The organism is Pseudomonas sp. MF5691, assembly GCF_016405645.1.
Classification (GTDB): Bacteria; Pseudomonadota; Gammaproteobacteria; order Pseudomonadales; family Pseudomonadaceae; genus Aquipseudomonas; species Aquipseudomonas shahriarae.
This window is the reverse complement of sequence record NZ_JAEKDC010000007.1, coordinates 1-53,896: the sequence shown is the minus strand read 5'-3', so window position 1 is coordinate 53,896 and position 53,896 is coordinate 1. Positions and strand designations below refer to the sequence as shown.

66 protein-coding genes and 3 pseudogenes (1 of these 69 cut by a window edge) are annotated in these 53,896 nt (G+C 61.4%); 30 read left to right on the top strand and 39 right to left on the bottom strand.

From position 1 onward, the window contains the following. The 18 genes and pseudogenes from JFT44_RS12445 to JFT44_RS12365 all read right to left on the bottom strand — a co-directional run. Positions 1–502 carry the 5' portion of a hypothetical protein gene (locus JFT44_RS12445; protein ID WP_198830756.1) on the bottom strand. Its footprint begins 215 nt before the window's first position, so 502 of the gene's 717 nt are visible here — the first part of the coding sequence; it begins with the start codon at positions 500–502; the stop codon falls past the left edge of the window. Beyond that, the gene (locus JFT44_RS12440) at positions 499–801 is read right to left on the bottom strand and encodes a hypothetical protein (protein WP_198830755.1); all 303 of its coding nucleotides are present in this window, start codon (positions 799–801) and stop codon (positions 499–501) included. Before JFT44_RS12440 ends, JFT44_RS12445 begins: the two co-directional genes overlap by 4 nt. Beyond that, entirely contained in the window at positions 801–2,495 is a 1,695-nt protein-coding gene (locus tag JFT44_RS12435; RefSeq protein ID WP_198830754.1) for a portal protein, read from the bottom strand. The genes JFT44_RS12440 and JFT44_RS12435 overlap by 1 nt, the downstream gene beginning before the upstream one ends. A gap of 1 nt (position 2,496) precedes the next feature. Beyond that, complete coding sequence (locus JFT44_RS12430) at positions 2,497–2,847, bottom strand: hypothetical protein (RefSeq protein ID WP_198830753.1); 351 nt, start codon at positions 2,845–2,847, stop codon at positions 2,497–2,499. Position 2,848: 1 nt separating this feature from the next. Continuing rightward, a complete protein-coding gene (locus JFT44_RS12425; protein ID WP_198830752.1) occupies positions 2,849–4,360 on the bottom strand; it encodes a terminase in 1,512 nt (503 codons plus the stop codon). Beyond that, positions 4,338–4,874 (bottom strand): terminase small subunit, encoded by a 537-nt coding sequence (locus JFT44_RS12420; protein ID WP_198830751.1) that lies wholly within the window; start codon positions 4,872–4,874, stop codon positions 4,338–4,340. The genes JFT44_RS12425 and JFT44_RS12420 overlap by 23 nt, the downstream gene beginning before the upstream one ends. Positions 4,875–4,877: 3 nt before the next feature. Then, positions 4,878–5,345 (bottom strand): lysis system i-spanin subunit Rz, encoded by a 468-nt coding sequence (locus tag JFT44_RS12415; RefSeq protein ID WP_198830750.1) that lies wholly within the window; start codon positions 5,343–5,345, stop codon positions 4,878–4,880. Between the two features lie 11 nt (positions 5,346–5,356). Beyond that, positions 5,357–5,722, bottom strand: a complete 366-nt coding sequence (locus JFT44_RS12410; protein ID WP_198830749.1) for a Gp49 family protein — start codon at positions 5,720–5,722, stop codon at positions 5,357–5,359. A 26-nt stretch (positions 5,723–5,748) separates the two neighbouring features. Continuing rightward, a complete protein-coding gene (locus JFT44_RS12405) occupies positions 5,749–5,979 on the bottom strand; it encodes a hypothetical protein (RefSeq protein ID WP_198830748.1) in 231 nt (76 codons plus the stop codon). A gap of 4 nt (positions 5,980–5,983) precedes the next feature. Continuing rightward, entirely contained in the window at positions 5,984–6,499 is a 516-nt protein-coding gene (locus JFT44_RS12400; RefSeq protein WP_198830747.1) for a glycoside hydrolase family protein, read from the bottom strand. Beyond that, positions 6,496–6,777: a holin gene (locus JFT44_RS12395; protein WP_233098347.1), complete on the bottom strand. Its 282-nt coding sequence runs from the start codon at positions 6,775–6,777 to the stop codon at positions 6,496–6,498. Before JFT44_RS12395 ends, JFT44_RS12400 begins: the two co-directional genes overlap by 4 nt. A gap of 148 nt (positions 6,778–6,925) precedes the next feature. Continuing rightward, a complete protein-coding gene (locus tag JFT44_RS12390; protein ID WP_198830746.1) occupies positions 6,926–7,807 on the bottom strand; it encodes a hypothetical protein in 882 nt (293 codons plus the stop codon). A gap of 40 nt (positions 7,808–7,847) precedes the next feature. After that, positions 7,848–8,300, bottom strand: a complete 453-nt coding sequence (locus tag JFT44_RS12385) for a RusA family crossover junction endodeoxyribonuclease (RefSeq protein ID WP_198830745.1) — start codon at positions 8,298–8,300, stop codon at positions 7,848–7,850. Then, entirely contained in the window at positions 8,297–8,632 is a 336-nt protein-coding gene (locus JFT44_RS12380) for a hypothetical protein (RefSeq protein WP_198830744.1), read from the bottom strand. The genes JFT44_RS12385 and JFT44_RS12380 overlap by 4 nt, the downstream gene beginning before the upstream one ends. Further along, positions 8,625–9,377: a hypothetical protein gene (locus tag JFT44_RS12375; protein WP_198830743.1), complete on the bottom strand. Its 753-nt coding sequence runs from the start codon at positions 9,375–9,377 to the stop codon at positions 8,625–8,627. The genes JFT44_RS12380 and JFT44_RS12375 overlap by 8 nt, the downstream gene beginning before the upstream one ends. A 73-nt stretch (positions 9,378–9,450) precedes the next feature. Further along, a pseudogene (locus JFT44_RS29145) lies at positions 9,451–9,600 on the bottom strand (DnaT-like ssDNA-binding domain-containing protein); the annotation flags it as partial. Positions 9,601–10,124: 524 nt separating this feature from the next. Next, positions 10,125–10,433, bottom strand: coding sequence for a CII family transcriptional regulator (locus JFT44_RS12370; protein WP_198830742.1), 309 nt, complete (start codon positions 10,431–10,433; stop codon positions 10,125–10,127). A gap of 2 nt (positions 10,434–10,435) precedes the next feature. Beyond that, positions 10,436–10,672 carry a helix-turn-helix transcriptional regulator gene (locus JFT44_RS12365; protein WP_169871265.1) on the bottom strand — a complete coding sequence of 79 codons (237 nt, stop codon included), beginning with the start codon at positions 10,670–10,672 and terminating at the stop codon, positions 10,436–10,438. Between the two features lie 115 nt (positions 10,673–10,787). On the opposite strand from JFT44_RS12365, the gene JFT44_RS12360 reads away from it, so the two are divergent. The 20 genes from JFT44_RS12360 (at position 10,788) to JFT44_RS12265 (ending at position 23,228) form a co-directional block, all read left to right on the top strand. Next, positions 10,788–11,441 carry an XRE family transcriptional regulator gene (locus tag JFT44_RS12360; protein WP_198830741.1) on the top strand — a complete coding sequence of 218 codons (654 nt, stop codon included), beginning with the start codon at positions 10,788–10,790 and terminating at the stop codon, positions 11,439–11,441. A gap of 330 nt (positions 11,442–11,771) precedes the next feature. Then, positions 11,772–12,269 (top strand): pentapeptide repeat-containing protein, encoded by a 498-nt coding sequence (locus JFT44_RS12355; protein ID WP_198830740.1) that lies wholly within the window; start codon positions 11,772–11,774, stop codon positions 12,267–12,269. Positions 12,270–12,371: 102 nt separating this feature from the next. Further along, complete coding sequence (locus JFT44_RS12350; RefSeq protein WP_198830739.1) at positions 12,372–12,644, top strand: hypothetical protein; 273 nt, start codon at positions 12,372–12,374, stop codon at positions 12,642–12,644. After that, positions 12,641–12,871, top strand: a complete 231-nt coding sequence (locus JFT44_RS12345) for a hypothetical protein (protein WP_198830797.1) — start codon at positions 12,641–12,643, stop codon at positions 12,869–12,871. Before JFT44_RS12350 ends, JFT44_RS12345 begins: the two co-directional genes overlap by 4 nt. Before the next feature lie 139 nt (positions 12,872–13,010). Further along, positions 13,011–13,388, top strand: a complete 378-nt coding sequence (locus tag JFT44_RS12340) for a hypothetical protein (RefSeq protein WP_198830738.1) — start codon at positions 13,011–13,013, stop codon at positions 13,386–13,388. Between the two features lie 162 nt (positions 13,389–13,550). Beyond that, positions 13,551–14,312 (top strand): hypothetical protein, encoded by a 762-nt coding sequence (locus JFT44_RS12335; protein ID WP_198830737.1) that lies wholly within the window; start codon positions 13,551–13,553, stop codon positions 14,310–14,312. Further along, a complete protein-coding gene (locus tag JFT44_RS12330) occupies positions 14,299–15,942 on the top strand; it encodes a YqaJ viral recombinase family protein (protein WP_198830736.1) in 1,644 nt (547 codons plus the stop codon). The genes JFT44_RS12335 and JFT44_RS12330 overlap by 14 nt, the downstream gene beginning before the upstream one ends. Before the next feature lie 2 nt (positions 15,943–15,944). Beyond that, the gene (locus tag JFT44_RS12325) at positions 15,945–16,145 is read left to right on the top strand and encodes a hypothetical protein (RefSeq protein ID WP_198830735.1); all 201 of its coding nucleotides are present in this window, start codon (positions 15,945–15,947) and stop codon (positions 16,143–16,145) included. Positions 16,146–16,154: 9 nt separating this feature from the next. After that, positions 16,155–17,222 (top strand): DNA translocase FtsK, encoded by a 1,068-nt coding sequence (locus JFT44_RS28895; RefSeq protein WP_198830734.1) that lies wholly within the window; start codon positions 16,155–16,157, stop codon positions 17,220–17,222. A gap of 62 nt (positions 17,223–17,284) precedes the next feature. Then, positions 17,285–17,896, top strand: coding sequence for a 3'-5' exonuclease (locus tag JFT44_RS12315; RefSeq protein ID WP_198830733.1), 612 nt, complete (start codon positions 17,285–17,287; stop codon positions 17,894–17,896). Between the two features lie 58 nt (positions 17,897–17,954). Continuing rightward, positions 17,955–19,631, top strand: a complete 1,677-nt coding sequence (locus tag JFT44_RS12310; protein WP_198830732.1) for a DNA cytosine methyltransferase — start codon at positions 17,955–17,957, stop codon at positions 19,629–19,631. Further along, the gene (locus JFT44_RS12305; RefSeq protein ID WP_233098346.1) at positions 19,628–19,960 is read left to right on the top strand and encodes a hypothetical protein; all 333 of its coding nucleotides are present in this window, start codon (positions 19,628–19,630) and stop codon (positions 19,958–19,960) included. The genes JFT44_RS12310 and JFT44_RS12305 overlap by 4 nt, the downstream gene beginning before the upstream one ends. Then, positions 19,957–20,133, top strand: a complete 177-nt coding sequence (locus tag JFT44_RS12300; RefSeq protein ID WP_198830796.1) for a hypothetical protein — start codon at positions 19,957–19,959, stop codon at positions 20,131–20,133. The genes JFT44_RS12305 and JFT44_RS12300 overlap by 4 nt, the downstream gene beginning before the upstream one ends. Continuing rightward, the gene (locus JFT44_RS12295; RefSeq protein WP_198830731.1) at positions 20,126–20,635 is read left to right on the top strand and encodes a hypothetical protein; all 510 of its coding nucleotides are present in this window, start codon (positions 20,126–20,128) and stop codon (positions 20,633–20,635) included. The genes JFT44_RS12300 and JFT44_RS12295 overlap by 8 nt, the downstream gene beginning before the upstream one ends. A gap of 64 nt (positions 20,636–20,699) precedes the next feature. Next, positions 20,700–20,954 carry a hypothetical protein gene (locus JFT44_RS12290; protein ID WP_198830730.1) on the top strand — a complete coding sequence of 85 codons (255 nt, stop codon included), beginning with the start codon at positions 20,700–20,702 and terminating at the stop codon, positions 20,952–20,954. Further along, positions 20,951–21,325, top strand: a complete 375-nt coding sequence (locus JFT44_RS12285; protein ID WP_198830729.1) for a hypothetical protein — start codon at positions 20,951–20,953, stop codon at positions 21,323–21,325. Before JFT44_RS12290 ends, JFT44_RS12285 begins: the two co-directional genes overlap by 4 nt. A 79-nt stretch (positions 21,326–21,404) precedes the next feature. Then, on the top strand, positions 21,405–21,635 hold the full coding sequence (locus JFT44_RS12280; protein WP_044272746.1) for an AlpA family transcriptional regulator: 231 nt from the start codon (positions 21,405–21,407) through the stop codon (positions 21,633–21,635). A 380-nt stretch (positions 21,636–22,015) separates the two neighbouring features. Continuing rightward, a complete protein-coding gene (locus JFT44_RS12275; RefSeq protein WP_115127579.1) occupies positions 22,016–22,198 on the top strand; it encodes a type II toxin-antitoxin system HicA family toxin in 183 nt (60 codons plus the stop codon). A gap of 22 nt (positions 22,199–22,220) precedes the next feature. Beyond that, complete coding sequence (locus JFT44_RS12270; protein WP_120732022.1) at positions 22,221–22,631, top strand: type II toxin-antitoxin system HicB family antitoxin; 411 nt, start codon at positions 22,221–22,223, stop codon at positions 22,629–22,631. A 96-nt stretch (positions 22,632–22,727) separates the two neighbouring features. Continuing rightward, positions 22,728–23,228 (top strand): methylated-DNA--[protein]-cysteine S-methyltransferase, encoded by a 501-nt coding sequence (locus JFT44_RS12265; protein ID WP_169960414.1) that lies wholly within the window; start codon positions 22,728–22,730, stop codon positions 23,226–23,228. 13 nt (positions 23,229–23,241) lie between these two features. On the opposite strand, the gene JFT44_RS12260 is transcribed toward JFT44_RS12265, so the two are convergent. The 4 genes from JFT44_RS12260 to JFT44_RS12245 all read right to left on the bottom strand — a co-directional run bounded on the left by JFT44_RS12260 (position 23,242) and on the right by JFT44_RS12245 (position 26,042). Beyond that, a complete protein-coding gene (locus JFT44_RS12260; RefSeq protein ID WP_162947704.1) occupies positions 23,242–23,388 on the bottom strand; it encodes a hypothetical protein in 147 nt (48 codons plus the stop codon). A gap of 385 nt (positions 23,389–23,773) precedes the next feature. Beyond that, a complete protein-coding gene (locus tag JFT44_RS12255; protein ID WP_057439756.1) occupies positions 23,774–24,301 on the bottom strand; it encodes a DUF4142 domain-containing protein in 528 nt (175 codons plus the stop codon). A gap of 118 nt (positions 24,302–24,419) precedes the next feature. Further along, a complete protein-coding gene (locus tag JFT44_RS12250; protein WP_128593594.1) occupies positions 24,420–25,061 on the bottom strand; it encodes a LysE family translocator in 642 nt (213 codons plus the stop codon). 63 nt (positions 25,062–25,124) lie between these two features. After that, the gene (locus JFT44_RS12245; RefSeq protein ID WP_374068065.1) at positions 25,125–26,042 is read right to left on the bottom strand and encodes a LysR family transcriptional regulator; all 918 of its coding nucleotides are present in this window, start codon (positions 26,040–26,042) and stop codon (positions 25,125–25,127) included. A 77-nt stretch (positions 26,043–26,119) separates the two neighbouring features. On the opposite strand from JFT44_RS12245, the gene JFT44_RS12240 reads away from it, so the two are divergent. Beyond that, complete coding sequence (locus JFT44_RS12240; RefSeq protein ID WP_057958768.1) at positions 26,120–26,608, top strand: DMT family transporter; 489 nt, start codon at positions 26,120–26,122, stop codon at positions 26,606–26,608. A gap of 4 nt (positions 26,609–26,612) precedes the next feature. Here the strand turns inward: JFT44_RS12240 and JFT44_RS29140 are convergent, their stop codons facing one another. The 3 genes and pseudogenes from JFT44_RS29140 to JFT44_RS12230 all read right to left on the bottom strand — a co-directional run bounded on the left by JFT44_RS29140 (position 26,613) and on the right by JFT44_RS12230 (position 27,784). Then, entirely contained in the window at positions 26,613–26,813 is a 201-nt protein-coding gene (locus tag JFT44_RS29140; protein ID WP_233096830.1) for a hypothetical protein, read from the bottom strand. After that, a pseudogene (locus JFT44_RS29135) lies at positions 26,792–27,088 on the bottom strand (MFS transporter); the annotation flags it as partial. The gene JFT44_RS29140 and the pseudogene JFT44_RS29135, both read right to left, overlap by 22 nt. Positions 27,089–27,109: 21 nt before the next feature. Continuing rightward, on the bottom strand, positions 27,110–27,784 hold the full coding sequence (locus JFT44_RS12230) for an NAD-dependent epimerase/dehydratase family protein (protein ID WP_198830728.1): 675 nt from the start codon (positions 27,782–27,784) through the stop codon (positions 27,110–27,112). A 99-nt stretch (positions 27,785–27,883) separates the two neighbouring features. Here JFT44_RS12230 and JFT44_RS12225 point away from each other — a divergent pair, with 99 nt between their 5' ends. Beyond that, positions 27,884–29,041: an MFS transporter gene (locus JFT44_RS12225; RefSeq protein ID WP_057439761.1), complete on the top strand. Its 1,158-nt coding sequence runs from the start codon at positions 27,884–27,886 to the stop codon at positions 29,039–29,041. Here JFT44_RS12225 and yiaY read toward each other — a convergent pair. Further along, positions 29,038–30,186, bottom strand: a complete 1,149-nt coding sequence (yiaY, locus tag JFT44_RS12220) for an L-threonine dehydrogenase (protein ID WP_057439762.1) — start codon at positions 30,184–30,186, stop codon at positions 29,038–29,040. The two genes, JFT44_RS12225 and yiaY, sit on opposite strands and share 4 nt — an antisense overlap. 126 nt (positions 30,187–30,312) lie before the next feature. Here yiaY and JFT44_RS12215 point away from each other — a divergent pair, with 126 nt between their 5' ends. Then, on the top strand, positions 30,313–31,329 hold the full coding sequence (locus JFT44_RS12215; protein ID WP_057439763.1) for a DUF4917 family protein: 1,017 nt from the start codon (positions 30,313–30,315) through the stop codon (positions 31,327–31,329). 122 nt (positions 31,330–31,451) lie between these two features. Here JFT44_RS12215 and JFT44_RS12210 read toward each other — a convergent pair whose 3' ends face one another. Further along, positions 31,452–31,979, bottom strand: a complete 528-nt coding sequence (locus tag JFT44_RS12210; protein WP_057439764.1) for a helix-turn-helix domain-containing protein — start codon at positions 31,977–31,979, stop codon at positions 31,452–31,454. A gap of 157 nt (positions 31,980–32,136) precedes the next feature. Here JFT44_RS12210 and JFT44_RS12205 point away from each other — a divergent pair, with 157 nt between their 5' ends. The 6 genes and pseudogenes from JFT44_RS12205 to JFT44_RS12180 all read left to right on the top strand — a co-directional run bounded on the left by JFT44_RS12205 (position 32,137) and on the right by JFT44_RS12180 (position 39,220). Further along, positions 32,137–32,919 carry an aldolase gene (locus JFT44_RS12205; protein ID WP_057439765.1) on the top strand — a complete coding sequence of 261 codons (783 nt, stop codon included), beginning with the start codon at positions 32,137–32,139 and terminating at the stop codon, positions 32,917–32,919. 25 nt (positions 32,920–32,944) lie between these two features. Next, positions 32,945–33,832: a dihydrodipicolinate synthase family protein gene (locus tag JFT44_RS12200; protein WP_115127575.1), complete on the top strand. Its 888-nt coding sequence runs from the start codon at positions 32,945–32,947 to the stop codon at positions 33,830–33,832. A 180-nt stretch (positions 33,833–34,012) separates the two neighbouring features. After that, positions 34,013–34,551: pseudogene (locus tag JFT44_RS12195) on the top strand (RNA polymerase sigma factor). Then, a complete protein-coding gene (locus JFT44_RS12190) occupies positions 34,548–35,516 on the top strand; it encodes a FecR domain-containing protein (RefSeq protein ID WP_057958763.1) in 969 nt (322 codons plus the stop codon). Before JFT44_RS12195 ends, JFT44_RS12190 begins: the two are co-directional and overlap by 4 nt. A 118-nt stretch (positions 35,517–35,634) precedes the next feature. Beyond that, positions 35,635–38,202: a TonB-dependent receptor gene (locus tag JFT44_RS12185; protein WP_198830727.1), complete on the top strand. Its 2,568-nt coding sequence runs from the start codon at positions 35,635–35,637 to the stop codon at positions 38,200–38,202. Positions 38,203–38,320: 118 nt separating this feature from the next. Further along, a complete protein-coding gene (locus JFT44_RS12180; RefSeq protein WP_057958761.1) occupies positions 38,321–39,220 on the top strand; it encodes a DMT family transporter in 900 nt (299 codons plus the stop codon). Positions 39,221–39,328: 108 nt separating this feature from the next. Here the strand turns inward: JFT44_RS12180 and JFT44_RS12175 are convergent, their stop codons facing one another. From JFT44_RS12175 to JFT44_RS12160, 4 genes are all read right to left on the bottom strand, one after another. Continuing rightward, entirely contained in the window at positions 39,329–40,546 is a 1,218-nt protein-coding gene (locus tag JFT44_RS12175) for an SAM-dependent methyltransferase (RefSeq protein ID WP_115127571.1), read from the bottom strand. Positions 40,547–40,690: 144 nt separating this feature from the next. Next, positions 40,691–41,308, bottom strand: a complete 618-nt coding sequence (locus tag JFT44_RS12170; protein ID WP_057439769.1) for a TPM domain-containing protein — start codon at positions 41,306–41,308, stop codon at positions 40,691–40,693. A 28-nt stretch (positions 41,309–41,336) separates the two neighbouring features. Next, complete coding sequence (locus tag JFT44_RS12165) at positions 41,337–42,062, bottom strand: YgcG family protein (RefSeq protein WP_120732005.1); 726 nt, start codon at positions 42,060–42,062, stop codon at positions 41,337–41,339. Continuing rightward, a complete protein-coding gene (locus JFT44_RS12160; RefSeq protein ID WP_029297013.1) occupies positions 42,062–42,670 on the bottom strand; it encodes a LemA family protein in 609 nt (202 codons plus the stop codon). Before JFT44_RS12160 ends, JFT44_RS12165 begins: the two co-directional genes overlap by 1 nt. A gap of 255 nt (positions 42,671–42,925) precedes the next feature. Here JFT44_RS12160 and bglX point away from each other — a divergent pair, with 255 nt between their 5' ends. Next, positions 42,926–45,217: a beta-glucosidase BglX gene (gene bglX / locus JFT44_RS12155; RefSeq protein WP_057958758.1), complete on the top strand. Its 2,292-nt coding sequence runs from the start codon at positions 42,926–42,928 to the stop codon at positions 45,215–45,217. A 129-nt stretch (positions 45,218–45,346) separates the two neighbouring features. Here bglX and JFT44_RS12150 read toward each other — a convergent pair whose 3' ends face one another. The 8 genes from JFT44_RS12150 to JFT44_RS12115 form a co-directional block, all read right to left on the bottom strand. After that, positions 45,347–46,504: a phosphatidylserine/phosphatidylglycerophosphate/cardiolipin synthase family protein gene (locus JFT44_RS12150; RefSeq protein WP_198830726.1), complete on the bottom strand. Its 1,158-nt coding sequence runs from the start codon at positions 46,502–46,504 to the stop codon at positions 45,347–45,349. 1 nt (position 46,505) lies between these two features. Then, positions 46,506–47,096 carry a YceI family protein gene (locus JFT44_RS12145; RefSeq protein WP_115127567.1) on the bottom strand — a complete coding sequence of 197 codons (591 nt, stop codon included), beginning with the start codon at positions 47,094–47,096 and terminating at the stop codon, positions 46,506–46,508. An 89-nt stretch (positions 47,097–47,185) separates the two neighbouring features. Further along, positions 47,186–47,956 (bottom strand): IclR family transcriptional regulator, encoded by a 771-nt coding sequence (locus JFT44_RS12140; RefSeq protein WP_057439776.1) that lies wholly within the window; start codon positions 47,954–47,956, stop codon positions 47,186–47,188. Positions 47,957–48,019: 63 nt separating this feature from the next. Beyond that, a complete protein-coding gene (locus JFT44_RS12135) occupies positions 48,020–49,462 on the bottom strand; it encodes an amidase (protein ID WP_120732001.1) in 1,443 nt (480 codons plus the stop codon). Beyond that, complete coding sequence (locus JFT44_RS12130; RefSeq protein WP_057439778.1) at positions 49,459–50,769, bottom strand: citrate-proton symporter; 1,311 nt, start codon at positions 50,767–50,769, stop codon at positions 49,459–49,461. The genes JFT44_RS12135 and JFT44_RS12130 overlap by 4 nt, the downstream gene beginning before the upstream one ends. Before the next feature lie 58 nt (positions 50,770–50,827). Continuing rightward, entirely contained in the window at positions 50,828–52,003 is a 1,176-nt protein-coding gene (locus tag JFT44_RS12125) for a M20 aminoacylase family protein (protein ID WP_057439780.1), read from the bottom strand. A gap of 108 nt (positions 52,004–52,111) precedes the next feature. Then, on the bottom strand, positions 52,112–52,426 hold the full coding sequence (locus JFT44_RS12120; protein WP_057439782.1) for a hypothetical protein: 315 nt from the start codon (positions 52,424–52,426) through the stop codon (positions 52,112–52,114). Continuing rightward, on the bottom strand, positions 52,423–53,505 hold the full coding sequence (locus JFT44_RS12115) for a serine hydrolase (protein WP_198830725.1): 1,083 nt from the start codon (positions 53,503–53,505) through the stop codon (positions 52,423–52,425). Before JFT44_RS12115 ends, JFT44_RS12120 begins: the two co-directional genes overlap by 4 nt. Between the last annotated feature and the right edge of the window lie 391 nt (positions 53,506–53,896).

Here is a 53,896-nt window from a genome sequence, read left to right as displayed (position 1 = left end):
AGTTCTCACCGCCAATTTCAGGGTCGTTCTTGATTTCAGCGGCCCAGTCCTGGGCCTGCTTGGTGACGGCGGCTTGGTATGCCTCGGCCTGCTTGCTCGCCAGTTGCGATTGAAAGTCGATGAGTTGCTGGGCCTTGGCCTGCGGGATGTTCAGTTCCTTGGCCAGGTTCTTGAACTCGCCCAGGATTTCCACATCCATCTCCATGCCTTCTGGGAGGGTGAAGTCCTCATAGGCTTCTGGCGCGCCGGTAGGTTTGTCCTTGCCCTCTTCCTTGTCCTTGGCTGCGTCAGCTTCCTGCTGGGTCTGTTCCGGGGTTTTGGTTTCGGTTGTGGCTGCCTCGGTCGCAGTTGTGGTGGTGGCAGGCGTCAACGTGGTGGTGGCCTGGGTCGTATCGGCGGCAGTAGTAGCCGCAGCTGCATCAGCTTCACCACCGCCGCCACCGCCCGCATCAACCTCGCTCATGTACACGCGGCCAAGCAGCTTCATCATCAAAGGGCTCATTCATCTGTCTCCTGGGGTTGATCGTCAGCTGGCCGCTCGACGTTCTCGGCAGCCATGACGGCGTAAAGCTCGGGGGTCAGGTCGTTCACCTGGGCCAAAAGAAGAAGGCCAACATTGCGTTGGCCTTCGTTGTAATTCGTGACTGCATCCGTGGGACCAATCGAGGACTGAAACAGCCTGCAATCCCCCATGGTTTTCCACAGGAAGCGGCGCCCGCGGTGGTCGCTCATCAGCCACTTGAAGTCGGCTATATCCTGCAATTCCTTTTCGGTCGGCTTCTGGCCTGGCTGGTCGTCCATCACATAGCCCCTGCAAGCGAGGTCAGGGCGTTATCCCCGCCGGTGTCGGTCTGGCTCAACAACTGGGCGCCCTGGATGGCGCTGCCGAGTTCCTGTTGCATCTGCTGGGCTTGCATCTGCTGGGAACGCTGATCGCGGATCTGCGCGACCATGTCGTCAGCCCGCACCAGGGTCGGAGGCACGCCGATCAGTTCAAAGTACTGGCGCATGGCTTCGTCGGAGTCGAGCAGGTCCAGTGCCTCAGTGCTTTGGGTTACGTTGGCCACGGTGCCGGCGAACCCGATAGCGCGCTCAATGCTGGATACGCCGATAGCCTTCTGTGCCTGGGCCAGGATGCTGGTGAACTCAATGCGCAAGTCCATGTTGGCCAGTTCCTTGGGCGGTGGCGGCAGCAATGGCGCACCAGGCAGCATGCCGGTCCAGCGGGGAATGGATTGTTCCAGCATCTGGTTGAAGTACATGTCCACCAGCGGATCAAGCAGGTCGTCGGTCTGGCGCTCCAGCACCGGGCCCAGCATCAGCAACTTTTCTTCCTTGCGGGTAGCAATCTCGTAGGCCGTCCGGACGCTGTCCATCTGGCTGATCATCAGGAACAGGTCAACAAAGAACGCGGTGTCGATGATCTTGCTGTCTGCGACAATCTCGCCGCGAAGTTGGCCAAGCCAATTGGCATCAACCTCATACAGCGGCGCAAACTTGGCGCCAACCTGCATGTCGTTCAGGTAGGTAATGCTCCCTGGCAGGATCGATGCTCGTTGATTCTTGAGGCTGACAGGCGCGCCCATTGGTGGGCGAACGCCCTTCTCCAGCAATTCGGCCTTACGGCGCTCCATCAGCTGGATGGCCTTGGTGGTGCCGATGCACATAGAGCCAGGGCCGGTGCCGTACACATCTTCGCCCAGCACATCCCAGCGCGGCGCCATGACAGGGAAACCCTTAAACCCGGATTCGCGCAACATCGAATCCTTGTCACCGCTCTTCTCCCAGTACACAGAGCGGAACGGCATGTTGGTGTTGTCCTTGCGCCCCTTCTCGCGGGTGTCGTTGGGTTCGATGCCATGGCAAATGTCGATCCGGGCATCTGGCTTGCTGCTCAACAGGTTTCTGGACGCGGTGTCCATCTTGTCCTTGCCGAACTGCTGTTCCATCTGGCGCGCAGTCATGCGGAAGTCGCGGTAAAGCGTGTCCACCTGGTTGCGGCTGTTGTTGGCCAGCATGTAGCTGCCGACGGCAAGTGGATAGGAGCGCAACAAGTCGCTGTCATCCGGCATCACCACCATAGGCGCGGTGCCGAAGATGCCTTCCTCGCTGTAACGGTTGGGCAGAACGCTATACAGGTTCGACCTGGCCATGACTTCGCGCATGGCGGTCTCAGCAGCAAACAGCCAGGCCTTGACCGGTGCGTAATCCATGAGGCCAGGGTCAGGCGTGCCGAACTTCACCCACGGCGACGACGGGTTGGTCATGCCGGTGTGCATGCCTGCGCCCAGGGTGCGTGCCGCAAACGTGGCCTGCGGGTTGATGATCTTCTGGTCGCGGCGCTTGCCGTCGTTGGTGTCGGTATTGTTCCAGCGGCCAGAGCGCGGACTGATGAAGTCGCCCAGTTCCTTCCACTCAGGCAGCCAGTTGCTGTCGCGCTCGCTCTTGAGAGCGGTGTAGCGCTTCTCGCAGCGTTCGCGCAGGGAGTCGGCCAAGTTACACCCCCAACAGCGTTTTCTGGCTGGTGTTGGCATTGCCAAGCACGCCAGACGAGCCGGTCAAGATGGTGCCGTTTTGGCCGGACTGGGCCAGGCGGCGCTTGCGTTCGGCCTCAACAGCGGCCTGTACTGAGTCGCTGGAGGTGGTCGGGGCGGCTGGGTTGGCCGAAGCGCCAGAGCCAGACGCCGCTTCAGCTGCGGCCTTCTCGCGCTCGGCCTTGTTGAACATGCCGGTGTTCTCGCCAAACATGTTCGGCAGGCCCATGCCCTCAAGTAGTACGTCGCCGCCACGCAAGGGGTCGAGCTTGACCACCTTGTTGACCAGGTTCTTGATGCTCTTTCCGCACATGTCAGTTTCTCGCGTAAGGATCGTATTCGGATTCAAGGCCGTTGTTGCTGTCTCCGGCCCCGCTGTAGTTGCTGTATTGGCTTTTCATCACCGGCATGGTGAAGGTGAGGGCCAAGGCGTCACCGTCGTCTGGGGATATGCCCAGGCGCTTCTTGATGGCGTCCTTCTTTTCCAGCGCGATCTGGTCGCTGCCATTGTGGGAGTACTCGGGCGAAGTCAATTCAGCCTCAAGCTCGGCGTTCTTCTCGATGGCCAGGCCCGCGCGGATGGCTTCGCGCATCTGCCACCACATGTAGGTGCGCATGTTGGCGTAGTGCCGGTCTGGCGCTGCGCTGGCGAAGTTCACGTCGATAATCACCACGCCAGGCATGAGCCGACGCAACTGGTCGGCAACTGGCCCGCCAACGCCTGTCGAGTCCACGAACACCGCGTCAGGGCGTTTTTCCTGCACCACGGTGCAAACCTTGGCGATGAACAGCGTGGTGTCGCGGGTTTCACTGCCCGGGATTCGGATTGCCGGTATCGATCGAGCATCAAGGCCGCGCCGGAACCGGATGACGTTGTTGTCGATACCGCCCCGCGCAATGTCGATGCCGCAAACCAGGGCATCGTCCATGCCATACACGGCCTCGCGCTTCATGGCTTCCGCCACCCAATCAGTTGGGATCAGTTGCAATTCAGAAGCCCTCGGGAACATGCCGCGCACACGGATACGGAAGAAGTCGCTGTCCTCGCCGTAGTCCGCCTGCCACTTGGCGATTTGCGTTTTGTTGGTGCCTTCGACCGTCCGGCTATCAACCTGGCGGTGCGCCCAGCGGTGCTTGTACCGGGTGAAACACGCCCGGAACCGGCCGGTGGTCTTGGTTGGGTTACCGAAGGCAGCCCAAATGATTTCGGTGTTCTCGTCGGTCAGCGCACCCTCGGCCACTTCCCACACCAGGTCGGCGATGGCTGACGCCTCGTCGAACACCAGCAGCAGGCGTTTGCCTTCGTTGTGCAGGCCGGCGAATGCCTCGGTGTTGCTTTCCGACCAGGGCACCGCATCCACGCGCCAGTTCTTTTCGTGTTCCGGATCGGTGCTGATCAGCGCCGTGGCCGTGATACGGAACCAATGAGACGTGATGGAAAGCCGGTTCCACTTCGCCACCTCGGGCCAGGTCTTGGTCCTGAGCTGGGTTTCGGTGTTCGCAGTGACAACGCCGCGGGCATCGACGCAGGTGTCGACACACCACTTAATGAGCCAGGACACCAAGGCAGACTTGCCGATGCCATGGCCGCTGGCTGTGGCCTCATGGATGACCTCGCCCAGATCCTTGGCGCCGGCGCGCAGCTTTTTGCCGATGGAGTCGAGAACATCAATCTGCCACGGCCGAGGCCCGGACTTGTTCGCCAGTTCGGTACCAGGCTCGCCCCAGGGGAAGGCGTACCAGACGTATCCAAGCGGGTCTTGAGCAAATGACAGGATGTCCTCGACCAACTGCTGCTCAAGGTCAACCGTTGCTGGCTCGCTCACGTGCTTTAGCCATCCGCTCAGAAAGGGTGTGGGTTACGTTTACTTCCACCTGTTCACGGAAGGCGCTGACTGCTACGTGCTTGCCGAGCAGTTCCAGATTCTTGACCTTGTCTGGCCACTTGATCTTTTTCATCAGGCCGACCAGGTCGCGGTCCTTGCCGACGCCTTCGAACATCTCGGCGATATCGAACGCCGACAGCGATTGGCGCCAGACCTTGGGCCACTTGGAGAGCGGCTTGATCGACATGTCGTCGTCGAGGATGTCCAGCAGGTCCATCTGGTCAATCTCGGTCAGCCGGTGCAGCACGTAGTCGGCGTCAACCTTGGTGCGCTGGTTGCGGGCTTCCATGGCTGCCTTGATCGCTGCCGCAACGTGTGGCCGCTGCATCAGGGAGTAGGACGCAGCATTGACGCCCTTGCGTGCATACCCTGCCCTAATTGCCGCTTGGCTGGCGTTCAGGTCAACCAGGAACTCAAGGACAAAGGCCTGTTGCTTCGGGGTAAGGACGGCCATAGGTCACTGCCCCTTTTGATTGGTACCGCCCAGGCAGACGGTGTTGATGTAGTCCTGTGCCGCGCGCAGGGCTATCAGTCCTTCGTCACCGTCGTTGGCGATGGCGACAATTCTTGCTCCAGCCGCTGGGTCAAGTTCGGCTCGCGCTTCTGCATGATCCAGGCTGGCGGTGGTGCCGGCGGTTCGCACAGCGGGACAGGTGGCCTTGACTGACAGCCGGCGAGCGCCAGTAGCGACAGCAGTACGAAGCTGGTTGTTAGTGGTCTGCGCATCAGTCAGGGCCTTTGTGTGTTCGGTGTCGAGCTGGGCCAGCAGACGCTGTGTGTTGCGCCGTGACGCTGCAGCACGCTCAAGGGTGTCAATGCGATCCTTCGCAACGGCCATGTCCTTGGCCTGTCCCTGGATGTGGCTCCATCCGCCATAGATCAGCACCAGGCATGCAGCGAGTGCGGCAATGAGGTAGCGGATCATGGCGGGATTCCTTACTTGGCTTCGTGCAATTGCTGCTTGAGCGCGTAACCCATCAGCGGCCAGACCTTTTGCTCGGCGTTCTCGCGGGCGATCTTGCGACCAATCTCCGCGTCGAAGTTCTCAGGGCTGGCACAGGCCGACTCACCGGTAACCGTGAAGCCGTTGCGCAACTGGATCACGCAGATGGTCAGCAGTTGAGTGCCGCCCAGATACCAGCCTTCTTGCCCATGCTCATGCACGGCCGCCTGGTGCTGGATGGCATCGCTGGCGATGAAGTAATGCGCGCTGGCAATGTTGGCTTGCAGTTCAGTCGGAGTGATGCGCGGCGCAGTCAGACCCTTGGCCTGGATTTCCTGTTCGATCGCTGTGTCGTTCACGTTGGTTGCCTCTTGGGTTGGGTGATTCATCGTGCGTACCACGTCAGCTGGTAGCACCTCGCGTCATCGGGGATCTGGGCCATAGACCAACGCAAACAATCCATGTGCTTGCGCTCGGGCTTGGTACGGCTCACCCGGAGCGTCTGAACCAGGTAGGCAGAACCGGCAGCGGTGGTGATGTAGTCGCCGACCTGAATACCCTCGGCACCGTCCACGTACAGCTTGCACGGTGTGTAGGGTTGTTTACGGCCTGCCATGGGATTACTGCGCGTCCATGCACTTGGCGTGGCGCTCAAGCTGGCGAGCCCATACGCCAGCGCAGCGCTTGTTGCCCGGTGTCGAGCAGTCGAAGCCCGCGGCATAGCGGTATTTGAGAAGGTCATTGCATGCCTGGGCGTAGTTGCCGGCCAGCAGGCTCTTTCGGGGCGAGCCCTTGCGCCAGGTGCCAATGCCGTACTGGCCGATGAAGTCCATGTACAGATCGAATTCGTCCTGGTGCAGCTTCACGCCCGGGATGGACGCGGCGAACTGCTGTTCAGCCTGGCCGTTGAGGTTGCGGGTCAGGACTTCGGCGCGGGCCGGGGTGATGGTGTCGCCCATGCGGACTGGCGAGCCGTCTTCGTAGCGGGTTGAGCCGTGGCCAATGGTTGGCACGTCGCCCTTGGTGGGGATGACGGCGACAGGCGTGTAGCCCTCGCTCGCCTGCCAGGTGGCGAAGCCGGCGGCGCTCAGGCTTAGCAGGCTGACCGCGATGCGCTGGCGAATGACCTGGCTCATGGCCGGCACTGATCCCGCAGGGCCTGGATGCGCGCCTGGCTCTCGGCGTGTTCGCGGCGATCACGGCGAATCTGGAAGTAGGTGCTGACCAACAGGCCGACGACCGCAACAACCACACCAGCGATACCTATCCAGTTGACCTGGGACAGCCAGCCAACAGCGCCAGTAACGGCACCGACCGCCATGCCTTTGTTGGCAATTGACGCTCCCACCACCTCTACGATCCCTTCCGGTGTCGGGTTGGCCATGTTGTTCGAACTCCTGCCTGGGGCTGCCATGAGGGCCTCCAGAAACGAAAAAGCCCCGGCAAATGCCAGGGCTCAGGGATGATTTCCAGCCAACAAAAAACCCGCACTTGGCGGGTTTCTGGGGTCTGGACGTAACTTTGCAACGTGGGAAAAAGGTACAGGAACACTCATCATTTGGTCAAGCGACCCGTTTTGACACGTCTCCCACGCGCTGGCGCTGATTCCAGTACTCGCCCAGGCGGTCGAGGTAGATCAGGTGCCGGCCGGGATTCTCCACCACGTCGCTGCCCCACTCTGCCCGGTACGCCTCGCAGTAGACCCGCATGCGCTTGAACCAACGGCGCAACGCCTGATCATCCATCGCCACCAGGCGCTCCCGCAGCACAACAATCGACTGTTCGCGGCGCCCCATGTACGCAATGGATCGGTCCTGTGCAACATGCTCCCGGTCGTGCACTGCCCAGCGCGACATGCCATCACCTACACGCTCCGCCATTTTCACGATGACCGCCGCCACGGGCTTCAATGCCTTCGCGTCGAGCTGGTCCACGGTGCTGGCGATGGCCGCCCAGATCGCTGCCCAGTCCCGCGCCCAGTTGGCCACGCTGACCTTGGTCCCGTACCAATCGAGCACAAACTCGACAACACGACCCGGGCCCCAGGCTTCACGCCCGTTGACGGCAGTCTGGTGGCTCTTGATCGCAGCCAGGGCCATCCAGTACGCCACTTCCTTGCGCTTGGCGGTGCACTCGCCCAGGTCCACGGTCAACCACACCAGGGCGTGCGCAACGTTGATATCCTGGCCATTGGCAATTGGCGAGTACAGCGCGTGCCCGAAGTGCTGCAGCGGCTTTGGCAGCGTCCCAATGGCAGATTGAACAAGGCCGGCAGCGAGCATGTGCGCGCACCGGCCGTTGCTGTCACGCATCGAGGGGATGGTTTCACCGATCACCCTGCCCCGCTTGCCCAGCTTGATACGCTCTTGGGCTGCTGCCAGCACGGAGTCGCGGCTTTCGTGAAGCGCCTCCCGCCATGCTTGCCGTGCGCTGATCAGTCTCATAAATCCCCCTCATTGCGTATTTTCGCGTATTGCTGGTCAATCACAGGCACAGCGGCACAATTCGTACGTGTACGCCCGGGATAGCTCCCCAGCGCCGTCTAAACGATCCGTCCGTAACCTGCACGTCATCCTTGAACACAACGCCGTTGAGAGCGTCACAGACGGCCTTGAGGACGTTGTCGGCATCTGGCTTTTTGGTGCATGGGATTTCGCCTGCCAGTGCCTGGGCCTTCCACTTTTTCGACTTGGATTGAGGGATCGACTGGACAATGCGCAGCTCGATCATCACAGGCCCTTCGATCAAGGCTCGGCCCTGCATCAGATCCTTCGCAGCAAGCGCGATACTGGCCTCGTAAGCGACTGTCTCGGGTGGCGTGTAGAGCATCGGAATCGGCTTTTTGCCCGGACCGGCAGGAAGCACACGAACCCGGGGCCTGCCCTTCCCTTGCGGCTCACCTGGCACAATGAACGAAACGGGCTGGAGGTCGGTCACGACTGCTCTCCCTTGCTCATTGCGTCGATAGCCTTGTCCACATCCTGAGCGCGAAAGCGCACTCCCTTGAACCACAGCGGCACGCTCAGGTAGAACTGATGCACGGCTTCGCTCTTGTCCCTGAGCCATTGGTAGCGGTCAGCATCCTTGCGCAGCCCGTCCGCCTCTTGCGTCCAGTCGAGCCAAGCGTCGAGGTCGTAGTCGCCCTTCATGCCGGCGCGCAGTCGCTTGTTCTCGGCGATCAGCTCAAGAACCACATCGGGAGCCAGGCTGACGTCATAAAAACCAACCGCTGCTTGGGCGATCAGTTCCAGTTCGCTGTAATCACGCATGTTCGTCTCTCCGAATGCCGAGTTTTGCCAGCAGCAGTGCGCGGCACGATTTGGGGTCTTTGGGAATTTCGAGGGTGGCGACCAGCTCGTCAGCGACCTTGCGGGAGTGTTCCAACTGGATCTGCTCACGCGGCCGCATGCTGTCGTGGCCCAGGCCTTTGGCGATTCGCCCTTCCAGGTTCTGGCCGGTCTGTGCGCGGCGCATGACGATGGCGTAGTTGCGTTCGAAGCGCTGGCGCAGGGCCTTGTCCTTGCTTGATCCGGAATGCAGGTCGTAGGTGCTGGTCGCTTCGGCTGCAATGCGAACTGCAGGATGGCTGTAGGTGCCTGCGCGGGCTTCGTCCCAGGCTTGGGCCTCGCTTGGCAACCCCTTGACCTGCAGGCACATCGAGCGAAACACGTTCGCAGGCGGTGGCCAGTCGAATTCGTCGCCCTTCTCTACCAGCGTGTTCAAGCCGTTGGCGATCTGCTGACCGGTCAAACCTTTGAGAACGGTTGCCCATGAATGACCAGGATCAGCTGATACGCCGAAATTCGACGTCCAGCGGTGGCCGTACATCTCGCTCATCTTGATCCACAGGCTGTCCATCAGCCCTTGCGAGAGCTTCTCGGGCATCTCGTTCGGCAATGGCTGCTCGGACCCGGTCTGGAGCTGAGAGTGGGCCCGGTCGAGGACTCCGTTGATTTGGTTTGGCACCCTGGCCTTGATGGCCTTGGGCAGCGTTTTCGGGTCGAGTGTGTCCATTGGCGGTGCTCCCGCTGGATTTGGCGTATTGGATTTGGGCGTTCAGGTGGGCAACCAGTTGATATTCCCACTGGGCTTGGGATTGCTCTTTCTCCGGCCTGACGTGCCAGTACGAGCAAAACGCGTCCAGCACTTCCTCGGTGGCTGCACTGGCGGAGATCTTGTTTTTGAAGCAGATGGCTTTGAAGGTTTTAGGGTCAGGCACCCAGCCGTCGAGCGGCATCGGGAAATAGCTCCCGCGCTCTAAGTAATTAATAGGATTAACGGATATCGGAGGTAGGTTGTTGATCAGGGGGTCGGCTGATTCTGATCCGGTTGCTGATCCTTCGTCGGCACCTTCGAAACCATCGTTTTCATTGGGCTCTACTGGATTTGCTGGTGGTTGCTGATCTGGTTGCTGATCTGGTTGTTCATCGGTTGCTGATGATTTAGACGCACCATCCCAGTCCGCATTTGGCAGCTGATAAACAAGGGGTCCAATGGGGGTTATTGCACCAAGGCTGATCAGGCGATCAACCAGCGATCTGACCTTCTGCCTGGTAGGGGATCCAGACTCATGACGGCCGCGCGTGGGAGCAATATACAGCTCTTCGCGGAACATTTGTTCGCTCAGTCGTCGTTTCTGTCCAGACACGCCTGTCCTGTAGTCCATAAACCGGCGTATGGCGCAGTACAACTTGAAGACGTCGGCAGGCTCATCAGCCAGCGCGCCCCACTCTGCGTCATTGATCTGGAAGGAAGGCACGGTCAGTCCTCCTGCAGCTGGTCAACGTTCTGGATCAGCTCCATGTATCGCTTGGCCTGGTGCAGAAGGGTCTCAATGTCGCGCTTGTCGAAGCACTGCATTGCCTTAGGCACAACTTTCAGGTCGAGCACCGCCAGGATTTGGCAGAACTGCTCAAACTTCTCCGGTTTCATCCGGCTGATCGTTGCTTCATCGACGCCTACTGCAAGCGCCACGGGTGCATTGCCGACGGATGCAAGCGCCTGCATGAGAACCACGTAGTTCCTGCGGGCCCTTGCGGTCTGCTCTTGGTTCAATGGGCTCGTCGACATGGCTATGCCGCCTCAGAAGCGCCTTTGAAGCGCTCCGGATAGAGGATGTGTATCTCGGTGATTTCACCGTCAAACACACGGCTCAGGTTCTCGGCCAGAGTGGTCGAGGCCCGCTGTACACCGCGCTCAACGCGGGACAGGTTGCCGGAATCGATGGTGTCGCCGAGCTGGGAGAGACGTGCCGAAACATCGGCGAGCGTCCATTTCCTGGCGGTTCGTGCACGTTTTAAGGGAGTCATGGCTGTGCCCTGAATGGATTTCAGGAGTGATTCTGCGATTAGCGCAGATTTAAAGCAAACAAATTCTGCGCCTACCGCTTTGCGCTCAACGCAGCAACCCCGGAAAATCAGCTCTATGGATATTGGACAGATCATCAGAAACGCCCGGAAAGCCAAGAAGCTTTCCCTTGAGCAACTCGCCAACCAGGTCGATTCGGACACGGGCAACCTGTCACGCCTGGAACGAGGGCAACAAGGCACAACGCCTGAAAAGCTCAAGCGCATCATGGATGTACTTGGTATTAAGCTGGCCCAGGCAGGCCAGGGAACGGAATCACCCCAAGACAGCGGAATGTCGAACGTGCAGATGGCCCTGCAACCAAGTCGGGGCCCTAAGGAATATCCTTTGGTTAGCTGGGTTATTGCTGGCGAGTGGGCGGAATCGTGCGACAACTTCCACCCCGGTGATGCAGAGACATGGCTCCCCTCGACTGAGAACGCGGGCGATAACGGGTTTTGGCTGGATGTAAAAGGCGACTCGATGACCTGCGCGGGAAACCCGAGCTTTCCAGAGGGTTCACGCATCCTGGTGCGGCCCGAGTCTGATTTGATCAGCGGCAAGTATTACGTCGTGAAGCTGGAGAACGGCGAAAGCACATTCAAGCAGTACATAGAGGACGCCGGCCTGCGCTACCTGCGCCCCCTGAACTCCAGCTATCGAACGATCCAGATTGAAGGCGACTGCAAGGTGATTGGTCGTGTGATCGACACCAAAATGACCGGCCTGTAACCCTCCCCGCTCCACCTCTCATCTGAGCCCGCCACTGCGCGGGCTTTTTTGTGCCTGATTTTCAGAATCTGCGCTTGACGCAGAATCAATTCTGCGCATAATGCAACCCATGTTCTGCGATTAACGCAGATTCATAACCGCTCTTTAACAACCAGCCGCAACAAAGCGTCGACCGGGAAAGGCTTTGACGCATCGGGCGTGGGCGACTCCCACCCTGATGCGCCGTATAGACCTCGGTACGTCGGCGTGCAAGACAACGAACCTTTTCACTGATGCCCATCCAGAGCGGTGGGCATTGGGAAAACAACCAAACCGACAAGGAAAAACCTCATGAAAACGTACACCTCTGAACAACTGGCCGAAATCCTCGGCAAACACCGTTCCTGGCTGCTTGATGAAGAAGGCGGCGAACGCGCCAACCTGAGCGGCGCCAACCTGAGCGGCGCCAACCTGAGCGGCGCCAACCTGCGCGACGCCAACCTGCGCGGCGCCAACCTGCGCGGCGCCAACCTGCGCGACGCCAACCTGAGCGGCGCCAACCTGAGCGAGGTTCGCGAGCTCTGGGGCGCATCAGGCAACTGCCGCGAGGTGAAAGCCATCCAGTGCGAATACTGGCCAGTCACGTACACCGCCGAACACATGCAGATCGGCTGCCAGCTCCACACGCTGACTGAGTGGTGGGCATTCAGTGACGACGAAATCGGCAGCATGGACAGCAAGGCCCTGGACTGGTGGAAGGTCTGGAAACCGATCTTGCAAAACATCATCACGCTTGCCCCGGCAGTTCCTGGCGGCACGGCGCCAGAGCCGACTACCGAGGCGGCGTAACCCTTTATGCGAGTGAGTCGCGGGGCCTGATCAGCCAGGCCAGACGCATGCCGGGAAGCGCCGGCCACTCGCACCTTATCTGTTGCCACTTTGGAGGCGACCATGAACCATGAAATTGCTGTTGAAGGGTACGTCCTCCAGGTGGAGGTGACGTATTGCGAGGAAGCTCTGCCAGCCGAGTACCGGAATGGCAGCCGCGAACTGACGTTCAACGTGTTGTCCGGGACCATGTACGACGCCGACCGCGTCCCGATGGACGTGTGCCAACTTGAGCTGGCCGTGATTGCCGAGAGCAAGAACTACGTCCCGATGATCGAGAAAGAGCTGTGGTTTGAGATTGACGCCCGCAAGCGCCGGCAACGGTGGGCAGCATGAGCCGACAACATCAAATCGCCGTGGACCTAATCGACCGTTGGTTCACCTCAATGAGCGTCGAAGGCTCAACGCCGGTACTTCACGGTGAAACAACCATGATCGTCGAGACGGCCTATGCCCTGTCGGCGATCACCGATGACGAACACCAGCACTACAAGGCCCGCTTGCACCGGCTCTTTGAGCGCCAGCATCGAGAAACCATGCAGGCCTTGGAGTATCGCCAATGACGATCATCTGCCGAACATCCGCCCAACTTGTTGAAGTCCTGCGCCGTCGGGGCTTTTTTTTGGTCACTGATTTGCCCCGCCCGCTGAAACTTGAAACGCGGCGCGGCATGCTGATTGCGAGGGTGTCATGAGTACAAGCATGAAAGCAGACCCAACCAAGTTCTCTCCCGTCGAGTGGCTGCACGTTCGATACGCGGAAAACCGTGTGTCTATTCGGGAGATAACCAAGAACATCGAAGCACTGACCGACTGGAAGCGCGAAGATAAAGGCGTCGATCTAAGCGGCGTGCGCGATGAATACCTTGAAGATGGGGATCGCTGGCGCGGCTGGATGCACGCCATTAAGCACGTTGAAGGGCTGCGCGACCCGGATGATGACGATCCAATCACGGATGCCCAGAGAGAGCTTGCAGTGCTGCTTGATCAAAAGGCAGCGCTTCGGGTTGAGGCTGGTCGCATCAAGCGAGCCATCTTCGTGATGGGGCAGCGCCTTATTAAATTGAGGGCTTCCCCATGACCACCCGCCAGCGTGACCGGCGGCGCGCCATCCGCTGGACCTCGGCCATCGTTGGCCTGACCTTCCTCACCATCGTTCTACTGGGCCCCGCAATCGGCGGCCTGATCACTCAATAACCCCTTCCACCCTCAATGCTGCGCACGTCGCGGCAAGGAAACTCTTGTGTCCGAATTAGCCATCAAGCCAACGTTCAGCTTGGCGCCGCAGAACCTCGACGAGGCGTTGAAGTTCGCCGACTACCTCGCCAACTCCGATATCGTCCCGAAGGACTTTCAGAAAAAGCCCGCCAACATCCTGGTGGCCGTGCAGTGGGGTATGGAGCTGGGCCTGCAGCCCATGCAGGCCATGCAAAGCATCGCGGTCATCAACGGGCGCCCATCGCTCTGGGGTGACGCGGTAATCGCCCTGGTGCGCAGCTCGCCGCTGTGTGAATACGTTTACGAGACCGACGACGGCGAGACGGCATCCTGCCGGGTGAAGCGTGTTGGGGAAGACGAACAGACCCGCACGTTCAGCATGGCCGACGCCACACAGGCCGGCCTCAAGGGCAAGCAAGGCCCATGGGCTCAGTACCCGAAACGTATGCGCCAAATGCGGGCTCGGTCGTTCGCCCTGCGCGACGTGTTCCCCGACGTGCTGCGCGGTATGCCGATGGCCGAAGAGGTTCAGGACATTCCTGTCGAGCGCGAACTCAACCAGACCCATGCACGCAAGGCCGAAGAGCCCAAGGCGCTGCAGGCCTACCCGGACAGCAAGCTGGATGAAAGCGCGGAAAAGTGGCGCGGACTGATTGCGTCCGGTGGGACCAACCCCGACCACATCATTTCCAAAATCGTCAGCAAATACACCCTCACCCCGGAGCAGGAAGAGCGCATTCGCGCACTGGCCCCAATCGAAGGAGAAGCCACCAATGAAAGTGCATAACGTCCAACAGGGCACGCCGGAATGGCTGGCCCTTCGCGCAAGCCACTTCACCGCTTCGGAGGCGCCCGCGATGAAGGGCGCTTCGAAGTTCCAGACCCGCAACGATCTGCTGGCGATGAAAAAAACCGGCATCGTTCCGGACGTCACCCCGCAACAACAGGCCGCGTTCGACCGCGGCCACGCAACAGAGGAAATGGCGCGCCCCCTGGCCGAGGAAGATATCGGCGAAGAGCTGTACCCAATCGTCGGCACCAGCGGCAACCTGCTGGCTTCGATGGACGGCGCCACGATGCTGGGTGACGTCCTGTTTGAGCACAAACTGTGGAACGAGAAGCTGGTCGCGCAGATCCGCGCCGGCGAGCTGGAGCCGCACTACTACTGGCAGCTTGAGCAGCAATTGCTAGTCAGCGGCGCCGAACGCGTGCTTTTCGTCTGTTCCGATGGCACCCGCAACAAGTACGTCAGCATGGAATACACGCCTGTTCCTGGGCGCCGTGAAGAACTAATCGCCGGTTGGGCTCAGTTCGAACAGGACCTGGGCGAATTCGTCCCGCAGGAAGCCAGGGTCGAGGTGATCGGCGCCGCCCCTGACCAGTTGCCCGCACTGCGTATCGACGTCACCGGCATGGTCACCGCCAGCAACCTGGACGCCTTCAAGTCGCACGCCCTCACCGTTATCAGCAACATCAGCACCGAGCTAAAGACCGACAAGGACTTCGCCGACGCTGACGAAACGGTCAAATGGTGCAGCGACGTCGAGAACAAACTCAAGGCCGCGAAAGAACACGCCCTGAGCCAAACCGAGAGCATCGACGTGCTGTTCAAGGCGATTGATGACATTACAGCCGAGACCCGACGTAAGCGCCTTGAACTGGAAAAGCTGGTCAAGGCACGCAAGGACATGATCCGCAGCGATATCGTCATGGATGCGACCAAGGCCCTGCAGGATCACATCGACCAGATCAACGCCACGCTGGGTGGCCGTATTCGAATGCCGCGTGTGGCATCCGACTTTGCAGGTGCCATCAAGGGTAAGAAGTCGATTTCAAGCCTGCGTGAAGCGGCAGACGCCGAACTGGCGCGGGCCAAAATCGATGCCAGCCGGATCGCCGACGGTATCCGAGTCAACCAAGCCAGCCTTAACGAGCTGGCCGCTGACCACAAGTTCCTGTTCCACGACTTCCAGGACCTGGCGCTCAAGGCAAACGATGACCTGGTGGCGCTGATCAAGGTCCGGATCAACGAGCACAACCAGCAGCAGGAAGAACTCAAGCGCCAGGAAGAGGAAAAAGCGCAGCAGCTCACAGCCCAACAGCAACAGCAGGCAGCGGAACCGGTTGTTGATCAGCCTGTGAAAGTCGCGGAAGAGCCGGCGCCGGTCGCCGCCACGCCGATCAAGACGGCTGCAGCAGTTCAACAGCCCGCCGACGATGGCCGGCTCTTCAAGCTGGGAGACCTGAGCGACCGCCTCGGCTTCGTCGTGTCGGCCAGCTTCATGAGTTCGCTGGGCTTCGAAGCAGCCGCCCGCGAGCGTGGTGCAACGCTGTACCGCGAAAGCGACTTCCCGCGAATCTGTACCGCCCTGGTCAACCACATCCAGGCAGTACAGGCCAACCTGGCCGCAGCCTGATCATGGCTGCCCAATCCATCCGCGACATCTACGACAGTGTCGAGGAGTTCGCTTCCATCCTGGTCGCCGCCGAAATGCATGCCAGCGGCGCCTGGGAACTGGAGTTTGTCGAGAACATGCGCGCCAGCTTCAAGCGGTACGGCGCCCATACCAACCTGAGCCCGCTTCAACAACAACACCTTGAGCGAATCGCCAAGCACTGAGGGAACCACATGAAGACTGAACACCGCGACATTATCGAACGCGCCAAGCTGGCGGGCTTTGAACCATCCATGCTCGCGCACGAACTGCTGGTGCATGACCTGGTGAACATGGTCCTGTTCGAAGTGAAGAACATCCATTCCCCATGGTCCAAGCTGAATGAAGGCTGCCAGCAGGAAGTGATTGACCGCGCCGTCAAGAGCGCTACCGAGGCGGCTCACACCGCGATCAACATCATCAGCTCGCGCAACGTGGAAGTGGTCGAAGTAAAGGTGATCGACGCCAAGTTCAAGGAAAAGGCGATCACCATCACCGCCAACATTGACGCCAACGACCCAAACGGCGGTGCCCTGGCCAAGGTTCCCGGGAAGATGTGTCTGCTGGTGGTGGCGCCGACCGACTACGACGAAGGCCTCGACTTCATCCAGCCGGACCGCGACCAGAAGGACTTGCCACTGCACGTCAGCGACCTGACCGGCAGCCTGTTCGCCAGTGGCGGCGCCAGCGCGGACGAGCTCGCAAGCTATGACGACACCGTTCCAGAAGGTCAGGATCCGCTGTACAGCGATGCCGTGGTGTTCGTCATCGAGTCCCGCCGCCCAAGCATTTCGGCGATTCAGCGCAAATTGAAGATCGGTTACAACCGTGCTGCGCGGATGCTTGAAGGCATGGAGCAGACCGGTATTGTTTCTGCGATGAACTCCAACGGCGCGCGCGAGGTGCTGCGGCCGGTGCTTACAACGCCAACCGGACCAGACGAGCCGGACGGCCAGCACCCGCTGGGCACCGCCGCTGAACTTGCCGAGCGCACGGGTGGCGCTGCAAGCACCGGCGCCGATCTGGACAAAGAGTTTGGCGAGTTCGACTACGACGACGCTGCCCAGTTGATCGTCCTCAAAGCACCAGAGGGCCACTTTGAAGCCTCATGGATCCAGAGCCGCCTGGCCATTAACAGCGAACAGGCCACCACCCTGCTGCTGCGCCTGCTGGATAACGGCGTCATCAAGCTGGAGAAGGAAGGCCCCACAGCGCTGGAACACTCCTACTTCGTCGTCGCCACCCTGGCCGACGTGACCTAACCCCATCCGCAACACCACCAGGCGCCTACGGGCGCCTTTGTTTTGCCTACAGGAAAACCGCCATGTCCGAATTGATTTGCTTCTTCGATACCGAAACCACCGGCCTTCCGCTGTTCAAGTCGCCCAGCGAACACCCCGACCAACCGCACATCGTCGATATCTGCGCCCTGCTGTACACCCCTGATGGCGTGCTGGTGGACTCGTTCGAAGCGATGGTGCGGCCTGATGGCTGGGTAATCCCTGACAACGTTGCAGCGATCCACGGCATCACCACCGAAATGGCCCTGGAGCAGGGTATCCCCGAAGCCGAAGCGGTCGCCGGCTTCATGAGCATCATGGCGCAGGCGGGGTTGCGGGTCGCACACAACGTCTCGTTCGATGACCGAATCTTGCGCATTGGCTTGAAGCGCTTCATGGACGACGCCACCGCCGACGAATTCAAGGCCGGGCCGAAGTACTGTACCTGCCTGGCCTCCACCAACATCGTCAAATGCCCGCCGACCGAACGCATGATCGCTGCCGGCCGTGGGCGCCAGTTCAAGCAGCCTTCGGTTACCGAGGCCCTGCTGCACTTCACTGGCGAAGAACTTGTAGGTGGCCACCGCGCGCGCGCCGATACCGATGCCTGCGCCCGCATCTACTTCGCCATGAACCCGCCTGCTCAGGTGGCTTGACCCCGCCACACCATGCGCCGGCGTCCGCTGGCGCAAATCTCTTTCAAGGAATCGCCGCATGATGCTCAAGCGAATTTTTAAGCACTTCCATTTTTGCTGCGGCCTCGGCGGCGGCGCCAAAGGGTTCAACAACGCCAAGCCCGCGGTGGGCAACATGCAAGCCGAATGGCAATGCATCGGCGGGATCGACGTTGACCCGGCCGGGTTGCGCGACTTCCAGCGCCTGTCTGGTGTACCAGGCACGCTGCTGGACCTGTTCACCCTCGGCATGTACACCGCCTTTCACGGCAAGCAGCCACCACCTGGATGGGTTGAAGCTGGCCCTGACGACGTGCGCAAGGCTGCTGGCTATCAGCGCCCCGACGCTGTGTTTATCTCCAGCCCCTGCAAAGGCGCCTCGGGCTTGCTGTCCGAAACAATGAGCCTGACCCCGAAATACCAGGCCCTCAACGAATTGACGCTGCGCTGCGTGTGGCTGATGTGCGAAGCCTGGAAGGATGACCCTGTATCGTTGATCGTTTTCGAGAACGTACCGCGCCTGGCCACCCGTGGCCGGCACCTGCTGGACCAGATCAACAAGCTGCTGAACCACTACGGTTATGCAGTTGCAGAAACCACGCACGACTGCGGCGTGATCGGCGGCCTGGCCCAGAGCCGCAAGCGTTTCTTGCTGGTGGCCAGGCACATCGAAAAGGTGCCGCCCTTCCTGTACGAGCCAGAGAAAAAGACGCTCAAATCTGTGGGTTCGATCCTGGGCCGCATACCAATGGCTGGTGATGTTGCCGCCGCTGGCCCAATGCACCGGGTACCGGCGCTGCAATGGAAAACGTGGGTTCGCCTCGCCCTGGTCGAAGCCGGCAAAGACTGGCGCTGTCTGAATGATTTAGCGATCGAGGACGGCTACCTGCGCGACCTGGTCATTGTTCCCCAGTTCCGGGATGGCTTCCTTGGTGTTCACGACTGGAGCGAAACCGCCGGCACCGTCGCCGCACGCAGCGGCCCAACCAACGGCAAGTTTTCGGTAGCGGATCCACGGGCCAGGGCCGGCGCCCTGCAATACCAGCAGTACGGTGTCCGCCGTTGGGATGAGACGAGCGGCGCAGTAATCGGCGTCAAGTCGCCCGGGCAAGGGACATTCAGCGTTGCTGATCCCCGCGACCCAGGCATTGGGCACGCCAAGTACAACGTGGCCCAGTGGGACGGCACCTCGCGCACGGTAATTTCTGGCAGCACCACCGGCCAGGGCGCTTTCGCTGTTCAAGACCCACGCCCGGGCATGAAGCGCACCAAGGGCGATGCCTACCTAACCGGCGGCCATTACGGCGTCGTGGGCTGGAGCGACCAGTGCGGCGCGGTTTCAGCCAGCGCCCGCCAGGACAATGGGCGGTGGTCCGTCGCTGACCCACGCATGCCAGAAGCCAACGAGCGGCTGACCTGCGTTATCGAAAGCCTCGACGGCACCTGGCACCGGCCGTTCACAACGCTGGAGCTGGCCGCGCTGCAAAGTCTGGTTGAGCCAGAAGAATGGTTTGAGCTGGACGGCCTGAGCGACCAGGCCTGGCGCGAGCGGATCGGGAACGCAGTTCCACCGGCCGCAGCTGAAGCAATCGCCCATGTGATGGGCACCACCCTGTTGCTGGCCGAGGCCGGCGAAACCTTCATGCTCAACAGCATGCCGATCTGGGTTCAACCCGTGGCGGTGGCATTGAGCGTATCTCAGCAGGTAACCCCATGAACCCCATCGCAATGCGCGCCTTTGAACAGGCGCTTACCCGGGCCGCTGCGCCAATCCCGAAGCCAGCCCCAACGGCCAAGCTACTCCCGCCGATCCTGGCCAACGAGCCGCTTCCCGAACTGGTCATCACCGGCCCTATCAACCGCGTCATGGAACTGGAGGGCAAGCGGTACGCCCTTGAGTTCGTGCGGGCCCTGGGCTCGTCAGTACGGCGCGAGCCAGTGCGCACCAAGGCCATAGCCGACCTGACCCGGTACGCCGTGGCCCAGCCGTCCAGCGTGGCCAGCGGTATCAAGCAGGTCATTGATGTGTTGAAGGGGGCGTTATGACCGCCCTACGCCGCACCACCAAGATCCGAGGCGCGCCGATGCGCCCGCTGGACCTACAGACCCTATGCGACAAGTGCGGGCACTCCCGCGCCCACGGCAACCACGACAAATGCAGCAAGGCCCGGCAGGCGGAAATGGCCGAGCTGCGCGCGCGGGAGAAGAATCATGAGTGAAGTGAAGCGTTACCACGTAACCGAGGCTGGGCTTGTTGAAGGCCAGGCCCTGGGCCGCATCAACGTTGTCCTGGGCCCCGACTATGACAGCGCAGTGCAGTGTTTCCTTACTGCTGCCGAGGGTTGCGTTGCTGCCGAACGCCGCGAACGAGCCCTGCAAGCCCTGCTGACCGCAGCGGATGAGCGTGCCGACACTGCTACGTCGCTGATCCAACGCATCGTTGCCAACTTCGATACCGAGATTGAGTTTCACGAAGACGTTGAGCCGAACGACCTGGAGCATGACCAGGTGATGGCTGAAATGCGCGTCTTCCTGGCCGCGCTCAAGCCAGCAGAGAGCAGCGGCAAGCCTTGCGCCTGCCCTGGGTGCGATTCACCAAGGCGTGCCAACTCGCCGTTTTGCGTATCCCACCGTTCAGCAAAAAACCGGACGCGCGGGCAAGACCCGCTCACGGCGGAAGGCCTTGAATGGTTGATGCAGAACGATGGGCTTCAGCAATAACCCAACTCCCCGCCTACTGCTGGTGCCTGCTGGCACTGGCACAACTGATTTGCTGAGGTGATTTATGAGTGACGGAAAAATTCGGGATGCTTTCGAGCAGTTCATCATTCGTCGCGACGGCTCTATTTGGGTGACCGTATTGGGTGATAAGCGCTCATACAACGAGCCGATTGAGCGTGATTTCGCTGTTTGGTGCGAATCCCGAGCCACCGTTGAGGTGGAGCTGCCTAAGGCATGGCAAACCAATGTCGGCGCAATGCTGACGCCTAACGGCACTCGATTCGCCATTCAAGCCGCAGGCCTGAAGGTGAAACCATGACCACCAACCAAACGATTGACGGCGTCTCGCGTGCCGCGCTTGAAATTCTGCTGTCCGGTAAGGGTGGCCTTGCACAAGCAGCTGCCGCTCATGAGCTGCGCGCCATGCTGGATGCAAATCCAGAAGAAAACGTGCCTTGTCCCGAATGTGGTGGGAGTCTTGTGACCTGGGGCTGCAACTGCACGCCGCGTTGGCCAATGTACAAGCCAGCCGCCCAGCCCCAGGGCGAGCCGGTGGCGGATGCACCGAGCACCGGCTTCTACACGACTGAAACCGGCGGCGGAAAGTACGCCATCAACATCGGGTTTCGCTCGATGGCCGACATGCAAGCCGCCGACGCTCAGTTGCGCGAGTTACTCAAATCCCGATAGGAGTACATCCGTACTCCACGCTGTAAACTTCCACCCAACACCATGAATCCAGCCGGCGACGGCGTGGCGAGGTATTTCTATGCAACAGCAAAACACCGCCCTGGTGGGCAACGCAGAAGTAATCAAGATGCTCGGCATGCAGAGCGTTTCCGGGCTGAACAAACTGCGGGTACGCGACAAGACGTTCCCCACGCCGATCAAGACCAGTGAGGCACGCGGCGCCCGGGTTCGCTTCGATCCCGTCGAGGTCGAACAGTGGATCGCCGACAAGAAAGCAGCACGCAACCAAGCCAGCAGCGACGAACAATAACTGCCGGCGATTGATCACCAAGGGGCCGAGCAATCCGCGACAGCCCCAAGTGAACTGTATGGCGGCGTGTATGGTGAAACGCACAAGTGCCTTGCAGGCCCCGTAAAACGTGAGCAGTCACAAGTCCTCTACCCGCTCCACTCAGATTGTCCTCCCCCATCAGCTTGACCTTGATGGAGGATGAATAAAAAACCGGCTCCTGAAGCCGGTTTTTTTGTGCCTGGGATTTATCAGTAAAACCCCGCAATACCTTCATCCAGCAGCCTCGCCCCGCCCCCATAAACTTCTTGCACCGCCTGCCCTCTTTTGTTGGTGGGTAGAGTATTGATAATTTTTATTTAGTAGTTATAGTCACCACCAACACACCACAAGGAGGTGATGTGGATAGCCGATATTTGATAGGCCATATCGTGGCTGATGGCTGGTACCTGGTGCGCGTCAGGGGCAGCCATCATCATTTTAAACACCCTGCCAAGCCTGGGCTGGTGACCATTCCCCACCCCAAGAAGCATCTGTTGGACAAGACCGCCAAGAGCATCTTGAAACAAGCTCTGCTCGCTTGAAGCGTACCTGGAGGACAAGAACATGCTGTATCCGATTGCAATTTCAACCGGCGACGATCACCACGCCTGGGGCGTAGAAGTCCCTGACATCCCTGGCTGCTTCTCTGCCGGTGATGACCTGGACGACGCCATGGCCATGGCACGGGAAGCCATAGAAGGCCATTTTGAGCTGCTGGCCGAAGAGGGCGCGCCCATTCCCAGCGCACAAAAGGTCACGCTGCACGCAGCCAACCCCCTGTACGCCGGCTGTACCTGGGCGGTGGTGGATATTGATGTAACCAAGTACCTGGGCAAGGCGCAAAAACTCAACATCACGCTGCCTGGCTACTTGCTCAACCGCATTGATGAGTACGTGCTGCACCACCCGGAAGAAAAAAGCCGTTCGGGGTTCCTGGCATCGGCAGCGCTGAAAGTGCTGCAACAGGAGCGATAACATCGCCGAATTTGAGCGCAAGAAACGTAGTTCAACTACCCGCGACGAGCGCTAAAGTGCAGGCGATAAACGATCCACTCAACAAGGAGCCCGCTTATGCCGTGTGAATACAAACTCATGCCCTCCCCCGTCGGCCAACTGACCCTGGTTGCCCGCAACGGCAAGCTCGCCGCCATCTTGTGGGAGGCCGAGCGCGCCAACCGTGTGCGCCTGGGCGAGTTAGTGGAAGTCAACCACAGCGCGGTGCTGCTGGAGGCCGAGCGGCAGTTGAACGAGTATTTTGCCGGCACCCGCGAGTGCTTCGAGCTGGAACTGGACTTTGACGGCACCGAGTTCCAGAAAAAAGTCTGGGGTGCGCTGCTGACTATTCCCTTCGGTGAAACCCGCAGCTACAGCCAGATCGCCCAACAGATAGGCAACCCCAAGGCTGTACGCGCGGTGGGGGCGGCGAACGGGCGCAACCCTATTTCGATCGTCGCGCCCTGCCATCGGGTGATTGGTGCTGCGGGCGGCCTCACCGGGTTTGCCGGCGGGCTTGAAGCCAAGCAGTACTTGCTGACCCTAGAGGATAGCGAGGCCACAAGGTCGTTGTTCTGACAACCACCTAACGCTAGGGCTGATCAGCCTTGGAGTCCTTCATTTGCACCGAGGATTTGCTGCCGTCGGTGTTGTCCTGGGTTTCATTGTCAGAGCTGTCGAAACAGCCTTGCAACAGCACCAGGCAGCAGGCCAGGCAGAGAGTACGAGAGAGGCTCATGATCGCGCTTCCATTCAACGGGGTGATGAAACAGTGACCAGCCTGCACAAGCAGGGTTCGATGCCTGCACCCCGCACCTGCCCAACGGTTGCACGGCCCGACCGAATTCATGTAGGTCAACAATTGTAAAAAGAAATTTCAGCGTGCCGCCACGGTCAGTACTTTCATCAGCACTTATCTGGAGCATCGCCATGAAGCCTCGATGGCCTGGACTTCAAAGCCCTGGAAAAACTGCGCAGCGAATACCGTACCTTGGGCGAGCGCCATACCGTCAACCTCGGCGGCGACGGCACGGCGGCGGACCCAGGCAAGACCGACCTGAACCAGGCGTAAAAAAACGGCGGTTGGATCAGCTCCAACCGCCGTTTCCTGGTAAAGCCCGCGATCAACCGTCGCTGTTGCGGCTCTTGCTGTAGGACGAAGCCAGCGCCCGGGCTTTTTCCAGGCGGGTTTCCAGCTTGGGCAGGGTTTCGTCGACCAATGCCTTTATCTCAGGGATATCCGAAGCAGCACCTTCCTGCTTGAACAACGCGATTGCATCTTCGTTGGCCTTGACCTGCTGAGCCGTGTAGGCGGCGTCAAAGGAGTCGCCATCGGTCAGCTCAGGCATCAAGGTTTCAGCCTTGTCGACGATCTGGTCGCGAGGCGCCACCGGCAAGTCGAGTTTTTTCGCAATGGCCGCCAAATGTTGATTGGCCAGGGTGCGTTCGTTGATGACCTCGATGGTGTAGTCCTTGATTTCCTGAGACGAGGTCTTGGCGTGGGCCATGCGGCTGGTTTCGATATCGGCCATGCCCTTGGCCGAGGCTTGCTCGATAAATTCGGCGGGGCCTTGGGCAAAAGCATTGCTGGCGCCGAGGCCCAGCAGCATCGCGAAAGTGGCGGTGCGTAACCGGATAGCCATGCGGCTCATGATGGGTTCCTCCAGGTAATAAATACATGCCGGGGAACGAGCCCCGCCCTGAATCTGAATTTTCAGGGCGGCAAAGGTTTAGAAAAAACTTGCTGGTGCGACGAACGGTCGTCGGTACTCAGGACGTTTTACTGCCCAGCAAGCCCGGCAACGCATGGGCCAGGGCATTGATCGCGAAGCCGATAAACATCACCCCGCACAGCTTGGTGATCAACACTTCATGACGCTGATACACCGTACGCACCTGCCGCGCGCCCACGACGCCGATGAGGATCCCGTAAGCCAGCAGGCCGCCTACAAAGCTCAGGACAATCAACCACGGCAGCATGCTCCAGGTCAGCAGCTCGGCCCGGCTCGACAGGAGTGCGGTGAACGTGGCCACGGCCACCGGATACGCCTTGGGGTTGGTCAGGCCAAACAGAATGCCGTGCCAGAACGGTTGGCGCGCCGCCCCCTGAGGCGCGTCCCCGCTGCGGTTGCGGGTGCGAATGGCACGGATGCCGAGCCAGAACAGGTAAAGGGCACTGAGCACACCCAGCACATCAAACGCGCTGCTACCGATCTCCCGGGCGCCGACAATCGCCACCAACGCGGTACTGCACCACACCACATCGCCCAGCAGGTGCCCACACAGAAAACCCGCGCCGGCCCGACGGCCGCGTGCCGCTCCAATGCCAAATACCGCCAGCACCCCGGGGCCCGGCGTGATGCCATAGATAAAGCCCGAGGCGATGACGGCAAACAGCAATGATGAAGTCATGGGTAACACGCTCAGAAAAGAGGGGGCGCGTCGATTGTGCACAATCCACCGGGCACTGCAATGCTAGGCCGCACGTTTGGCCAACACGTCTTGCACTTGGGTGATCAGCCACTGCAAGGCGCCATCCCCCGCGCGGCGTTTATGCCAGGCCAGTACAAAACCGAAGGATGGGATATGAAACGGCGGCGGCACCACCAGCAAGTGCCGCGAGTCGATGTTCAGCAGCCCTTGGGAGGACACGGTAAGGATCAGGTCGGTGCCCTGGATCAACTGCGGCGCGATGCCCCAATGCGGCAGGCTGATCGCCACGTGCCGTCGCTCGCGGATCGCGGTCAGCGCCCGCTCGATTTCCGGGGTGCCGCTGCCGCGCATTTCCAGTAGCACATGGGGCCGTGCCAGGTAGGTCGGCAGGTCGAGCCCACCGTCGGCGGGCAAGCTGTCGCGGTCCACCAGGCAGGCGTAGTGCTCTTCGAATAACGGCGTGCTGCGTAACTCGGCCGGCAGGTCGGGAAACACGCCGGCGGCCAGGTCGATCTCCCCACTGAGCACCCCTTCCTGCATGCCTTCGCGACTGGCGTGGGTGATGGCCAAGTCAATCCCTGGCGCCTGCTCGCGCAGCGCCCGCACCAGCCCGGGCAACAAGAGAGCCGCGCCGTAATCGGACATGGCCAGGCGAAAGGTGCGCCTGGCCGACGCCGGATCAAAACGGTTCGGCGCCAGCAACGACTGGACCTGGGCCAAGGCATCAGCCAGCGGCGCCGCCAGTTCCAGCGCGCGAGCGGTGGCGACCAGGCCGCCGCCTTGGCGCACCAGCAACGGGTCGCCCAACAAATCACGCAAGCGCCCCAGCGCATGGCTGACCGCCGGCTGGCTCAGGTGCAGGCGCTCGGCAGCGCGGGTGACGTGCTGCTCGCTGAGCAACGCGTCGAGGATCACCAGTAGGTTAAGGTCAACACGGCGCAGATCATTCATGGCATGCATGTTCGGCATAAGAACTTGGAATTTAAATCTGCGCGACGAATACCGTAGAGTCCAGTAAAACCTTTTGGAGATTGATCATGACCACGTTGCATTGGTTGGGCTTGTTACTGTTGGCGGTGATTGCCGGGGCGGTGGTGCCGTTTCAAAGCGCAATCAACGCCAACCTCGGGCGCGGCCTCGGGCATCCGTTGTGGGCGACCCTGGCCTCGCTGCTGGTGAGTATTCTGGTGTTATTGCCGGTGATCCTGGCGTTACGGCTGCCGCTGCCAAGCCTCGGCTTTATCACCAAGGCGCCGCTATGGATGTGGACCGGCGGCGCATTCGGCGTGTGCTTTATCTCCCTGGCCCTGGTCTTGCTGCCAAAACTCGGGGCCTCGGGGTTTATCGCCCTGGCCATGGCCGGGCAAATCCTCGCGTCATTGTTGCTCGACCACTTCGGCCTGTTTGGTCTGGTGGAGCGGCAACTGACCGCCCCCCGCTTGCTTGGGGTGCTGATGTTGATTGGCGGGGTGGTGTTGATTCAGTTCAGTAGCGCGCCAGCCAAGGCATTGGCTGGCGTGAGCTGAGTCGTCAGCGCTTGTCGGAGGTGCGCAACTTATGCGGCAAGCCCCACAGCAGCAGCGCCGCCGCAATCAATGCACACACGCCAATCACATACAGCGCCGGGGTCGTGCTGCCCGTGATGTCCTTGATGCGCCCGACCATTACCGGGCTGACGATGCCACCGAGTTGGCCCAACGTATTGATCAGCGCAATGCATAGAACTGCCACTCGGCTGTCACAAACACCATCGCGGCCGTCGCCAGCCCCCAGGACACCATGATCCGGGCAATCCAACGCCGGGCGCCGACCTTGTACAACATCATGTTGCTCGGGACTTCGAAGATCACATACCCGATCACAAACAGCCCCGCGCCCAAACCGTAGGCGGTGTTGCTCAAACCCAGGTCAGCCTGCAACCGGAACTTGGCGAAGCTGATATTGACGCGATCAAAAAAGGCAAACAGATAACACACCATGATCAACGGCATCAGGCGCCAGGCGACGGATCAGGCTTTTCGAGAGCATTACAAACGCTCGGCAGCCAGGCGATGGATCTGCGCAGGCTCAATCACCGCTTGCGGAGCGCCATGCCGGACCACCGCGAGCATCGCCCGGCCCACGGTCTCGGTACTCACCACCCAGGCTGGCCGCATGCGCCGGACCAGGGACAGCAGCGGCCCGATCAGGTTGTAGATCGTCTGGTAGAGCGCGGTTTTCGAACGCACGCCATGCAGCGGCTGAATGATCCCCGGCCGGAACAGATACACCGCCTTGAACGGCAGGCGCAGCAAGGCGTTCTCGGTCTTGCCCTTGACCCGCGCCCACATCACCTTGCCCTGCTCGGAACTGTCGGTGCCGGCACCGGACACGTACACAAACGTCATCTGCGGATTGAGCCGCGCCAGGGTACTGGCGGCGACCAGGGTCAGGTCGTAGGTCTGCCGGGTGTAGGTGGCTTCATCCACGCCCACCGACGACACCCCCAGGCAAAACAGACAGGCGTCAAAGCCCTGCAGCAAATGCTCCAGGGGCTGGAAGTCGAACATATCGGCATGCAACACCTGGTGCAGCTTGCCATGCTCCTGGGTCAACGCCGTGCGCCCCACCGCCACCACTTCCTGCACATCAGCGGCCAGCAGACACTCACGCAACACGCCCTGGCCGACCATGCCGGTGGCGCCGAATAGCAGAACTCTCATCAGGGAGGCCTCAGTGGCAAGTTTCAAGCTAAAGACAAATACACTAACAGCTTGTAGCTTTGCGCCTGAAATTTAGCGTTCAGAAAGGAACTCGCCCCCTTGAAGAGCACCACAACCCTCGCCATTGCCTGCTGCACCGCCTTCCTGTCCCAGGTTGGCATCAGCATTTACCTTCCCGCAGTCCCGGCCATTTCCCAAGCGCTGCAGGCCCTGGAGGCTCAAGCTTCGCTCGCCTTGGCGGTGTATCTGGTAGGCATGGCGCTGCCCATGCTGCTATGGGGCAGCCTGGGTGAGCGCCTGGGCAGGAAGCCGGTATTGCTGGCGGCATTGGCCCTGTATGCAGTGGCCAGTGCCGCCATCCCCTTGGCTCACAACATCGAGACGTTTCTGTCGCTACGGTTTGCCCAGGGCCTGGGCGCCGGTGGCGTTTCGGTGATGGCTCGGGTGTTGGTGCGCGACAGTTTCAGCGGTGCATTGTTGGCCAAGGGGCTGTCGTGGCTGGGCATGACCTTCGTGATCGCCCTGGGCATCGGCCAGTTCATTGGCTCAGTATTGCAAGTGGCGTTTGGTTGGGAGGCGATCTTCTATGGCCTGGCGTTGGCGGCAATCGGGCTGATTGGCGTACTGCAAGGGGTGGCGTTTCCGGCGCGGATGAAAGCCGATGGACAGGTTTCTGCGTGGCGTATCTACCGCATGATTTTGCAACACCCGGCGTTTCTCCGAGCGGCGTTGGCGGGCGGATTGGGGTATGGCGTGATCATCGCGTTCAACACCTGCGCTCCGCTGATTCTGCAGGGTCGCTTCGAGTGGACTGCCGCGCAGTACGGGCTGCTCGGCTGGCCGATCAGCGCGGCCTATCTGGCGGGCGCACTGATGGTCAATCGCTGGGTTGCCCGCAGCGGACGCCTGCCGATGATGACATGGGGTGTGACATTGGTGATGGGCGGCAGCTCGGTGATGTTGCTCGCAGGCTGGTTCGCCAGCGATTGGGCCTGGCTGCTGTGGCTGCCGTATTGCGTGGCGGTGTTCGGGCAGTCGATGAGTTACCCCATCAGCCTGTCTTTGGCCAACGATCACTCTCCGATAAGCGGCTCGTACGCCATGGCCCTAAGTGGCTTTTTGCACCAGTTGCTGGCGGCGCTGATAGGGGGTGTGGCCAGCTTGCTGGTCAGTCAGCAAGTGTGGCCATTGGCGGCGCTATGTGTAGCTCTGGCGGGCGGCGCACTGTGGTGCGTCGCCCGTTCCAGGGCGGATTAAAACGCGCTACGGAAAATTTCCTCAATCTGGCGCTGGTCCGCCCGCCGTGGGTTGGTCAGGCCGCACGCGTCCTTGAGGGCGTTGGTCGCCAGCAGCGGGATGTCCTGCAGCTTGGCGCCCAGCTCACGCAGGCCGGCCGGGATATCGACATCCTGGGACAGGCAGCGGATCGCCGCGATGGCCGCCTGGGCGCCCTCTTCCGGGCTGGCGTGTTTGTTATCCACCCCAAGGGCGCGGCCGACGTCGCTCAGGCGCGCCGCGCTGACACTGGCGTTGAAGCTTTGCACGTGGGGCAACAGCACCGCGTTGCATACGCCGTGGGGCAAGTCGTAGAGGCCGCCCAACTGGTGGGCCATGGCGTGGACAAACCCCAGGGAGGCGTTGTTGAAGGCCATGCCGGCGAGAAACTGCGCGTAGGCCATGTTTTCCCGGGCCGCCATATCGCTGCCGTCGCGCACGGCCAGACGCAGGTTGGCGCTGATCAGCTCGATAGCCTTGATCGCGCACGCGTCGGTGATCGGGTTGGCGGCCGTGGACACATAGGCTTCGATGGCGTGGGTCAGCGCGTCCATGCCGGTGGCGGCGGTCAGGCCCTTGGGCATGGCGACCATCAGTGCAGGATCGTTGACCGACAGCAGCGGTGTGACATTGCGGTCGACGATGGCCATTTTCACGTGGCGGGTTTCGTCGGTGATGATGCAGAAACGGGTCATTTCGCTGGCGGTGCCGGCGGTGGTGTTGATCGCCACCAGGGGCAGCTGTGGCTTGCTCGATTGGTCGACACCTTCGTAGTCGCCGATATGCCCGCCATTGGTGGCACACAGGGCAATGCCCTTGGCGCAGTCATGGGGCGAGCCGCCGCCCAGCGACACCACGAAATCGCAGGCACTTTGCTGCAACAACGCCAGGCCGTTCTCGACGTTCTCCACATTGGGGTTGGGCTTGGCGCCGTCGTAAATCACTGAGTCGATGTCCTGCATTGCCAGTTTCTCGGCAATCATCCTGGCCACGCCCGCCTTGGCCAGGCCGGCGTCGGTGACAATCAGGGCCTTGCGAAAACCGTAGTTGCGGATCGCGTTCATGGCTTCGTCGAGGCAGTCGATGCCCATGATGTTGACGGCGGGAATGAAGAACGTGCTGCTCATGATGAATCCTCGGGGATGCGTTGATTCCTACAGCATCAACCTCACCCGCCTGCGGCATCTTGACCAAGATCAACGCCCGCCCGTGATAAAGTCACCGCCCAGCCGTTTTTGAGTAGACCCGCCGCAATGAAGGATTTCCAGGATATCGACGCCACCCTTGAAGACTGGAACGCACTGCGCAACAGCATCGCCTTCGACGCCATCCTGATCGGCAACGGCGCCAGTCGCACAGTCTGGGAAGACTTTGCCTACGACTCGCTGTTTGAAAACGCACGCACCGTGGAAGAAAAGCCCTTGAGCGCTTCCGAACTGAGCGTGTTTGACGCGATGCAGACCCGCAGCTTCGAGCAGGTGCTGGGCGCCCTGAAAACCACCAGCCGCGTCAACAAGGCCCTGGCCGTCAGCTCCGCCGCGCCGCGCAATCGCTACTACGCGATCAAGGAAGCGCTGATCAATACCATCCACGCCGTGCATATCCCGTGGCGCCTGGTACAGCCGTCGACCCTGGTGACCATCAATCAGGAACTGGCGAGCTACAAGACAGTGTTCACCAGCAATTACGACCTGCTCAATTACTGGTCGATCCTGCATACGCCGGGTATCGACGACCTGTTTCGCGGCGCCGAATCACGCTTTGACTTGCGCGATACCGCAACCACCGCGACGCGCATTCTGTACCTGCACGGCGGCCTGCACCTGGTACGCAACCTGGATGGTTCGGCGCGCAAGCTGGCCTCCACCGACAGCACGTTGCTGAGCAGCTTTGCGATCAACAACACGATCAAGACCCTCGACGATGTGCCGCTGTTTATCAACGAAGGCCCCAGTAGCGAAAAGCTCAAGAGCATTCGCAGCTCGGATTACCTGTCGTTCTGCTATGAGCAATTGCTGGGACAGGAAGGTGCGTTGTGCCTGTTCGGCCATCACCTGAGCGAACAGGATGGGCACTTGGTGGAGGCAATTCGCCGGTCGAAGATCAAGACCCTGGCGATCTCGGTGTTTGGCCGCAGCGACGGGTTTATCCAACAGCAGAAACGCCGGTTTGCCGCACTGTTTGAGGGGATGGAAGTGGAGCTCAGGTTCTTTGCGGCACGCAGCCATGCGCTCGGCAACCCAGCCCTGGCGGTACCTGTCGAACACTGATCGGGTTAACGAAGGCGATCAAATGTAGCAGCCGGTTTGCCTGCGATGGCGGTGTATCAGCCACACCGCTATCGCAGGCAAGCCAGCTCCCACATTGACCGAGTTCCAACACAGCGTTGGCGTTATTCCTCGGCGCTGTGCACCACCACCAGCAACTGCGCCTGCACCTCGCCCACCGAGCGAATCCGATGGGGCTTTTGCGCGTTGAAGTGCAATGCATCGCCACGCTCCAACAGCACCCGTTCGGTCATGAAGTCCACTTCCACCCGGCCTTCATGCACAAACAGAAACTCTTCCCCCAAATGCTCCTTGAAGGTCTTGTCGCTGAATTCTGCCGGCGGATAAATGATGAACGGCAGCAGGCTGCGCTCGCTGACCTGATGGGCCAGTACTGCATAACCCGGCGCGGTCTCGGGCCGCTCGTGGCTGCGCACCAGGCTGTAGCTGTCGAGGCTGACGCTGTCTTCGCTGAACAGTTCCTCGACCTTGACGTTCAACGCCTTGGCCAGTTTCAGCGCGGCGGCAATCGACGGGGTGTTCAAGCCGCGCTCGACCTTGGACAGGTAACTCTTGGTCATCCCGGATTTTTCGGCCAATGCCTCCAGGGTGACGCCGAGTTTTTTTCTCAATAGTTTCAAACGGATAGACATGCGCAGCGATTAATCCAAGCAGAATGCGATGATTATTGCTTGCCAATGACACAAAGTGTCATATAGCCTCTTTAGTGTCATTTGCAGAACCCAACGACCTTGCGAGCAGCGGGAACCAGCAAATCGACGTCCATTGAACCACCCAAAGGACACCGATATGGCCAAGACATTAGCACTCCCGAAAGAACAACTGGTCAAGCAAGCGCTGACCCAGATGCAAAGTACCCTGGCGGATAATACGTGGACCGACCGGCAAAAGCTGGCCCTGACCTGCCGTATTCTGTTCGAGAACGGCCACGACTCGGGCCTGGCCGGGCAGATTACTGCCCGTGGCCCACAGCCTGGCACCTACTACACCCAGCAACTGGGCCTGGGTTTCGATGAAATCACCGCCAGCAACCTGCTGCTGGTCAACGAAGACCTGGAAGTGTTGGAAGGCCACGGCATGCCCAACCCGGCCAACCGTTTTCACAGCTGGGTGTACCGTGGTCGGCCGGATGTGAACTGCATCATCCACACCCACCCCACCCACATCGCCGCGCTGTCGATGCTCGAAGTACCGCTGCAGGTGTCGCACATGGACCTGTGCCCGCTGTATGAAGACTGCGCGTTCCTCGAAGCCTGGCCGGGTGTGCCGGTGGGTAACGAAGAAGGCGAAATCATCACCCAAGCCCTGGGCGACAAGCGCGCCATCCTGCTGTCGCACCACGGGCAGCTGTCCACCGGAAGCACCATCGAAGAAGCCTGCGTGATCGCGCAATTGATCGAACGGGCGGCCAAATTGCAATTGCTGGCCATGGCCGCCGGGACCATCAAGCCGATCCTGCCGCAGTTGGGACGCGAGGCCCATGACTGGATCTCCAAGCCCAAGCGCCACGGCGCCGCGTTCAACTACTACGCTCGGCAGAACCTGCGTCAACACGCCGATTGCCTGAACTGAAGCCTTTTTCGACCGGAGATATTCCATGTCCAGCCCTACTATTCACGGCATCATCGGCTACACCATCACCCCGTTCAGCGCCGACGGCAGCACCGTTGACCTCGACGCCCTGGGTCAATCCATCGACCGCTTGATCGACAGCGGCGTCCACGCCATTGCCCCGTTGGGCAGCACCGGTGAAGGCGCTTACCTGAGCGACGCCGAGTGGGACGAAGTCAGCGCCTACAGCATTCAAAAGGTCGCCAAGCGCGTGCCGACCATCGTCAGCGTATCCGACCTGACCACCGCCAAGGCCGTGCGTCGCGCGCGCTTTGCCGAAGCCGAAGGCGCCGATGTGGTGATGGTGCTGCCGACGTCGTACTGGAAGCTCAGTGAAGCGCAGATCCTCGCGCACTACGCGGCCATCGGCGACAGCGTTGGTGTGCCGATCATGCTCTACAACAACCCGGCCACCAGCGGCACGGATATGTCGGTGGAGCTGATCCTGCGTATCGTCCACAGCGTCGACAACGTGACGATGGTCAAGGAGAGCACCGGCGATATCCAGCGCATGCACCAGCTGTACCGCCAGAGCGAAGGCCAGGTGCCGTTCTACAACGGCTGCAACCCACTGGCCCTGGAAGCGTTCGCCGCCGGTGCCAAGGGTTGGTGCACGGCTGCACCGAACCTGATCCCGCAACTCAACCTGGACCTGTACCAGGCGATACTGGCCAATGACCTGAACCAGGCGCGGGAGCTGTTCTATCGGCAGTTGCCGGTGCTGGACTTCATCCTCAAGGGCGGCTTGCCAGCGACGATCAAGGCCGGCTTACGCCTGACCGGGCTGGAGGTGGGTGATCCACGGTTACCGGTGTTCCCACTGGACATGGCGGGTCAGGCGCAGTTGCAGAAGCTGCTGACCACATTGAGCTAAAACACCCCCCTGTAGGAGCGGGCTTGCCCGCGATAGCGGTGGAGCAGACACACCGCCATCGCGGGCAAGCCCGCTCCCACAGGGGAATGCATGCATCGCTAAATTTACGGAGACAAATAGCAATAATTCTCGATATCATTCGCGACTTTTCTGCAGCGTGCTGCGTCAAGAAGGATATCCATGCCTCGTTTCAAGCCCGACCCGCTGTCGGCCGATGCCTTTCGCGGGTTCTATGCAGATATCCTGCATTACCTGCGTAAACGCACGGACAACGCCAGCGACGCGGCGGACATGACCCAGGATGTCTTTACCCAATGGCTGGACTACCGCGACCGAGCCAAGGTTGAGCAGCCACGGGCCTTTCTGTTTCAGATGGCGCGCAACCTGTTGCGCGACCATTGGCGCAAACAGAAGGTGCGCCACGGCGTCCATCACGAGCAGGCCGAACGGGATGCCGAACCTGTCAGCGACGAGCAAAACGATCCCCTGGCCGCCGCCCAACGCCTCCAACGCCTGGAACAGTTGAAAGAAGTCCTCGCCGAACTCTCGCCCCGCAGGCGAGAAGCCCTTATGCTGCACCGCTTCGAAGGCCTGAGCCAGGCGCAGATCGCCGAACGCATGGGTATTTCGATCAGCATGGTGGAAAAGCACATCGCCTTTGCCCTGCTGCACTGCAAGCAGCGACTTCAAAAAGACCGGGCAAGGAGCAGCCAGAATGACCCGCTTGAGTAACCGCGACAGCCACAACATTGATGAGCACGACTGCATCGATGCCCAGGCTGCCAGTTGGTTTGCGCGCAATCGCAACGAAGGCAGCACGCAGGAGCGCAAGGCCTTCGCCGCCTGGCATGCCGTGCCGGCCCATGCGCGCGCCTACGCCGAATTCGAACAGCTGTGGGCCGACCTCGGCGAGTTGCAGCAACTGAACAAACCCGTGCCCTTGCCCGCCCGCAAACCCGCGCCCTGGCGCCCCGCCCTGGCGGTGGCAGCCGCGCTGGTCTGCGCCTTGCTCGCCAGCAACCTCGGGGCCCCGCGCGGGCTGTATCACACCGACATCGCGGCGCAGGACAAAGGCATGCGCACCCTGGACCTGCCGGACGGCAGCACCTTGTACGTCAATGCCAGCACGCAGTTGCGGGTGGACTTCGATGCCCATCGCCGTGTGATCCATCTGGACCGGGGCCAGTTGTACCTGGAGGTGGCACCCGACAAGGAGCGGCCGCTGTTCGTGCGCGCAGGCGAGGCCGATGTGCGGGTGGTGGGCACCGCTTTTGATGTGCGCCGCGGCCAGCAGCAACTGGTGGTCAGCGTGGCCCACGGGATGGTCGCCTTCGCCCCCGACCAGAAAGCCAGCGCCGTTATGCTCGGCGCCCAGCAGCGGGCGACCTACAGCTACGCCAAGGGCTCCGTGCAGCAGCAAACCGTGGCCGCTGGCGAAGTCGCCGACTGGCGCAGCGGGCACCTGTCCTTTCGCAACCGCGAACTGGCCAGCCTGCTGGATGAGTTGAGTCTGTACCGGCCCAAGGCCGTGGTGTTGGCCGATGGCGCGGTGGCGCGGTTGAAGGTTTCCGGCAACCTCGATGTGAATGACCCGGACGCGCTGATCAGTGCCCTGCCGGCCCTGTTGCCGGTGAAAACCGTGGCCCTGGGCGATGGCAAGATCCGTATCGAAGCGCGCAAGTAACACCACTTGAGAATATTTTGCATTCGCACGTGAGGATTTTTTTTCCTGCCGCGTCTTCCTCCGGTCTGCGTTTGATACGCATGCCTTTTTTGGCTATTTAGCCGCTTTGGGGGATTTCATGTTTCGCGCGCCTTGCCTTGCCCAGCACCTGTTTGTTCGACCGACACTGATCGCCGCCTGCCTGGCCGTCAGCCTCACGGCCCAGGCCGAGTCGTTCACCCTGCAACTGCCGGCCCAACCCTTGGCCACGTCCCTGAGCCAGGTGGCGCAACAAGCAAAAATCCAGCTGCTGTTCGATGAAGACCTGCTGAAAAATATCCAGGCGCCCGCGCTCAACGGCGATTTCACCCCCGAAGTGGCGATCCGCACCCTGCTCAATACCGGCGCGTTCACCCTGATCAAAGTGGGCAACACCTATGTCGTGCGCCCCGAAGAAAGCCGCACCACCAACAGCGCCAGCTTACAACTGGACGCCTTGAGCGTGATCGGCACCGGTAACCAGGTCGACGCCAGCACCGTCGGCCGCTCCACCCTGTCCCAGGCCGATATCGACCGCCTGCAGCCCAACAACATCGCCAGCCTGGTGCAGACGCTGCCGGGGGTGACCATGGGCGGCTCGATGAAACCGGGCGGGCAGATCATCAACATTCGCGGCATGGGCGAGGCCGAAGACGTGCCGATGACCGTCGATGGCGCCACCAAAAGCGGATTCGAGCGCTATCAGCAAGGCACCATCTTTATCGAGCCCGAGATGATCAAGAACGTCGAGGTGGAAAAAGGCCCGCACTCGGCCTTCACCGGTAACGGCGGGTTTGGCGGCACGGTCAACATGGTCACCAAAGATGCACCGGACCTGCTCAAGGACGGGCGCAACAGCGGTGCGATGCTCAAATACGGGTATGCCAGCAACGACCACGAACAGGTCTACACCGGCGCCGTGTATGGCCGCACCGAGGACGGGCGCATCGACGCCCTGGCCTACCTGACCCAACGCGACGGCGGCGATTTGAAGCTGGCCGCTGCGCGCGACTACGACAGCAAGCGCTACCCGATCAACCCGCAGCGCCTGCCCAACAGCGCCCAGGATGTGGACGGTCAACTGTTCAAACTGAACATGTACCTCACCGATGAACACAGCCTCGGTTTCTCCTACTCCCGGGCCAACAGCGAACGCTGGACGCCCTTCTCGTCCAGAAGCTACCCATCGCCACCGCTGCAGAAAGATATCGATCTCTATGGCTACGATGCTGCCGTAAGACGGTACCTGGCCAACCGCCACACCGTCGATACCACGTGGTCGGGCAAGTACGAATACCACCCCCTGGACAACCCGCTGATCGACATAAAGCTCAGCTACTCGGAGTCCAACACCGACCAGACCGACGAGCGCGACGCCACGGCCGTTGTCGGCTTGTCCACCGGCGGGCGCAAGATGGACACCGCCTACACCGACAAGATTCTGGAGCTGCGCAACATCAGCCGCTTCAACACCGGCCCGCTGGACCATGCCCTGACCACCGGGGTGCAGATCCGCAAGCACATCCGCGATACCGACAGCTGGATGCCCGGCGCCAAGTACGACACGCCTGAGTACAACTACGGGCATTTCCAGCCGGCGTTCATGCCCCACGGCAAGGTCGACACCAACGCGTTCTACATCCAGGACGCGGTCACCCTGGGCGACGTGACTATCACCCCATCCCTGCGTTATGACCACGTGCTCAACCGTGGCAAAGCCAACGATGCGCCGTACTACAGCAACCCCGATCCGGCCTACGGCCATGACTACGGCGACCGCACCTATGCCGGCTGGTCTCCGCGCCTGGCGGTGTTCTGGAAAGTCACCCCGGACGTGGTGATGTTCGCCAACTGGAGCCGCACCTGGCGCGCACCGGTGATCGACGAGCAATACGAAGTCCAGGGCCTGGGCAGCCGCACCTCCACCAGCCGCAACCTCGACCCGGAACGCATCACCGCCATTACCGTGGGTAACGTCACCAGCTTCGCCAACGTGATCGCCAGCGGCGACAGCCTGCAACTGCGCAGCACGTTGTTCCACAACAAGATCGAGGACGAGATCTTCAAGGCCACCGGCCTGGGCTGCGCGCAACAGAACTACATCAAAGGTTCCATCGCCGAGGTCTGCACCGATATGGCGTCGAAGACCAACTACCGCAACGTCGGCAGCATGACCATCAAGGGCTTCGAGCTTGAGGGCTACTACGACTCGACTTATCTGTTCGGCTCCCTGAGTTACTCGTGGGCCACCGGCAAACGCGAAAACCCCTACACCAACCCATGGGCGACCGACATCCACGTCTGGGCCCGGGATATTCCACCGGCCAAGTGGGTTGCCGTGCTGGGCACCAAGATTCCGGCCTGGGACGCTCAGGTGGGTTGGCAAGGTCAGTTCGTGCGCAAGACCGATCGCCTGCCCAGCGACAAATACTCAGGCGGCCTGAACAGCGGCTTCGGCGACAGCTTCTACGACCAGTACCCCAACGCCAGCTACGACACCCAGGGCCTGTTCGCCAAATGGACGCCGCAACAGGCGTACCTCAAGGGCACCGAAGTCAACTTCACCGTCGACAACCTGTTCAACCGCAGCTACATGCCAGCCTTGAGCGGCGACAGCGCCACCAGCGTCGGGCGCAACGCCAAGATCAGCGTGACGCGGTTCTTCTAACCCCAGCGCCTGCAGGAACTGTACGGTTCAATCTGCAGCCAGCTGTAAGCCCGCGTCCTGCGGGCTTTGTGGCTAGATGGGCATCAACCTCTAGCCCATTTGAATCCGGTCGCGCCCCATGAACTCCCGCGAAAACACCGGCATGGCCCTCGGCCTGCTCGGCGTCGTTATCTTCAGCCTGACCCTGCCCTTCACCCGCATCGTGGTGCAGGAAATCCACCCGCTGCTCAACGGCCTGGGCCGCGCGCTGTTCGCGGCGGTGCCGGCGGCCTTGCTGTTGCTGTGGCGCCGCGAAGCCTGGCCGACCTGGCGCCAGGTGCGCGGCCTGACGCTGGTGATTGCCGGGGTGATCCTTGGTTTCCCAGTGCTGTCGGCCTGGGCCATGCAAACCCTGCCGGCCTCCCATGGCGCCCTGGTCAACGGCCTGCAACCGCTGTGCGTGGCGCTGTATGCGGCGTGGTTGTCCCATGAGCGTCCGTCCAAGGCCTTCTGGGCCTGCGCGGCGCTGGGCAGTGCGTTGGTGCTCGGGTATGCATTGATCAGCGGTGCCGGCAGCATCCAGGCCGGCGACTTGTTGATGCTCGGGGCGATTGCCGTGGGTGGCCTGGGTTATGCCGAAGGCGGCCGACTGGCCAAGGAAATGGGCGGCTGGCAGGTGATCTGCTGGGCGCTGGTGCTGTCGACGCCGCTATTGATCGGGCCGGTGACGTACCTGGCGCTGCAACACGACGGCGCAATCTCGGCGCGCACCTGGTGGGCATTTGGCTACGTCTCGTTGTTCTCGCAGTTCCTGGGGTTCTTTGCCTGGTACGCCGGGCTGGCCATGGGCGGCATTGCGCGGGTCAGCCAGATCCAACTGCTGCAGATCTTTTTCACCATCGCCTTTTCCGCACTGTTTTTTGGCGAACACATCGAACCGATTACCTGGCTGTTTGCCTGCGGGGTAATCGTGACGGTGATGCTGGGCCGCAAGACCGCCGTGCAGCCGGCACCCTCTCCCAAGGTAAATGCAATCTAATGTGGGAGCGGGCTTGCCCGCGATAGCGGTGTATCAGGCGCCAGATAGGTTGACTGACACTCCGTCATCGCGGGCAAGCCCGCTCCCACATTTTGATCCGCGCACTCTTCAGGATAGGTAGCCGTCAGCGCGCAGCAAGGTTTCCAGGCAGTGCTCACTGATCTGATAAAACGCCTTCAATTCCCGGATCTTCTCCAGCAACTGCGTGTTATCCGCAGGCTCCGCACGCTTGACCGCCAAAATCATCTTGTTCTTGTTGGTGTGGTCCAGGGAGATGAACTCAAAGACCTTGGTCTCATACCCACAGGCTTCCAGGAACAAGGCGCGCAAGCTGTCGGTGACCATTTCTGCCTGCTGGCCCAGGTGCAGGCCGTATTGCAGCATCGGTTTGAGCAGCGCCGGGCTCTGGATCTGCAAGCGGATCTGTTTGTGGCAGCACGGCGAGCACATGATGATCGACGCCCCGGAGCGGATGCCGGTGTGGATCGCGTAGTCGGTGGCGATGTCGCAGGCATGCAGGGCGATCATCACGTCCAGTTCGCTGGGCGCCACGCTGCGCACGTCACCGCACTTGAACACCAGCCCCGGGTGGTCCAGGCGGGCGGCGGCGTTGTTGCACAGGGTCACCATGTCTTCGCGCAACTCCACACCCGTCACCTGGCCTTCGGCCTTGAGGGTGTTGCGCAGGTAGTCGTGGATGGCGAAGGTCAGGTAGCCCTTGCCCGAACCAAAGTCCGCGACGCGTACCGGCCGGTCCAGTTGCAAGGGGGATGAGGTCAGCGCATGGCTGAACACTTCGATGAACTTGTTGATCTGCTTCCACTTGCGCGACATCGCCGGGATCAGCTCGTGCTTGGCGTTGGTCACGCCCAGGTCGGCGAGAAATGGCCGGCTGAGGTCAAGGAAGCGGTTTTTCTCGCGGTTGTGCTCGGCCGACGGCGCCTCACGCAGTTGCTGGGGCTTGCTTTTGAACAGCGAGCTTTTGTTCTTCTTGCTGTATTCCAGCTGTGCCTCGTCGGTCAACGCCAGCAGGTGCGCGTTCTTGAACGAGGCCGGCAGCAGCTCGGCAATCATCGCGACCCCATCGGCCAGAGCGAAGTTCTTGGTGATGTCACGGGTCTTGTAGCGATAGACAAAGGACAGGCAGGCCTGCTCCTTGACCGTCACTGGCTTGATGATCAGGCGCTGCAGGTCCGCCTCGTCGCCCACGTACTTGGCCAGCACCAGCTTGATAAAGGCGTTCTGCTCAAGGCTTGCGCGCAGCAGTTCGATGAACTGGGCGTGATGGTCCGGCGCGGGGCTGGCAGGTTTAGCGGTGACAGACATGAACAAAAACGCCTCGGGCTGGGAATGCCGGGCATTTTAGGGGGGATGGGGGCTCAGGGCACGGAGTTATTTGCCCAACGGTCAGCGCAATTCAAAATGTCGCTTGTGTAGGAGCCAGCTCCCACACAAGCCAACTCCCACAGGTTATTTCAGGACGACCAAGCGGTTGGGCAGTTCATTGCGCGTGTGCGTCTGCGGCACATGCACCTTGAGCAGTTCGCCACAGGCCTCAATGCACGTGATAAACCCGCTCAACGTCTGCCCCTGTTTCACCTGCTGGGTAAACGTCTTGACGATGGCATCCCAACTGCTGTCATCCAGCCGTTTGGAAATGCCGTCATCCACCAGGATCTCCACGTAACGCTCGGCCTCGCTGACAAAAATCAACACCCCGGTGCTACCCAGGGTGTGGTGCAGGTTCTGCTCCAGGAACTGCCGGCGTGCCAGGTTTGACGCGCGCCAATGCCGTACCGAACGCGGGATCAGGCGGGTGGTGATGGCCGGCAGGCGGAACACCAGGCACAGCACAATGAAGGTCGCCCATTGCGCCAGCAACAAGGTGTGCATGGTCAGCCAGCCCGACAGGTAATGCACGATCCCCGGCACCACCAACGCCACCACACTGGCCCACAACAGCGGGATATAGGCGTAGTCGTCGGCGCGGGCGGCGAGTACGGTCACCAGTTCGGCATCGGTCTGTTGCTCGACCCTGGCAATCGCTTCGGCCACCTGGCGCTGCTCGTGTTCTGTCAGTAAAGCCATGGTTGTAGATGCTCTTTAGTTATTGTCATTACCAGCCACCCGAAGCCCCGCCGCCGCCAAAACCACCGCCGCCACCCCGGAAACCGCCGCCTCCACCACCGCCACCGCCACGCCCGCTGCTGCTGAGAATCGCCAGCAGGATGGCGCCCACCGGCAGCCCCATGCGGTTGCACAGCCACAGTACCACCAGCAACAGGATGAACAGACCGATGGAAAATACCGGGTTGTCCTTGGCGAAATTGGGATCCGCCACATGGGCTGGCACGGCCAACGGCTCACCGCCAAGCACCTGGATCATGGCGGCCACGCCGTCGCTGATGCCCTGGGTGAAATTGCCCGCCTTGAACTTGGGCGCGATCACCTGGTTGATGATCACCCACGACTGCGCATCGGTGAGCACGCCTTCCAGGCCGTAGCCCACTTCGATGCGCAACTGACGCTCGTCCCTGGCCACGATCAACAGCGCGCCGTTGTCCTTGCCCTTCTGGCCGATGCCCCAGTGCCGGCCCAGTTGATAACCGAAGTCTTCAATGGGCAGGCCTTGCAGGTCGGGCACCGTGACGACCACTATCTGGTCGCCACGGGTTTGCTCCAGCGCCTGCAATTGCTGGTTCAGTTGCGTGCGCACCGCCGGGTCAATCATCTGCGCGTTGTCGACCACCCGCCCGGTCAGCGCCGGAAAGTCCGGGGCCGCCTGGGCAGTCAGGCTAAAGGCCAGCAGCAGCGCCGCCAGCCACCAAGCACGCCGGGTCATCAGAATTTCACTTGCGGCGCTTTATCGGCATCGGCACTGGTGGCCTCGAAGTTGGCGCGTACTGGCAAGTCGCTGTACATCACGCTGTGCCACAGGCGGCCAGGGAAGGTACGGATCTCGGTGTTGAAGGCCTGCACCGCGGCGATAAAGTCACGACGGGCCACGCTGATGCGGTTTTCGGTGCCTTCAAGCTGGGATTGCAGGGCCAGGAAGTTCTGGTTGGCCTTGAGGTCCGGATAGCGCTCGGACACCACCATCAGGCGGCTGAGGGCTCCGCTCAGGCCTTCCTGGGCCTGCTGGAACTGCTTGAGTTTTTCCGGGTTGTCGAGGGTGCTGGCATCGACCTGGATCGAGGTGGCCTTGGCCCGCGCTTCGATCACGGCGGTGAGGGTGTCCTGCTCATGGGCCGCATAGCCCTTGACCACTTCCACCAGGTTGGGGATCAGGTCGGCACGCCGCTGATACTGGTTCTGCACCTGGGCCCAGGCCGCCTTGACCTGTTCGTCCAGGGTCGGGATCTTGTTGATGCCGCAACCGCTCAGCACGCTGCTGATCAGTAGCAGGGCGGCGGCTTTCCAGCCCCATCGAATAGTCTGTGCTGCTTGCATGGTGTGTCTCCTGACCAACCTTATGGAATTTGACGACTGACCCTATACATCACGCGCTTGGGGCATAATCCGCCACTACTGGATTACAGCGAGCCAATCAGCTAAAAGATGCCCTTCTTTATGGATAGTTCATAAAGAGCTGAGAAGTGTGCGGTATTTATCCACACAACACCCGAACAACAATAGTCGCTCCCCACATTTTGGCCGAGCAGTGTTTTACCTGAACGCTGCGCAGTACGCCGAAAAAGGATATTCATGAAAAAGCTGTGTTTGCTGGGCCTTGTTGCCACTCTGGCCAGTCACTCCGTCGTTGCCGAGACCAAGCCCGCTGCGCTTAAAGACAAGGACGCGTTCGTCAGCGACCTGCTCCGGCAGATGACCCTGGATGAAAAGATCGGCCAGTTGCGCCTGATCAGCATCGGCCCGGAAATGCCCCGCGAGATGATCCGCAAGGAAATCGCCGCCGGGCGTATTGGTGGCACGTTCAACTCCATCACCCGCCCGGAAAACCGTCCGATGCAGGACGCGGCCATGCGCAGCCGCTTGAAGATCCCGATGTTCTTCGCCTATGACGTGATCCACGGCCACCGCACCATTTTCCCGATCAGCCTGGCCCTGGCCTCGAGCTGGGACATGGACGCCATCGGCCGCTCCGGGCGCATTGCCGCCAAGGAAGCCGCCGCCGACAGCCTCGACATCACCTTCGCGCCGATGGTCGATATTTCCCGCGACGCGCGCTGGGGTCGGACCTCCGAAGGCTTTGGCGAAGACACCTACCTGGTGTCGCGCATCAGCGAAGTGATGGTCAAGGCCTTCCAGGGCCCGAGCCCGGCCCAGGCCGACAGCATCATGGCCAGCGTCAAGCACTTCGCCCTGTACGGCGCAGTGGAAGGCGGTCGCGACTACAACGTGGTCGACATGAGCCCGGTCAAGATGTACCAGGACTACCTGCCGCCCTACCACGCCGCCATCAAGGCCGGCGCTGGCGGCGTGATGGTGGCGCTGAACTCGATCAACGGCGTGCCTGCTACCGCCAACACCTGGCTGATGAACGACCTGCTGCGCAAGGAGTGGGGCTTCAAGGGCCTGACGGTGAGCGACCACGGCGCGATCTTCGAGCTGATCAAGCACGGCGTGGCCAAGGACGGTCGCGAAGCGGCCAAGCTGGCGATCAAGGCCGGCATCGACATGAGCATGAACGACCAGCTTTACGGCAAGGAACTGCCAGGGCTGCTCAAGTCCGGCGAGATCGAGCAGAGCGATATCGACAACGCCGTACGTGAAGTGCTCGGTGCCAAGTACGACATGGGCCTGTTTGCCGACCCGTACCTGCGTATCGGCAAGGCCGAGGATGATCCGGCCGACACCTATGCCGAAAGCCGCCTGCACCGCAGCGAAGCGCGCGATATCGCGCGGCGCAGCCTGGTGTTGCTGAAAAACCAGAACGACACCCTGCCGCTGAAGAAATCCGCGACCATCGCCCTGGTCGGCCCGCTGGCCAAGGCCCCCATCGACATGATGGGCAGTTGGGCCGCCGCCGGTAAGCCCGCGCAATCGGTAACCCTGCTGGACGGCATGAACGCGGTGATCGGCGAAAAGGGCAAGCTGATCTACGCCCGTGGCGCCAACATCACCAGCGACAAGGCGGTGGTGGACTACCTGAACTTCCTCAACTTCGATGCCCCGGAAGTGGTGGATGACCCGCGCTCGGCCCAGGTGCTGATTGACGAAGCGGTCAAGGCCGCGAAAAACGCCGATGTGGTGGTAGCCGCCGTGGGTGAATCCCGTGGCATGTCCCACGAATCATCGAGCCGTACCGACCTGAACATTCCGCAAAGCCAGCGCGACCTGATCAAGGCCCTGAAAGCCACGGGCAAGCCGCTGGTGCTGGTGTTGATGAACGGCCGACCACTGTCGATCCTCGAAGAGCACCAGCAAGCCGACGCGATCCTGGAAACCTGGTTCGCCGGCACCGAAGGCGGCAACGCGATTGCCGACGTACTGTTTGGTGACTACAACCCGTCGGGCAAGCTGCCGATCACCTTCCCACGCTCCGTGGGGCAGATTCCGACCTACTACAACCACCTGACCATTGGCCGGCCGTTCACCCCGGGCAAACCGGGCAACTACACCTCGCAGTACTTCGACGACACCACGGGCCCCCTGTACCCGTTCGGTTATGGCCTGAGCTACACCAGTTTCAGCCTGTCGGACATGGCGCTGTCGTCCACCACCCTGAACAAGACCGGCAAGCTCGACGCCAGCGTCACCCTGAAAAACACCGGCAAGGTTGACGGTGAAACCGTGGTGCAGTTGTACATTCAGGACGTGGCTGGCTCGATGATCCGCCCGATCAAGGAGCTGAAGAACTTCCAGAAGATCCTGCTCAAGGCCGGCGAATCGAAGGTGGTGCACTTCAGCATTACCGAGGATGACTTGAAGTTCTACAACACCCAGCTCAAGTTCGCCGCCGAACCTGGCCAGTTCAATGTGCAGATCGGCCTGGACTCCCAGGATGTGCAGCAGCAGAGCTTTGAACTGCTCTGACTTGAAGCTGTAAACACGGTCAATGTAGGAGCTGGCTTGCCTGCGATGGCAGCACCTCGGTGTAACTGATAGACCGAGGTGCCTGCATCGCAGGCAAGCCAGCTCCTACAGTTGATTGCGGTGTGTTCCCTACCCTCTTCGATCCAGCAGATTGACCACCAACCGGTCGATCCACCCCCACACCCGCTGCTTCACCCGCCGCCACAATGGCCGGGCCTTCCACGCCTCAAGGCTGACCGCCTGGCTCTGGGCAAAATCGCGCTCGAAACTGCCCGCCACCGCCAGCGTCAACGCTGGGTCCAATGCTTCCAGATTGGCTTCCAGGTTGAAACGCAGGTTCCAGTGATCGAAATTGCACGAGCCAATGCTCACCCAGTCGTCCACCAGCACCATCTTCAGGTGCAGGAAACACGGCTGGTACTCAAAGATTTTCACCCCCGACTTGAGCAGGCGCGGGTAGTAGCGGTGCCCGGCGTAACGCACGGAGGGGTGGTCGGTGCGCGGCCCGGTCAGCAGCAGGCGCACGTCCACACCACGCCCTGCCGCACGGCGCAGGGCCCGACGCACGCCCCAAGTGGGCAAGAAGTACGGCGTGGCCAGCCAGATACGGTGCTGGCCGTTGTTCAAGGCGCGGATCAGCGATTGCAAAATGTCCCGGTGTTGCCCGGCGTCGGCATACGCCACTCGCCCCAGGCCCGGCCCGGTCGCTGGCACCTTGGGCAGGCGTGGCAAACCAAAATGCGTGGCCGGCTTCCAGGCCCGGCGGTGGTCGTTGACCCGCCATTGCCTGTCGAACAGGGCCTGCCAGTCCTGCACCAGCGGGCCGCTGATTTGCACCATCACTTCGTGCCATTCGCAGGTGTCCTGGCCAGGGGTCCAGAACTCGTCGGTGACCCCGGTACCGCCCACCACAGCAATCGTCTGGTCGACCAACAGCAGCTTGCGATGGTCGCGGTAGAGGTTGCGCATCCCGCGGCGCCAGCGTAGCGGATTGTAGAATCGCAGTTGCACCCCGGCCTCGATCAGGCGGCGCCGCAGGCTGAGGGTAAACGCCAGGCTGCCGTAGTCATCGAACAGGCAACGCACCTGCACCCCACGCTCGGCCGCCTGCACCAGGGCCTGGACCATCGCCTCGGCGCAGGCGCCCGCCTCCACCAGATACAGCTCAAGCTCCACCTGGTGCTCGGCACGGGCAATCGCCACGAGCATCTGCGGGAAAAAATTCGGGCCGTCGATCAGCAATTCATAGCGGTTGGCGCTGCGCCAGGGGAACACCGCGCCGCTCATGTCAGCGCGCCGTGAAAATCAGCACCGCACCTACCGGCACCGACAGGCTGATCGCGTCCAGGCCCGCAGCCTTGCGCAGAGTCTCGACACCGGTGAGCAAATCAAAATCCTTGGCGTGCAGCACCAGCGGCTCCAGGGTCACCACCTGAAAACGCCGGTCATCCAGGCGCGTGGCCAGCAGCTCGGCGTTGTAGGTCTGGGTCTTGCCGTGCAGGGTGACCGACAGCGGCAGGCGCAACTCCAGTTGCGCGCCGGTGGCCAGATCGTTGATCGGCTGCAGATTGATTTGCGCGTTGATCTGCGCATCAGGGTAGGTCTTGATCTGGAACAGGTCGTTGCGCATGCGCTCGTCACGCAGCGGGATGCCACTGTTGATCGACTCCAACTCGACTTCCAACTGCGCGGCACCTTTCTCATCGACCTTGCCATGCAGCACCAGGAAGCGCTGGACTTCGGAAACATCGGTGTTTTTGGTGGTGACGAACGACAGCCGTGAGGATTCGTTATCCAGGTACCAGGCGGCCTGTGCGGGCAGGGAGGCAGTGGCCAGCAGCAAGAGAGCCAGGGGTTTGAGGAGGGATGTGTTGAACATTAAACACTCGCGCGGAGAAAAACCTGCCTGAACATTAACTGGCCGGCTTGCTGCACGCAATGTAAGGGAGACAGCAATGTATATCCCCCTCAGCCCAACGCATGCTGCACCCCGCGCACAGTCGCCTCCAGGCTGGCCAGATGCAAACTCAACACCCGCTCCACCGGCGCCTGGTGCATCGGCCAGTGCAACGCCATGCTCCCCACCAACCGGCCATTGGCCCGCACCGGCAGGGCCACCGCGCGGATCAGGAACGGCAAGCGCACCGGGTACTCCCAGTACCCCTCGGTACGCTGGCCAAACCCCTGGTGCTGGGATTGCTCACAGGCGCGGTACTGGTCGTCGGCCGGCACATGTTCGCGGCTGGCCAGGCGCTCTACTTCATCAGAAGCCAACTCGGCCAGGCACGCCTTGCCCATGGCCGAGTGGAACAAACTGGCATGCTGGCCGACGATCTGGCAGTTGTTCGGGTACAGCTTGCGCAGCACCGTGGGGATCGCGCTCTCCATGACTTCCAGGCGTTCGCCGTCAAAGTTCGACAAATCCGCCACCAGCCCGGTGCGTTCGCTGAGTTCCAGCAGCCAGGGCGCCGCGCACTCCACCAGGCGGCGCTTGAACCGTTGCTGGGTATCGCCAAACAAACGCTGGGCACTGATGCGATAACGCCGGTCGCTCAGGCCGCGATAGATCCAGCCCTGCTCCTGCAAGGTCAGCAGCATGCGCGACACCGTGGCCTTGGGCAGGCGCGTCAGGTAATGCAGCTCCTCAAGCCCCAGGGCCTGGTGCTCACCGAGCAACTCGATGATGGCCAGTGCCCGCTCCACTGAGCGCACAGTACCTGTGTCGGCGTTGCTGCCCATGGCTGATCTCCCGGTTGCTGATGGATGATCGAATTTCACAGCAAGATACAGGCCGCTGCCAGCTCAGGCGTTCGCCCGCAAGCATTGCGGAGGGCGACGCTGCACCCAGCGTGTCAGTTGTTCATGGGCATACGCCAGTTGCAGCACGGCGCGATCCGCCTGGGCCGGGCCAATGATCTGCAAGCCCATGGGCAAGCCACGGTGGTTGAAGCCCACCGGCACACTCATGCTCGGCAGGCCGGCCAATGTGGGGCCGATCACCACCTCCATCCAGCGATGATAAGTGTCCATGGTTTGCCCCCCGACGACGCGTGGCCAGGGCTGTTGTGCATCGAAAGGGAACACTTGTGCGCTGGGCAGCAGCAGAAAATCGTAACGTTCGAACAACCTGGCCAAGGCGCGATACCAGTCGCTGCGCGCCAGCGACGCCTGATACACATCCGCCGCGTTCAGGCCCAGGCCGCCCTCGACTTCCCACTGCGCTTCAGGCTTGAGCAGCGCACGTTTATGGGGGGCGGCATAGGCCGCCCCCAGCGTGCCCTGCACCAGCCAATGGCGATGGACCAGCCAGGTTTGCCACAGGCGCGCCATGGAAAAGTCCGGCTGGCAGCTTTCTACCTCGCACCCCAGCGCGCCGAAATCGCCGAGGGCTGACTCACACAGGCCCAGCACGCCGTCGTCCATCGGCAGATAGCCGTTGTAGTCCCCCAGCCAACCCAGGCGTGCGCCGTTGAAATCACGGGCCAACGATGTGCCGAACACGCCGGGATCGTCTTTGAGCGACAACGGCACCCGCGGGTCATAACCGGCCTGGACGCTCAACAGCCGCGCCACGTCAGCCACACTGCGCCCCATCGGGCCTTCGGTGGCCAGTTGCTGGACAAACACCTCCGGCGCCGGGCCATGGGGTACGCGGCCCTGGGAAGGACGCAGGCCGAACACGTTGTTGAACGCCGCCGGGTTGCGCAGCGAACCCATCATGTCGCTGCCATCGGCCACCGGTAGCATGCGCAGCGCCAGGGCCACCGCCGCCCCGCCGCTGCTGCCGCCCGCGACCAAGGTCGGGTCATAGGCATTGCCGGTGGTGCCGAATACGCTGTTGTAGGTCTGCGAACCCAGGCCGAACTCCGGCACGTTGCTCTTGCCGATGATAATCGCGCCACTGGCACGCACCCGCGCCACGACGATCGCGTCTTCACTGGGAATCTGCTCGGCGAACAGGGGCGAGCCCAGGGTGGTGCGCAGGCCCTGGGTCGCCGCCAGATCCTTGATGGCCTGGGGCATGCCGTGCATCCAGCCACGGGAGCGGCCCTGGTCCAGCTCAAGGTCACAGGCACGGGCTTCGGCCAGCACATCGGCTTCGTCGCGCAACGACACCAGGGCATTGACCGAGGGGTTGAAGCGCGCGATCTGCGCCAGATAGGCCTGCATCACTTCGTGGCAGGACACCTGCCGTGCATGAATCGCCCGGGACAGCTCGAGCGCATCCAGTTCAACGATGTTCAAGGTTTCACCCCCTTGGCAAAGCGCGCCGGCGCTGCAGCCCTCGGCGCTTCATGCATGCAGTAAGTGCCCAGCAGCGTCAGGACGCAAGCGAACAGCACATAAAACGCCGGGGCCACCGGTGTGCCCAACTCTTTGCTCAACCAGGTGACGATCAGCGGGGCAAAACCGCCGAACACCATCACCGCTACGTTATAGGCCACCGACACACCGGTGGAACGCACCTCGATGGGAAACTGCTCGGCCAGGGCGGTCGGCGCCGGGCCGAAGAAGCCGCCGATGGCGGTGCACAGCATCACTTGCATCACCAACAAACGCTCGATGGACGGCGCCGCCGCGACCCACACATACAGCGGGTAAACCATCACAAAGAACGCCAGGGTAAAGCCCATCAACACCGGTCGCCGGCCCAGGCGATCCGAGAGCAGGCCGGACAAGGGAATGACCACGGTCATCAGCGCTACGGCAAACATCTGCACCATCAATACCTGGTCCAGGGGCAGGCCGAGGTTCTTGTGGGCGAAGGTCGGCATATTCACCAGCACCACGTAGAACGACACCGTCGCACCGCAGGCCAGGCCCATGCTCACCAGGATGCTGCGCCGATGCTCACGCAGCACTGTCATCAGGCTCGGCGCCGGGCCAGTGGCCTGTTTGCGCGCTTCAATAAACTCCTCGGGGTCTTCCATGTGCCGACGAATCCACAAGCCCACCGGGCCGATCAGCAAGCCGAATACAAACGGCAGGCGCCAGCCCCACAGGTCGAGGGTCTGCGGGGAAAAGAAGTGGGTGACCAATGCCACCATCGCCGCGCCGCCAAACACCGCCAGGCACTGCCCGACCAATTGCCAGGAGCCGTAAAGGCCTTTGCGATGAGCCGGTGCGCTTTCCACCAGGAACGCCGTGGCGCTGGCATATTCGCCGCCGGTGGCAAAGCCCTGGAGCATCCGCGCCACTACAATCAGCAGCGGCGCGCCCATGCCGATGGCGGCGTAGTTGGGCGCAAACACGATCAGTGCGATAGACACGGTCATCAAGCGGATAATCAACTGCATGGCGGCCTTGCGGCCTTTGCGGTCGGCGTACATGCCGAGCAGGATGCCGCCCACCGGGCGCATGAAAAAGCCCACGCCGAAGGTGGCCAGGGCCATCAGCAGCGATGCGTATTCATCGTCCGAGGGGAAGAACTGCCGGGCGATGATGCTGGCCAGAAAGCCATAGACGATGAAGTCGTACCACTCCAACGCGTTGCCGACCACCGCCGCTACCACTTGCCGGGTGCGGGACACACCTTTTATTGAAGTCTGCATGAGAACACTCCATTCAACCTGTTGAGGAAAGGTCCAGCGGCAGGAAAAAGGCAGGTGGTCAGGCCGGCTTGAGCCAGCTCTCGGCCAGGGCGCCCCAATAGGCAGCACCGGTCAGCAGGATCTCGTCGTTGAAGTCATAGGCAGGGTTGTGGACCATCGGCCGCGACACGCCGTTGCCGATAAACAGGTAGCTGCCGGGGCAGCGTTGGAGCATCCAGGCGAAGTCTTCACTGCCCATCAACTTGGGCGTATTGGCGTCGACCGCCGCTTCACCGAGCAAGGCAATGCCGACCTGGCGGGCGAACTCGGTTTCGTCGGCATGGTTGACCAGCACCGGGTAGGCCGGGCGGTGTTCGATCTGTGCGGTACAGCCAAAGCTGGCGGCCTGGGTCTGGATGATTGCCTTGACCCGCTCCAGCATCTGCTCGCGTACCGGCGCATTGAGGGCACGCAGGCTCAGGCGCAGGATGGCCTGCTGAGGAATCACGTTGGCGGCCTGCCCCGCTTGCAGGGCACCGACCGTGACTACCGCAGCTTCCTGGGCATTGATATTGCGCGCGACCACCGTCTGCAAGGCCATCACCGTACTGGCGGCGGCCACCAGCGGGTCCACGGTCAGGTGCGGCATGGAACCGTGGCCGCCGACGCCTTCGAGGGTCACGGTGAGCAGGTCCTGGGAAGCCATCATCGGCCCGGTCCGCAAGCCCAGGTGGCCGGCGGGCAGGCCGGGCATATTGTGCATGCCGAACAGCGCGTCGCAGGGGAAGCGCTCCAGTAAGCCATCGGCGAGCATCGCTTCGGCGCCGCCCTGGCCTTCTTCGGCCGGCTGGAAAATCAGGTTGAGGGTACCGTCGAACTGACGCGTCGCCGCCAGGTAGCGCGCGGCGCCCAGCAGCATGGCGGTGTGACCGTCGTGACCGCAGGCATGCATGCAGCCGGCGTGCTGGCTGCTGTAGGCGACGCCGGTGTTTTCGATAATCGGCAAGGCATCCATATCGGCCCGGATCCCCAGGGTGCGTGGGCTGCTGCCATTGCGCAGCACGCCGACCACGCCGGTGTGGCCGATGCCGGTATGGACCTCGAAGCCCCAGTCCTTCAGGGATTGGGCGACCAGGGCCGAGGTGCGGTTTTCTTCAAACCCCAGTTCAGGGTGGGCGTGGATGTCCTGGCGCACGGCGTGCAGGTCGCTGGCGACATCGCTCAGCCAATCCAGGATGTGCTGGTGTGGGCGCATGGTGACTCTCCTCGCAGGCGGGTGTTCCCGTTCTTTTTTGTGGCACCGCCACAGATAACCGCGATGGGCGTGCGAGGACAATCAAAGGTGGTTCCACCCTGTGGAACCTCAGGGCAGCAGGCGGCAACCCTGGCGTTCGCCCAGCCATTGGGCACTGTGGCTGCGGCCCAGGCCGCTGGCGGTGACCAGGCGCGTTTGCGGATGATCGGCAAAGGCGCTGGTGGGAACGTATTGCTTCACATACCCCAGGCAATAGTCAGCAGGATTGCCCGCCACATACCGACACGAGCAATACTCCTTGGCCGTATACGCCGCGATGATGTCGGGGAAGGCTTGCAGGTTGACGCGCTCGTGCCAGATCCACCCCAGCAAGGCGAGCAACAGCAGGAGAAACAGGCTGATAAACGGGCGACGACGGATCATGGTTGCACCGCCGCGAGCACGCGTTTGAGCAGTTCGTTGTGGCGATAGCTGCCGTCGCGGTCATCGCCGTAGCGCACGATCACCAGCTGTGCCTCGGGCAACACATACAACGCCTGGCCCCAGTGCCCCAGGGCCGCGAAGGCATCGTCGGGCGCATCCGGCCAGGGCCGGGCAGCGCCCTGCACGTGGCGGTTGAGCCACCAGTGGCCGCCGGGTACCGCCTCGTCCTGGCCCGCGATGTACTGCGCCAGGGGTTGGCGATTGAAATCGACCCAGGCCTTGGGCAGCAATTGCCGCTCACCCCAACGCCCGTCCCGCGCCATCAACAAGCCAATCCGTGCCAGATCGCGGGCAGTCATATAGGCATAGGATGAGGCGACAAAGGTTTCATTGGCGTCGCTTTCCCAGCTGGCACTGCGAATGCCCAAGGGCGTGAACAGCGCGGTCCACGGGTAATCGACATAAGCCTTATGGCCAAGCATGCCCTTGAGGGCAGCAGACAATAGATTGCTGTCACCGCTGGAGTAGCGGAATGCCTGGCCAGGTGCGGCGAAGGGGCTGGTATCAGCGGCAAACTCCGCCATATCAGCGCGGCCACGGGTGTAGAGCATGGCCACCACCGAGGATTTCAGCGGCGCGTATTCGTAGTCTTCCTGCCAGTCCATGCCCGAGGCCCAATTGAGCAGGTGCCCCAGGGTAATGGTCGGGTGCTGCTTCATCGGTGGATAAAAGCGTGCAGCCGGGTCGCTCAGTTTGAAGCGGTTTTCGCCGTACGCCACGCCCAGGACGGTGGCCATCAGGCTTTTGCTGATGGACCAGGTCAGGTGCGGCGTGGTGGCGGTGGTCGGTGCTGCATAGCGCTCATAAATGACTGCGCCATCGCGGATCACCAGCAATGCGTCGGTGCGGATGCCTTCGCGGGTGATGTCATTGCGCGCCGGGAACGCATAGTCCTCCAGCGCCTTGACGGCGGGACCGGCCAACTGCGGGCCCTGGGACCAATCCTTCGTTGGCCAGGTCTGGGCATGGGCGGTAGCGGTGAACAGCAGCAAGGCGACGGACAGCAGGCCTTTGACCATGGACAAGCACTCGGGGGCATTCAAGCCCGCGAGCCTAATGCAGATAAATGACGGTTTGGCGACAGCGACAGGCCTGGGAACCACCACATAGCGCCTGTGGGAACGGGCTTGCCCGCGATGGCCATAGGTATCTACACAACTCTTTCGTGGTTCTTGGGGTGGTGTACATATCCGTTTTTGCGGTTACGGCGGCTATTGGTTCCGCCCTTACGGCGGCTCACTTTGGAGAAGCGCCAAAGTAAGCAAAACGCTCTTGCCCCACCCCTCGGTGCCTCGCCTAGGCTCGGCATGCCCGCAGTCAGGCATTGCTCCGTGGGCCCGCCGCGATCGGCCATCCATGGCCGTGTCGCGGCTACCCCGGCATCCATGCCGGGGTGCCCACTGCGCAATA

Bases quoted from the DNA above. Each gene is read 5' to 3' on its own strand.
- JFT44_RS12125 (WP_057439780.1), bottom strand. From the start codon at position 52,003: ATGCGCCCACACCAGCACATCCTGGATTGGCTGAGCGATGTCGCCAGC.
- JFT44_RS12290 (WP_198830730.1), top strand. From the start codon at position 20,700: ATGAGTGACGGAAAAATTCGGGATGCTTTCGAGCAGTTCATCATTCGT.
- JFT44_RS12240 (WP_057958768.1), top strand. From the start codon at position 26,120: ATGACCACGTTGCATTGGTTGGGCTTGTTACTGTTGGCGGTGATTGCC.
- JFT44_RS12215 (WP_057439763.1), top strand. From the start codon at position 30,313: ATGAAGGATTTCCAGGATATCGACGCCACCCTTGAAGACTGGAACGCA.
- JFT44_RS12350 (WP_198830739.1), top strand. From the start codon at position 12,372: ATGAACCATGAAATTGCTGTTGAAGGGTACGTCCTCCAGGTGGAGGTG.
- JFT44_RS12130 (WP_057439778.1), bottom strand. From the start codon at position 50,769: ATGCAGACTTCAATAAAAGGTGTGTCCCGCACCCGGCAAGTGGTAGCG.
- JFT44_RS12140 (WP_057439776.1), bottom strand. From the start codon at position 47,956: ATGGGCAGCAACGCCGACACAGGTACTGTGCGCTCAGTGGAGCGGGCA.
- JFT44_RS12300 (WP_198830796.1), top strand. From the start codon at position 19,957: ATGACCGCCCTACGCCGCACCACCAAGATCCGAGGCGCGCCGATGCGC.
- JFT44_RS12210 (WP_057439764.1), bottom strand. From the start codon at position 31,979: ATGTCTATCCGTTTGAAACTATTGAGAAAAAAACTCGGCGTCACCCTG.
- JFT44_RS12265 (WP_169960414.1), top strand. From the start codon at position 22,728: ATGCCGTGTGAATACAAACTCATGCCCTCCCCCGTCGGCCAACTGACC.
- JFT44_RS12390 (WP_198830746.1), bottom strand. From the start codon at position 7,807: ATGAGACTGATCAGCGCACGGCAAGCATGGCGGGAGGCGCTTCACGAA.
- JFT44_RS12260 (WP_162947704.1), bottom strand. From the start codon at position 23,388: ATGAGCCTCTCTCGTACTCTCTGCCTGGCCTGCTGCCTGGTGCTGTTG.
- JFT44_RS12165 (WP_120732005.1), bottom strand. From the start codon at position 42,062: ATGACCCGGCGTGCTTGGTGGCTGGCGGCGCTGCTGCTGGCCTTTAGC.
- bglX (WP_057958758.1), top strand. From the start codon at position 42,926: ATGAAAAAGCTGTGTTTGCTGGGCCTTGTTGCCACTCTGGCCAGTCAC.
- JFT44_RS12440 (WP_198830755.1), bottom strand. From the start codon at position 801: ATGGACGACCAGCCAGGCCAGAAGCCGACCGAAAAGGAATTGCAGGAT.
- JFT44_RS12200 (WP_115127575.1), top strand. From the start codon at position 32,945: ATGTCCAGCCCTACTATTCACGGCATCATCGGCTACACCATCACCCCG.
- JFT44_RS12355 (WP_198830740.1), top strand. From the start codon at position 11,772: ATGAAAACGTACACCTCTGAACAACTGGCCGAAATCCTCGGCAAACAC.
- JFT44_RS12415 (WP_198830750.1), bottom strand. From the start codon at position 5,345: ATGATCCGCTACCTCATTGCCGCACTCGCTGCATGCCTGGTGCTGATC.
- JFT44_RS12310 (WP_198830732.1), top strand. From the start codon at position 17,955: ATGATGCTCAAGCGAATTTTTAAGCACTTCCATTTTTGCTGCGGCCTC.
- JFT44_RS12230 (WP_198830728.1), bottom strand. From the start codon at position 27,784: ATGAGAGTTCTGCTATTCGGCGCCACCGGCATGGTCGGCCAGGGCGTG.
- JFT44_RS28895 (WP_198830734.1), top strand. From the start codon at position 16,155: ATGAAGACTGAACACCGCGACATTATCGAACGCGCCAAGCTGGCGGGC.
- JFT44_RS12190 (WP_057958763.1), top strand. From the start codon at position 34,548: ATGACCCGCTTGAGTAACCGCGACAGCCACAACATTGATGAGCACGAC.
- JFT44_RS12160 (WP_029297013.1), bottom strand. From the start codon at position 42,670: ATGCAAGCAGCACAGACTATTCGATGGGGCTGGAAAGCCGCCGCCCTG.
- JFT44_RS12115 (WP_198830725.1), bottom strand. From the start codon at position 53,505: ATGGTCAAAGGCCTGCTGTCCGTCGCCTTGCTGCTGTTCACCGCTACC.
- JFT44_RS12180 (WP_057958761.1), top strand. From the start codon at position 38,321: ATGAACTCCCGCGAAAACACCGGCATGGCCCTCGGCCTGCTCGGCGTC.
- JFT44_RS12255 (WP_057439756.1), bottom strand. From the start codon at position 24,301: ATGAGCCGCATGGCTATCCGGTTACGCACCGCCACTTTCGCGATGCTG.
- JFT44_RS12420 (WP_198830751.1), bottom strand. From the start codon at position 4,874: ATGGCCGTCCTTACCCCGAAGCAACAGGCCTTTGTCCTTGAGTTCCTG.
- JFT44_RS12395 (WP_233098347.1), bottom strand. From the start codon at position 6,777: ATGGCAGCCCCAGGCAGGAGTTCGAACAACATGGCCAACCCGACACCG.
- JFT44_RS12400 (WP_198830747.1), bottom strand. From the start codon at position 6,499: ATGAGCCAGGTCATTCGCCAGCGCATCGCGGTCAGCCTGCTAAGCCTG.
- JFT44_RS12185 (WP_198830727.1), top strand. From the start codon at position 35,635: ATGTTTCGCGCGCCTTGCCTTGCCCAGCACCTGTTTGTTCGACCGACA.
- JFT44_RS12145 (WP_115127567.1), bottom strand. From the start codon at position 47,096: ATGTTCAACACATCCCTCCTCAAACCCCTGGCTCTCTTGCTGCTGGCC.
- JFT44_RS12150 (WP_198830726.1), bottom strand. From the start codon at position 46,504: ATGAGCGGCGCGGTGTTCCCCTGGCGCAGCGCCAACCGCTATGAATTG.
- yiaY (WP_057439762.1), bottom strand. From the start codon at position 30,186: ATGAGCAGCACGTTCTTCATTCCCGCCGTCAACATCATGGGCATCGAC.
- JFT44_RS12120 (WP_057439782.1), bottom strand. From the start codon at position 52,426: ATGATCCGTCGTCGCCCGTTTATCAGCCTGTTTCTCCTGCTGTTGCTC.
- JFT44_RS12295 (WP_198830731.1), top strand. From the start codon at position 20,126: ATGAGTGAAGTGAAGCGTTACCACGTAACCGAGGCTGGGCTTGTTGAA.
- JFT44_RS12270 (WP_120732022.1), top strand. From the start codon at position 22,221: ATGCTGTATCCGATTGCAATTTCAACCGGCGACGATCACCACGCCTGG.
- JFT44_RS12345 (WP_198830797.1), top strand. From the start codon at position 12,641: ATGAGCCGACAACATCAAATCGCCGTGGACCTAATCGACCGTTGGTTC.
- JFT44_RS12370 (WP_198830742.1), bottom strand. From the start codon at position 10,433: ATGTCGACGAGCCCATTGAACCAAGAGCAGACCGCAAGGGCCCGCAGG.
- JFT44_RS12285 (WP_198830729.1), top strand. From the start codon at position 20,951: ATGACCACCAACCAAACGATTGACGGCGTCTCGCGTGCCGCGCTTGAA.
- JFT44_RS12360 (WP_198830741.1), top strand. From the start codon at position 10,788: ATGGATATTGGACAGATCATCAGAAACGCCCGGAAAGCCAAGAAGCTT.
- JFT44_RS12175 (WP_115127571.1), bottom strand. From the start codon at position 40,546: ATGTCTGTCACCGCTAAACCTGCCAGCCCCGCGCCGGACCATCACGCC.
- JFT44_RS12380 (WP_198830744.1), bottom strand. From the start codon at position 8,632: ATGCGTGATTACAGCGAACTGGAACTGATCGCCCAAGCAGCGGTTGGT.
- JFT44_RS12205 (WP_057439765.1), top strand. From the start codon at position 32,137: ATGGCCAAGACATTAGCACTCCCGAAAGAACAACTGGTCAAGCAAGCG.
- JFT44_RS12280 (WP_044272746.1), top strand. From the start codon at position 21,405: ATGCAACAGCAAAACACCGCCCTGGTGGGCAACGCAGAAGTAATCAAG.
- JFT44_RS12330 (WP_198830736.1), top strand. From the start codon at position 14,299: ATGAAAGTGCATAACGTCCAACAGGGCACGCCGGAATGGCTGGCCCTT.
- JFT44_RS12340 (WP_198830738.1), top strand. From the start codon at position 13,011: ATGAAAGCAGACCCAACCAAGTTCTCTCCCGTCGAGTGGCTGCACGTT.
- JFT44_RS12250 (WP_128593594.1), bottom strand. From the start codon at position 25,061: ATGACTTCATCATTGCTGTTTGCCGTCATCGCCTCGGGCTTTATCTAT.
- JFT44_RS12305 (WP_233098346.1), top strand. From the start codon at position 19,628: ATGAACCCCATCGCAATGCGCGCCTTTGAACAGGCGCTTACCCGGGCC.
- JFT44_RS12315 (WP_198830733.1), top strand. From the start codon at position 17,285: ATGTCCGAATTGATTTGCTTCTTCGATACCGAAACCACCGGCCTTCCG.
- JFT44_RS12405 (WP_198830748.1), bottom strand. From the start codon at position 5,979: ATGGCAGGCCGTAAACAACCCTACACACCGTGCAAGCTGTACGTGGAC.
- JFT44_RS12170 (WP_057439769.1), bottom strand. From the start codon at position 41,308: ATGGCTTTACTGACAGAACACGAGCAGCGCCAGGTGGCCGAAGCGATT.
- JFT44_RS12375 (WP_198830743.1), bottom strand. From the start codon at position 9,377: ATGGACACACTCGACCCGAAAACGCTGCCCAAGGCCATCAAGGCCAGG.
- JFT44_RS12325 (WP_198830735.1), top strand. From the start codon at position 15,945: ATGGCTGCCCAATCCATCCGCGACATCTACGACAGTGTCGAGGAGTTC.
- JFT44_RS12245 (WP_374068065.1), bottom strand. From the start codon at position 26,042: ATGCATGCCATGAATGATCTGCGCCGTGTTGACCTTAACCTACTGGTG.
- JFT44_RS12430 (WP_198830753.1), bottom strand. From the start codon at position 2,847: ATGTGCGGAAAGAGCATCAAGAACCTGGTCAACAAGGTGGTCAAGCTC.
- JFT44_RS12365 (WP_169871265.1), bottom strand. From the start codon at position 10,672: ATGACTCCCTTAAAACGTGCACGAACCGCCAGGAAATGGACGCTCGCC.